This is a genomic window from Paenibacillus sp. PsM32 (assembly GCF_030433815.1).
Lineage (GTDB): Bacteria > Bacillota > Bacilli > Paenibacillales > Paenibacillaceae > Saccharibacillus > Saccharibacillus kyungheensis.
In genome coordinates this window covers 1-57,671 of sequence record NZ_JARUWY010000010.1, presented here as the reverse complement: position 1 = coordinate 57,671, position 57,671 = coordinate 1, and the positions used below count along the sequence as shown (strand labels likewise).

Genomic DNA, 57,671 nt, shown 5'->3' with positions numbered 1-57,671 from the left:
ATATGTACACCAGTATTGGTTTTCAAAATACGTATTACTTCTTAAGTGCTATTGTATTATTAATTACGGTTATTTCGATCTTTGGACTATCGAATGATAAAAATAAACGTGAGCCTGTAGGAAGCGTTACACCGAAGCAAAACAAAGAACGAATGGTAGCTGTACCTAAAGTATAATGTAGCTTGATAGGCAGTATATGTAAGCGTTATTAGTAAGCGTCATCAGAACGATATAAGTTGTTGATTATAGATATCATAATACAAAAAAGCCTTTCAGTCTTTTACGCTGAAAGGCTTTTACTTTGTACATATATTTATTTGCCTATTCCTACAAAAAGGGTTGAATTAAAAATAGATTTTGGTACAATATGGATTGGTTATGTGAGCAATGCTAAATGATTTCGATAACGATTTAAAGGAGTCTACTCGTGAACAATGTAGTGAAAGAACGTTGGTATGCTGTACTGGGTATTGCTATTGTATTTGGTGGTATTTTTGTAATTAAAGCATTCAGCGGAGACTTGTAATTTGAACTCAACAATAACGGCGTAATGCCAGCAAGATGGTAAAGCAACAAAAAGAGCTTAAACGATGCTGGTGAGCAATCACTCATGACATTGTTCAAGCTCTTTTTGCTTCTATGCTAACTTCTATATAGCGTATTCTTTCACTTCTATATAGTGTATTCGGTTTACTTGGTGATGGTGGCTCCAAATTCACTATAAGTGCAGAATTGTTCTAACACTCTTCACTACTTATATCTGTTATCTGTTACCTGATATAAGATTAGCTTAATTTATACAATAATTCACCAGAACGTGTATTGGACTGTGTAGACGATTGAAGATCGTTGTAATCATTAATATTCGTTACGATAACAGGTGTAATCGTCTCATAGCCTTCTTCTCGCACTGCTTTGAGATCGAACTCCATCAATAGATCGCCGATCTTCACAGTCTCTCCTGCTTTGGCATGTGGTGTAAAATGTTTGCCTTTTAATTTGACGGTATCAATTCCGATATGAATCAACATTTCGGTGCCTGTATCACTTACAAGCCCGATAGCATGCCCACTTTTGGATACAGAGAATACTGTTCCATTGACAGGCGATACGATTCGTCCTTCTGTTGGTTCAATCGCTACGCCTTTCCCCATAATCTCTTGTGAGAAAGCAGGATCATTTACAGCGCTTAGTGGCTTCACTTCGCCGGCAACCGGACTGAAAATATCAGCCGCGATAACTTGTTGTACAGCAGGTTGATGAATATCGATCACATTGGATGCTGCTACAGTATTCGATGCTACAGGAGTACTGTTCACTTCATTTGCTGTACCTTGAGCAGGTTCAGCTTCTTCTGTGCTTTCTTTCACACCGATAAAGTAAGTGATCGCTGTTGCAGATACTAATGCTATCAGACCACCTAATAATGCATAGATCAATGTACTGATGGATGGACTAATAAATGCCGCTACACTTGGTAGACCTACTAAGCCTGTAATAACATATGATTTTACATGGAAGATACCCATAAATGCTCCACCGATAGCTCCACCGATAAGAGCAGCTATAAATGGCTTTTTGAATTTCATATTGATACCATACATCGCAGGTTCAGTAATACCCATAATCGCAGTTAAGCCTGTAGAGAAACCGAGCGATTTGGTTTGAGCATTTTTGGAACGAAGCCCTACTCCTAGTGCTCCACCTGCTTGTGCCCAGTTCGCCGCGAACATCAATGGAATAATAAAGTCATATCCTAATGCTGTAATTGAACCGATAACGATTGGAGTTAATGCGTAATGCATTCCTGTAATAATAAGCAATGACATCGTGCCGCCGATCAGAATACTTGCGACAATCGACATATTTTCAAATAACCATGCAATACCTCCAGACAACCCACTACCAATAATAGAACCTAACGGCCCAATAGCAATCAATGTGAGTGGAACCATGACCAGCAATGTAACTGTAGGTACGACTAGCAATTTGAGAGAAACATGCGTATAACGATCTACTGCTTTCTCAACATAAGAAGCGATCCAGATCGCAATAACGATCGGAATAACGGTAGAAGAATACGTTGCTGCAACTACAGGGATGCTAGCAAACGTTACACTTTGACCTGAAGACAATAATGCTGTAATCGTCGGGTGCATAATAGCTGCTCCTAAGGCTGCCCCGATATACATATTACTGCCTAGCTTACGAGAAGCACTAATCGCTAAAATAATCGGTAAGAAGTAAAATGCTCCGTCTCCAATCGCCGATAAAATAATATACGTCGAACTGGTATTCGACATCCAGCCTAATGCAACAAGGATCGCGACAATCCCTTTTATCATCCCTGCGCCTGTAATTGCTGGTAAGATCGGGGTAAACATTCCTGAAATAAAATCAAACAGTGTACTGATCGGATTTTGTTTCTTTTTCGGCTTGGTTGAAGCTGTCTCTTCTAGCTGACCTGATCCTGGAATCTTTTTCACTAATTCTTTGTATACGTTTGCTACTTCATTTCCGATAATAACTTGAAATTGTCCTCCATTTTTCATAACACCCATAACGCCCGGCGTTTTTTCCAATTGAGCTTTGTTAGCCAGATTATCGTCATTTAAGTTAAAACGAAGTCTTGTCATACAATGTGTCACTTGATCAATATTGCTTGTACCGCCTACCAAATCCAGTATGTCTTGCGATAGTTTCTCTTTATCCATGTTGTCTTTCTCCTTTTTATATAGGGCGACTAGAACGATTAAGATACAAAAAAACCTAAATGTCTATAAATGAGTCAGTCTATACTGACAGTACATACAATACGTGTACCGCATATTGCATGGTCATCTATCCACATTCAGGTTTTGCCTAATTAAAGTCACAATCCCATTCGTTGGTGTATTTATTTGTATCGGTCGGTTCAATGATCTACCCTTCTGATCTTTCTGCATGTTCTGCTTTGGTAATACGTTCGATATGAATTGTCAGATATAATAATTCATCTTTAGAAAGAGTACGCTGATGAATTTTGCTTGTATACGATTGAATCTTTTGTGCACAAGCATAAGCATTAGGATATTGGACTTTGACCATATCATGTAGAGGATTGTCGCCAGAATCGCTGACCGTATCATGAAGTACACGCTGTGCAAAAAACTTCAGATGCGTCAAAAAGCGGAAATAACTTAGTGATTCTTCATCCATTTCAAATACATAATGTCTGGTCACTATGCGTAGCACGTCTTTGACAATATTAGTCATACTAATCGTCTCGCTCATCTCGCCGTTTAATTGCGAATTAACGAAATGCAGTGCAATAAATCCACCTTCATCTTCAGTCAGTTCCACACCTAATTTATCTTCAATCATTTGCAGAGCTTTCATTCCGATTATATATTCTTTGCGATATAACTTTTTGATCTCCCAAAGAATTGCGTTTCGAATCTCTATCCCTTGCCGATAACGTTCAATCGCAAAATGAATATGATCGGTTAATGAAATATAAATACTATCATGCAATTTGCTACCTAGTATCGTCTGCGCATATCGAATAATTTCATCTGAACAATCTACGTATTCGATGGGAATGTCTGATAATAATGTCATCAACTTTTGTGAGACTTCCCTATTTTCGAGCTTGAATACTTTTTCTACTTTTGTCTCATCCACCAGATCGCCGGGGTGCTTTTTAAAACCGATACCTCGCCCCATAACAACCATTTCCTGTTCAGCAGGATTGATGACAGTCACAACATTATTATTCAGAACTTGTGCTATTTTCATTCCCATCACCTTTTACTATCAAAATAGTCAAAAAGGCAAAACCAAAAATGACTTGGAACGTCAATTTCGGTTTTGCCTGAGTAAACAGTAACAATCCGTGTGTTTTTGGTTTTCTGTGAATCCATAGTAACATAGCCTTAAAACGTTAGCAATAGTTTTTTGTAAGCACTTACTTTGTGGTGATGTAAAAAGGAATTTTCAAGCTTACTTTTCGATCAATTCAAACTCTGCCATTTGTACTGCTTTGGCACTTGATCCGATATACACTTTAAATTCACCAGCATCCGCTACCCATTGCAAGCGTGAATTACAATATTTAAGCATTTCTTCGGTGATTTCAAACTGTACTTGAGCAGTCTCTCCTCCAGCTAAAGTCACTTTTTGGAACCCTTTTAGTTCTTTAACAGGTCGAACAGTACTTCCGTATAGATCTTGAATATACATTTGTACAATTTCTGCTCCTGATACTGAACTTGTATTGGTCACTTGAATAGTCGCTGTGATCGATTCAGTGCGTTGCATCGCTTGACGATCTAATTCTATTGCTGAATATTCAAATTGGCTATAACTAAGCCCGTATCCGAAAGGATATAAAGGATCATTTGGGCCGTCCAAATATTTAGAAATGTATTTCTCATGTTCATTTTCAGCTGTTACAGGTCTACCGGTATTAAAGTGGTTATAGTAGATCGGTACTTGACCCAATTGCTTCGGAAAGCTCATCGTTAACTTCGCAGACGGATTATAATCACCGACTAATACATCAGCAATCGCATGCCCGGCTTGTGAACCCAAAAACCATGTTTCTACAATACTATCCATATGCTCTTCATACCAATCCAGTACTAGAGGTCGTCCGTTGGTGAGAACAAGCACAACCGCTTTACCGGATTGCTTCGCTAATTCCACGATAGCTTCAGCTAGTTTTTGCTGTGGTTCAGGAATCGTAATATTCATACGAGACGCGGCTTCACCAGACATATCACTATTTTCACCCAATGCTAACAAAATAACGTCTGCATGTCCGGCTACTTCAAGTGCTTGTTCTACTCCACCTGCAATCGGTTCGTTCACTTTGGAACCTTCACTGTATAATAGACGATCTTCTTGGATACCTTTGGCTTGTAATCCTTCTAATAAAGTAACGGTATCTGCTCCATATTTAGAAAACTGCCATGGCCCTAACAAATCTTTGCTATCACCAAAAGGTCCAATTACAGCAATACGTGCGCTAGATTCAGCAACATGTAACGGTAACGTTTGAGCTTCATTTTTGAGTAGTACAATCGATTTCTGTGCCAACTCACGACTCGCTTGAAGATGATTTTCGTTGAAGTGATATTCCACTTCTTTATCAGGACGCACATAACGAAAAGGATCATCCATAATACCGATCTGATATTTATATGTCAAAATGCGTCGTACCGCATCATCCAATTGTTGTTCTTGAATTTTACCGTCTGCTACAAGTTGGGGTAAAAATTGTTCATACGTCTGAGATACCATTTCGATATCCATCGTTGCATTTAAAGATAGACGTGCAGCTTCACTGCGATCTTTGGCAACACCATGTGTATAAATTTCTTCGACTGCACCATAATCAGAGATTAGAATACCATCAAATCCTAATTCATCACGTAGCAAATCTTTCAAAATAAATTCACTAGCTGCTATAGGAATCCCTTGATAGAAGTTAAAAGCATTCATCACAGATGCTGCTCCAGCTTCAAGTCCAGCCTGGAACGGAGGCAAATACAGATTACGCAACATCCATTCTGAAATATCAACGGTATTGTAATCACGACCGGATTCAGAAGCACCATAAGCAATAAAGTGTTTGAGACAAGCAATCAATGTTTCTTTATCAAATAAGCTTGCGCCTTGAAACCCTTCTACTTGTGCTCTAGCAATTAATGAACCTAGATAAGGATCTTCGCCTGAGCCTTCGACTACCCGTCCCCAACGCGCATCACGCGCAATATCAACCATTGGTGCATGATTGTACGTAATTCCTGTAGCTGTCGCTTCTTTGGCTGCAATCGCACATGCTTCACGAATCGCTTCAATATCCCAACTGCAAGACCATGCGAGTGGAACAGGGAAAATCGTCTGGAAACCATGAATCACATCGGCGTTAAACATCAACGGAATACCCAAACGCGATTTTTCTACTGCTGTTTTTTGCAATTCAAACACACGACTACTATTAAAAGCACCTAGAATGGAGCCTGTACGACCCTGCTCTACAAGAACATCTGCCGATTCGGCTTCAATATCGCCACCAAAAGCAAAATCAGAAGCCATACACTGACTCATTTGCCCGATTTTCTCAGCAACGGTCATCTGTCCAAGCAATTGTTCTACTTGAGCTTGAATATCTTCTGTTGTGCGTTCGACAACATTATTTTTATGATAAGGAGCAACGACGTTGATCAATTCTTCACTCAACGATTGTCCTCTACCTCTTGTACCATCTAACTTCATCACACCTGTAAAAGGTAAAGAGATAAAGCCTGTAAAGCAATCTTCTTCAAAAACCATTTCAATCGTAGCTTCGCCTTCACCATGTGGCAAAACGACTACACTTCCTGTTGCTTTTAGCGTATTACCTTCTACATGTATATGCTTGATATCCAAAGCAAGTGGTAATGGCTCCATCTGTACCGTTAATGAATAATCCTGTGGTGTTGGCTTAGGAGACTCTTGCTGAACCTCAAATAAAAATTTCCATTTGGATGATTGTAATTGTGATGTACTGTTCCATATTCCTATCATTCGTATGCCCTCGTTTCCCAATGCTATTCTCTATTTGTGTTGTATCGCGATCTTATCTTTACTTTATAGGGATCGCTTTTGTCTACTGCTTTAATGTAAGCGTTATGACATTATATTTATGGTATTATTCCTATTTTTTTAGTAAAATAATAAATACGTTATCATCAGTATCTTATAGATAGCGTATTTTGAAATGATAGGAGTTGCACAATCATATGAATACAACCTGGCTGAATACGCTTAAATTTATAATGAAATGCTTACATATTGAATATCAGGTTCCACTCTATATTGTGGATCAACAAGGTGCGCTAATTGAAGAATATCCTGCACAGAACTTTAATCCTTTATATGCTAGTAAAAGCGAAGGGCTTGAGCTATTGACTCAGCATATTCAAGGACATTATCCACTGATTCATGCAACCAATTTTGTAGAGCAGTATTTGATCGTACCTTTACCTGCTCAGCCTACGGTTCAAGCTAATAGTAATGAACCTATAGATCCTGCTTCATCTCATCCGTTGCCTACGCCAGAGAGTACTTCTGTCGATATCGAAGGTGCTCTGATAGCGGGGCCTTTTTTCAATGCGATTGTACCGGAAGAGTTAATCAAAGGAATTATTGTAGATCACCAATTGTCTTTTCGTCAGCAAGATGAAGTATGGGCATTTTACAAAAATGTGCCACTGATCTCTAAAGAACGCATATACAATGCAGCCGTTATGATTTATTTTATGTTATATCAAAAAGAATTGGATATCGCCGAATTGATTCAACATAATTTGCATATTCCTGCCGCTTCTATACATCGTGTTCATCTGGACTCGATTCCACATCTGTCTTCGTCTACCTTACTGTCTTATCACGAGGAAGCCGAATATACACCACCTGATCGTTATCACCATAATCCTGAGATGGAACGTATTTTTCTGCAATATATAAGAGAAGGTCGCAAAGAAGATTTGATTCAATGGGAATTGGGCTTCCCGACAGAGAAATTGGGAGTACTTTCGAAAAAAAGCTTATTACGCAACGAAAAGAATCTAGGTATTTGCTCGGTGACGCTGGTCACACGTGCGGCAATGGATGGCGGAGTGAACGCCGAAATCGCTTATACATTAAGTGATTTTTATATTCAAGCGGTCGAAGAATGTGAAAATCCAGCGCAAGTGCATATGACTACCCAGCGATGCAATGCTGACTTTGTCGATCGAGTGCTGGAAGGTCAGAAGCAACGATATTCCCATGAAGTCAATCTAACACGTCATTACATTTTCAGCCATTTGTATGAACCGATTCATCTACAAGATTTAGCAAAAGAAACGAAGCTGAATGCGGATTACCTATCACAGTTATTTAAAAAAGAAATTGGATGTTCGCCTGTTGTCTATATTCAGCAACAACGTATTGATGAAGCGAAAAAATTAATCAGTCTCTCGCATTATTCGTTAGCAGAAATTTCAACGTTGTTGCAGTTTCATGATCAGAGTTATTTTACAAAGATTTTTAAAAGGTACACTGGGGTTACACCGAAGCAGTATCAGAAGAATCGTACGGGTGGGGAGCGGATGGGTGTAGGGATGTTTTAAAATGTATTGGTGTGAGATGGTGTGAGTTACAGCGCTCCGGGTACGATATTGTTCTTGTCGTCGCTTGTTGTAAATAGATACCTTGATTAACCGCTTTGCGGTAGGTATCCATTTACAAAGGCGAGCGCTTCGCTCTTTCAGAACAATATCGCTCCCTGCGCTCAGTAGAAGTGAGCAAACTTGTTATTTCGGCAAATTTCAAATGCGATTAATTATACCTTAATTAAACATTAATTATTTTAAGTTTTCCTGCTCCCAGATTTCTTGTTGCAATTTTTGATATTCTTCATAATGTTCAAAAGCATCTTTTTCTAATTCATCGATCTCTTTTCTTCGACTTTTCACTTTATTTCTATCTTTCTCATTCCCATATTTTAAGACTAAAATTATACTTTCATTAATGTCTTTCTCATTCAAATCATTAATTTCAGAATTACTATACTCATTTTCTTCTATAAATTGGCGCTGAACATTAAAAGTATAATTCATAATAATTCTAGTTAAATCATTTATAATATAAACAACGTATCCTAACACAGAAAGTCTACTTTTCTCATTCTTAGTTTTAGCATCATTAAAGCTTTTAATATTATTATCTACACTAAATAATTTTTTGATAGTTGTATCATCTAAAAACTTCTCGATTTTAATAAACCATTCAAATAAATAAACCCTATTCTCATACCGTTTACTGTCTAAAGTTAAGCTAAAAAACTTATCCAGAGTTTTATTATCCTTTGCCCATTCTAAAACCTTTGATTTTATTTCATTTTCGTTCTGAAACTTTTTCCAGTTTTCTAATATACATATGATTTCGTGATAATTATTTTCTTTTTCAAGAACATCTAAAGTTAGGGATTTGTAAAATTCTACAATTCCTATTTTTAAATTACCTGAATAGCTTTTTGAAAAACTATTATACAAATGCAAAGCATATACAGTATCAAGATTATGAAATTTAAAATTCATATCATATTTTTCCTCTTTTATCTCCTTAACAAGTAAATCAACTAATTCTAAAATAGATTTATAAATCTTATCTTCAATAGATATACTTTCAATAAAAAATCGATCACCTAAATTTTGAATTAGTATTATTTTTTGCTCGCTATTTAAATCGTAATGATAATTTTTAATCTTTTCAATTACTTTATCTCTTTTATAATCTAAATATAAACTATCAATTTCTTCTTGAATTTCTTTATCATTATCAAATTTGAGCTTTTTGAAAAATTCAGCAAGTAATTTATGAGATAATATCTTCTCTGGTACACTGTACATAAAATATTGTTGGAAATAATCTTTATCATGTATTCTTTTTTGAGAATCGTATTTAAACTTATTTTCATTTCCTAAATCAAAATGCTTTCTAATAGCGGGAAATAAAAATGATAAAACAACTTTATATTTACTAAATGTCTGTAGCTTATCAATTTCCACTTCAGTTAAAGTTTTTTCACTTGTAAAAATACTTGGATTATTATGAATATAATTAAACAATGCAGGGGAATCAATTTTTATAATCAAAAGACGTAACAAATCTAATGAATTCACTTCATCTTTTAGAATTGGATAATATACTGATACCAAATTGGTAAATCTAGTAATATTTCTTATAGACAAGTTCACACTTACTGCATCAGCAATAAATTGAGGATTATATTCTAGATATACCTTTTCTGGTGTACCCGATATTTCTTTGAATATTTCATTTAATTTTTTTTCGTAAAATTGACTAATATAGTGCTCATCTATTTTTGGCAAATAGATTGGAACCTGAATAAACTTTTCAATATATTTTCTAGCTTCATCCTGACTATTATTACTTTTAGAATAAATCGTAGAAAGTGCACTTATCACTACTTCTTCATCTAAAGCAATAACGTAAATAACATTAGGAAAGTCTGCTACTAATCTTACTAACTTAAAAATACTTTTGATCTCTTCTCCATCTAATCGGTCTACATCATCAATATAGACAACTAATTTTCGATTAGATAATTCTAATAATTTTTCAATCTTACTTTTCACATTTGATATATCACTATTTTCTGGATCAGGTATAATTTTATTAAATATTTCTTTTAAGGAAATGATTGAATTGAAACTCCGGATACTTACTGATGATAAGATATCTGCATATTTTTTCAATTCTTTTTTTAAATTAGGATCATAACCACCGTCTCTTTCTATTTCTTCTAACAGCATCATTAAGAATCTTTTTATAAGGTCATCACTTGTACTAAAGTACCAAGGTTTAAATTCAATAAAATTTATTTCTTGTTTTTGGATCTGACTATGTTCTTTTATCATATTATAAAATGAACTTTTCCCACTTCCCCAATTTCCGAAAATACCAATAGTTAAACTCTTATTTGAAATATTGTTTAATACATTAGAAAGTGTTCTAGCAAAATTGCTTCTATTAAAAAGATCATGTTCAATTTTCTCTATAGGTTGATCAGGATCGGTTATATCTTTTTTCACAATAATATCTTTCTTAGATTCTTGGAATAAAAATCTCCCAAGAAAAATAACCATATTTAAAATGGCTAATAGCATTGCCCCATCAAATAAGTCAGATAATAAGTCCCCAGTCCTAAATGTAATTGGACCATTAATTAGAATATAATTTATGATAATACCTATATTTATTGATAAAAAAATGATATTCTTCCATTCCTGAAGAGGTTTTGATAAAGAAGTACACAAACGATTGAACCATTCTCTTAATAAAGAAATACTATTCTTCGGTTCCTGAAGAAAAAAAATATATAAACGATTGACCCATTCTTTTAATAAAGAAATAGATAAAGGCTTAACTCCTCTTGGAAACAAATAAATTAAACAAATAAAAAATGAGATAGTAGTTATCATTAATTCAAAAATAAATTGAATCCACCACTTGTTAAAATCAATATGTATCGTATGATTAAATATTGTTCTTAACATACTTACCAATATGATACAGGCTATGATACTTATACTATATTTCATAAAAATTATTACTTTCTTATGATGTATTAATTCATTATTTTCTGTCAAAATATCATCTTCCTTTTATGGGTATTTTTCTCATTTAATAATATCATGATAATTTCTTTAAGTAATCTATTAAATATAAATTTAAAAATCTTTTGGTAGTCATAATATATTCTAAATACCGACTCAGCGAAGGAAAAGGAATGATCCGTAAGAAGCGTAGCGTTCGCCTTTAAGAATGGATATTTACTGCGCAAGCAGTTGTTCAAAATATCCATTCTTAACAGCGATCGAGAGGATCATCCTTTGACGTAGCGATGTTTCTCCACCATATAAAAGAAAAAAGAAATCCTCCCCACTATCATAATCATCCGCAGACAATCACAATACCAAGAAGGATTTCCTCCATTCACACTCTATATTCAATTAAATCAAGCTTACCCACGATCCACAGGTTTGATTTTCCAAATCTCTGACGCATATTGTCCTATCGTCAGATCACTAGAGAATTTACCGGAATGTCCGATATTATGAATCGATTTTTTGAGCCACTCTTTACGATTACGGTAAGCGAGATCAATCTGAACATGAGCTTCCGTATAGGCAGAGAAATCTTTGAGTACAAAATACTCATCATTCATATCGAGAATCGAACGGTACAAAATATCAAATTCATTATTATGATTAGTAAATGGGCCACGCTCAATCAGTTGATTCATGACTTCTTGAATACGTGAATCACTGTTGTAAATATCGCGTGCATTGTAGCCACCATGTTGATAATAGTCCATCACTTGATCTGCATTCAGTCCGAAAATAAACATGTTATTATCGCCTAACATTTCATGCATTTCTACGTTAGCACCATCCATCGTACCTACAGTTAGAGCACCATTCATCATAAATTTCATATTTCCTGTACCGGAGGCTTCTTTACTAGCGGTAGAGATTTGCTCGCTCACGTCCGCAGCAGGAATAATCTTTTCAGCTAAAGAGACGGAATAATTTTCTAAGAAAAAGACATTCAGCTTGTCTTTCACATCAGGATCATTATTCACTACATTGGCTACACTGTTAATCAGTTTGATCGTACTTTTCGCTAAATAATAACTCGGTGCCGCTTTGGCTCCAAAAATAAAAGTACGTGGCACTATATCCAGTGATGGCATTTCTTTAATCTGATGGTACAAATGGATAATATGAAGAATATTCAAAAATTGTCGTTTATACGCATGCAGACGTTTGACTTGTACATCAAAGATCGAATCCGTATTCACTTTGACACCATATTTTTGTTCAATATATGTCGCCAATTTTTGCTTATTATTGAGCTTGATCTTAGCAGCGCGCTCTTGAAAGCTTGCGTCTTCACTGTATTTCAAAATGCCGACCATTTCTTGCGGATGAGTAATCCAGCGCGTACCTATCGATTCACTCACTAACTGTGATAACTCAGGGTTGGCATGCATTAACCAGCGACGATGAGTGATACCGTTTGTTTTGTTGTTGAACCGATCTGGATACAGCTCGTAGAAATTTTTCATCTCACGATGTTTCAAAATATCGGTATGCAATGCGGCTACCCCGTTAATACTATGAGTACCGGCTATCGCTAGATGTGCCATTTTAACCTGATCGTCGAAAATAATAGCCATATGCGCTACACGATCTGGATCGTCTGGATATTTATCCATAAGCAGACGGCAAAAACGAGCATTGATCTCTTCGATAATCATATACACACGCGGTAACAGTTCACGCACCATATGAGTTGGCCATTTTTCTAAGGCTTCGCTCAAAATCGTATGGTTGGTGTACGATACAGTCTTAGTTACAATCTCCCAAGCTATATCCCATCCATATCCTTTTTCATCCAGCAAAATACGCATCAATTCAGGAATGACCAATGTAGGATGTGTATCATTGATATGAATCGCTATCTTTTTCGGTAGCTCTTCATAGCTAAGTCCTAATTTGTCATACGTACGTAGAATACTTTGCAGACCAGCAGAACAAAGGAAATACTGTTGCTTCAATCGCAATAGTCGTCCAGCATATTGAGAATCATCTGGATACAAAAATTCGGAGATCGATTCAACCGAACGATTGTAATCCAGATAGCTGTAATAGTTGCCGCCTGAAGAAGAACCACGACTTGCCATTTCACGCATTGGTTCTGCGCTCCATAGACGAAGTGTATTCATGTGCGAATTCTCTCTGTTCCCTTTGTATCCAATAACAGGAACATCGTAAGGAATAGCCCATACCCCTTCATAATCATGAAGTGAAAAAGTAAGCTCTCCTGCTTCTTCATGAACTTCTACATTACCGCCAAAGCGAACTTCCACTTTGCGATCATCACGACGAACTTCCCATTCGTTTCCTTTTTGCAGCCAGTTATCCGGTAATTCTACCTGATTACCATCGACTATTTTTTGTTCAAATAGGCCGTATTTATAACGAATCCCGCAACCATGTCCTGCATATCCAAGAGAAGCTAATGAATCCATAAAACAAGCAGCCAGACGACCAAGACCACCATTACCTAGTCCTGCGTCTGCTTCTTGTTCTTCTATTTCAGAAAGAGATACCCCTAAGTCTTCCAGACCTTCTTGCACAATTTCAAGAACACCCATATTGAGTAGATTGTTACCTAGTAGACGACCTATTAGAAATTCAAGAGATAGATAATAGACTTGTTTTTCCTCATTATCTCGAAATTCGCGGTTGGTTGCTGCCCATTCCTTACCGGCAAATTCTCGGATCATCCGACTCAAAATCGTATATACATCTTCACTTGATACTTCTTCCAACGGTTTTCCCAACTTGGAAACTACATTATTCTGAAATATGCTTTTGAATGACTCTTTGCTCGTAAACAACAGGGCGTTCCTCCTCTATTCTAATTCTGATCTACATTTAGACGGAAGTGCTCTTCGCTGTAACATATGGTTTTTTCACATCACCGATCAATGTACGATCTCCTGAAATATGAACATCTTTATCCAAGATCACATTTTCCAATACAGCGCCTGCTTCAATTGTACATTTCTGCAAAATAACTGAATTGACAACACGTGCGCCTTTTTCGACTTTAACACCGCGGAATAAAATACTGTTTTCCACTTCTCCGCCAATAATACATCCATTCGCTAGCAAAGAATTAGTCACTTTAGCACTTTCCAGATACTTGGTCGGTGCTTCGTATTTAATCTTCGTTTGCACAGGTTTCTCATGAAATAACTTCATGTAGTTATCAGGGTTAAGTAAAGCTAGACTATTTTTGTAGTAGCTTTCCACTGAATTAATCACTGCATTGTAGCCTGTATATTCATAAGCTGCAATTTTGAGACCGTTCGGGTTATGTTGAATCACATCACGGAAGAAATAGCTCTTACCATGAGCAATCGAGTAACGAACTTGATCCAAATACAGAGCTTTATCCATAATAAAGATTTCTAGATAAATATTGTTATGATCACGCTCATGATGAATACCTGATACATAGCCATTCTCATCTACTTCTACACGACGACAAGGCCCATGTTCTGGCTCCAACTCTGCTACTTTTTTGTAGACAACTGTAACATCTGCACCTTTTTCTTTGTGATATTTGTAGACTTCATTAAAATCTACTTTATTCACATGTTGGGTACCACTATTCACAACAATATCACCAGAACTGCGATGGAAATAATCCATATTATTATGAATATGTTGCAGATCTCCAAGTGAAGTATCGGTTGGATCATGCCAATCCGGTGGCAATATGAAGAGTCCGCCCCGTTTACGATCCAAATCCCAAGGTCTACCTTCACCCAAATGATCCATTAAAGAACGATATTTACGACGAACAAATAGAGCAATATCTTCCATACCTGCATACATCATATTTGACAAAGCAAAATCGATTAGACGATAGCGTCCACCAAATGGAACGGCTGCACCGCAACGGAAATATGTTAATTCATTTAGTTGGTCTAATTCATGATCCAGGTTGATAACTCCTACGAAGCCCTTCATTCCCATCACCGTCCTCTTTATTTATAATGACTCATTCGTTATTAGTAAGATTTCGCTCTCATCTTCACGATCTACACCAATTTGCTTACCATCTGGCAATATCATACCATCGTCAATAATCGCGCGGTGGATACGAACATTTTTGCCGATTTTCACATTAGGCATAATAACGGAATCAGTAATCACACTACCTTCGCCTACTTCTACACCGAAGAATAGAACCGAATGATTAATTTCACCATGTACAATACAACCTTCGTTAATGATGCTATCACTCACTTTAGCTTCAGGCGCAATATACTGAGCAGGCTGATTCGGGCTACGTGTGAAGATACGCCAGTTCGGATCATTCAAATCCAATTCTGGATGTTCAGATAACATATCCATATTGGATTCCCATAGACTTTGGATTGTACCAACGTCTCTCCAGTATCCTTCAAATGGATAAGCGTATAATGTTTTGGCATCATCTAACAATAACGGAATAATATCTTTACCAAAGTCATAAGAAGAGGTCGGGTTCGTCTCATCTTGAATCAGATAAGATTTTAGAACATCCCATTTGAACAAATAAATACCCATAGAAGCAAGTGTACTTTTTGGATGTTCTGGCTTTTCATCGAACTCGTAAATTTTAAGATCATCATCTGTATTCAGCATACCGAAACGGCTAGCTTCTTCTAGCGTGACATTGACAACAGAAATAGTGCAGTCTGCGTCTTTTTCTTTATGGTAATCCAGCATTTTGCCATAATCCATTTTGTAAATATGGTCACCGGATAAAATAAGAACATGTTCAGGATCGAATCTTTCCACGAAGTTTAGATTGCGATAAATCGCATCTGCTGTTCCTTGATACCAGCTACTGCCTTCTTCGCGTTCATGTGGTGGCAATACAAATACTCCACCATTTTTGCGATCCATATCCCAATCGTTACCAACACCTATGTATGCATGAAGGACCATGGGTTCATATTGCGTTAATACACCTACTGTATCAATACGTGAATTGGCGCAATTACTAAGAGGAAAATCGATAATGCGATAAGTACCGCCAAAATAAACGGCTGGCTTTGCCAGAAATCTTGTTAAACCTTTGAGTCTTTTGCCTTGACCTCCGGCAAGCAACATAGCTACTACTTCTTTCTTACTCATGGAAAAGCCCCCTTCATGTGATTGTCATATAATTTGTAGAGACATGTAGCGCCGAGAGACGATGCCATACAATGAATACTTTATCAATAATTGCTATCGATAAAAGGAAGGAGACCGTCCATCAGGATATGTTGCTCAAAATACCACTTAGAGATTTTCCTTAAAAACAATACCTGCTATGTTTTGTACCCGACAAGCTTCTACAAATTCAGAAGATGCTACAATCAGACTGATATCTTCATTCGAACGCACCAGTCCATGACCTTTGAGTCCATCCGGTTGAAAAGCAACCGAGATATAATGAACAGGGCTTCCATGAATTCCTGGAAGTAAAGGAACATGAACCGATTCTTCTACATCCAAGCAATTGATAACAGTCAAGATATTAAGTACTTGAAACCCGTTAAGCGGTTCACCGTTAACAGTGACTTCTGCATCGACCAATTGTACATCTTTGTCAGCATATTGTCGGATAACGCTAGCAAGTCTAGGTCCCACCAGATCGGGTCCATCGCTCATAAACCAATCAAAATGCATTAAATGATTAAGATCGATATCTCCTTGCAAATGGAACTTTGGCGTCTTCGCCCAATCTCGTTGAGGTGTGCCTTTTTTGAAGCTCAAATGATCCGGTGAATCATTGAAATTGTACTTAAACCAGTAACGATCCGGATACACATTTGCTGGTGACAGGATATAGCACATACATATCTCTTCCTTTCGGGATTGGCAGACCATTCCATACTATAATAATGAATGATGAATATAATTCATTCCTTGAATATAGTATCTATTTCTACATACGTAGCTATTGTCCCTGCTTACCGCTTATATTAACTTACCCTTTTATGCTCTGTATGTGAAAATCGTTCATCTGCCAATCTCCCGGCAAAATATATATACCCGAAAATGTTCATTTCGCCCCTTTTGAGTCATTACGATTTTGTTACAGACTGGTATAATGTTTATTTTATACCAATTCTGATCCACTTGGATACTGGCAAATAAACCTTTGCTTTATTTCAAATAAGTTGCTGCTATTTCACTGATCGCTCGATTAGACTGAGCGATCTCTTCTCGCCTTGGGATCGGTTCCCAGCGCTTCACATCATCTAACCATGTTTGAGGCAAAGAGACTGGACTTTCTGCTTGCCAATGATCTAACCAGTTTTGAGGTAACGGTAACAACGGATCAGTATGAAGCTGTTGCAGTAGTGGATGATTGCTCATTTCAAGCCACAATAATGACCATGCTCTAGGTACTACTCTCCATATATCGTATCCTCCGCCTCCCAGTGCTACCCAACGTCCTTCACACCACTGATGAGCAGCTTGATGGATCATACGAGGCATCTCCTGATAGATACGCATAGAACAATGCACATGAGACAATGGATCAAGCGCATGAGCATCACATCCATGTTGACTAATAATAAGATCGGGCTTAGCGCGTTCTAACACTTGATTCAATGTCGTCTCAAAACACTCTAGCCATGAATCGTCTTCGGTATACGGTTCTAAAGGTAGATTTACAGTATAACCAAATCCTTCACCCGCACCGCGCTCTTCTACCCTTCCTGTACCGGGAAATAAATATTTACCCGTCTCATGAATCGAATACGTAAAAACATTCGGATCAGTGTAAAAGCACATCTCTACACCATCTCCATGATGTACATCTGTATCAATATAGAGCACTTTAGCTCCATACGTTTCCCGTACATGAGCGATTGCAAGTGCAGCATCATTATAGATACAGAATCCAGCGCCTTTCTGTGGCATAGCGTGATGCAGTCCACCCCCTAGATGAAGAGCATGGGTCGTCTGACCTTCCATCACCATCTGGGCAGCAGTCACCGAGCCAGCAGCAATCGATAATGCACTCTGGTGCATCCCTGCAAAATACGGCGTATCCCCTTGATGAAGACCGTATTGGAATGCACGATCAATAGCCTGCTGTGAAGGATGCTCCAGACTTAATTGTTTGACAGCTTCTACATATTCAGGAATATGCACTTGTTGTAACAAATGAGAATCTGGCAATTCGCCAGGCACAAAGATTTGATCTACAGATAAAGCATTTACTTGTTGTAGTAGATCACGAGTAAGCGTTAATCTACGCTGGTCAAATGGATGATTCTGATGAAATACATACTTCAAGCTATCAGGATGATATACATATATTGCTTTATCCATACATCAATTCTCCTTTCTGTGATTGAAATTCAATACATAAATCGTTGCCGAAATCGAAGGCGATCAAATGCTTCGACCGAAGATTGCGGTACATATTTTCCTACACGTACCATCAAGCAATTCGCTGGATGAGAACAGATTTCAGGATCATCGGTTGCAAACCAGACCATATCAACATTTTTCATTAACTGCTCCATCATTTTGCGATAATCCCAGACGTTTAGCCCTGTATTCTCAAGATCCCAATGCCAGTAATACTCTGTCGTAAATACAATCATTCGATCAAGTTGTTCTTCGCGAAAAGAAAGTTGTATCAACTTTTTGGCTAGACCAAGTCCACGGTAATCATTCGCTACTTCAACCGCTCCAAGTTCGATTAGATCCTCCATATTGCCTTCCGACCAGCGCTCATATTCATCTGCATAATGAAATGTTACATATCCGACAATGACCTCGCCATCACAAGCCATAATAATGCGCCCTTCATCCAATTCAGCAATTTCGATCAATGCTTCCCATTGTTCGGCTGGACGACGAAATGCGTCTAATTGAGGATGCATTTTTTTGGTACGAATATGTGCCGGTGATACAGGCCCTTCTAGTTGTAACGTGCACCGAGGAGACACAAGTGTTTCCGATTGTGGAATTTTCAAATGCTCCATACTGGGATTCCTTTCTTTATGGAAGTATTCAATATTGTAAATGAGATCGTCTACTTTTATGATAACGCTTTCCTTATGTTCCTATTATACTGATTTTCAAGGTAAATGTATGTGTAGCTATGTAGATCAGCAACAATCAGAAAAAAACCTTCTCATTATGCGAGAAGGTTTTGATTTCTATAGATCAAGCTATAATTTAATTTTCAGTAGCCAAGCTACGACTGGAAGCTGGAGCAGAAGATTTGGGTACATTGACTCGACCTACAATATATTTACCAATCTTAATCCGGTTTAATAGATTAATAGTCACATAAGAGCAGAGTAATCCTCCTACAAACAACAATGGAATCTCAAAATAGCCAAGCGATACAGCAAACGTCTCGATCGCTATATCCATCATTTGTAGATAGAACCAATGCAATAAATAGATCCCGAATGAGTACTGACTGACGATTGATAATACAGCCGGCATTTTGGTTACATTACGAAAAGCTAAAAACAATACGAAAATTAACAAAACTGTAAACAAAATCATATCCATACGCTTCGATCCAAATCCAAAGCTAGCATACATATTGTTATAAATAATGATGGCTAACGATACAGGCAAGGCTGCGTAAATCCAGACTTTGTATTTTTCGATATATTGCATAAATGTTTGATAATGTTTACCACAATAATAAGCGAGAGCAAAATAAAATACCCATCCTGTAAATGGCATCCAGTATCCTCGATCCCAAATATAAGCAATATACTGATTGCTACTAGGCGGTGCTACCAGATTAAAGAAAGCAAGATACGCTACATTAATAATAAGAGCAATAGCTAGAACCCACCGCGGATCAAAACGGGCAATATACTTATTAAACAATTGATGAAGAATATAAAATTGGAAAATAACCAGTACAAACCAGCCATGATAAGCTCCGAGCATATTGTAGACCACTAGCTTAGGAATCGACCATCCATTCAATACACCAGACATCACAGCATAAAATACAGCCATACAAGCAAAAGGAATCAAAAGAAACTTGATACGTTTGCTATAAAATTGCTTCGGTAGCTGATTAGGATAAGAATAAGCAAGAACCAATGCTGAAATAAACACAAAAGTCGATGTTCCAAAAGAAAGAAGTCCTGCTAGCGTCCATAGTCCAAACTGAATAGCACCCTCTGTACTTTCCCCTGTTGTAAATTTAATCGAATGCAGTAATACAACGCTCATACAAGCGATCGCGCGAATCAAGCCTACTTCGCTGATCGTTTTTTTAGTAGAGATCGCGTTTGAATTCATTCCGTTAATAACCTCCTTTTCAATTAACCATTCCTAAAATGCTCAATGATAGCGTGTGACATCTCTCCTTACTTTTGGTTCAACTGTAATATTAGACATAGAAATATAGATCAAAAAGAAGATGATTATAGTGTGTGATTATTCGTTTTGAATTACTATGTTTTTATAAAACAGTTTAATTATTCACTTTGAATCATTTTCATTCGTTATATATTACTACAAAGTTGTCATAATTTATAGTTAAAATGTAAATTCATGATTTTTTTCATGATTATGATGCAAAATCAATTGTAAAAAAAATAATATTTCGCTATGCTATACTACAGGAAAATATAAAATTGAACAATTTGTGAAATCGTAGTATTGTTTTTTGTAAGCGCTATATATGGTAATCGAAACACAAGATCGTATCTCAATAATCATGGAGGTCATTATGGGAAAAGATAACGTGGAAATCATTGCTGTAGAAGCTACACAAGCCAATATGATGGATTATGAGGAAGCTAGTCGTTCTTTTGACTGGGCAGATGTAGAAAAAAGATTCTCTTGGCATGAAACGGGCAATATCAATCTTGCTTACGAGGCGATCGATCGTCATGCTGCTTCAGAACGTCGTGATCATATTGCTTTGCATTATAGTGATCCTGTACGAAGCGAATCGTATACCTTTGAACAATTGCGTCAACAATCGAATCGAGCTGCTAATATGCTACGCAAACTAGGCATTGGCAAAGGTGATCGCGTGTTTATCTTTATGCCTCGTACTCCTGAACTGTATTTCACATTGCTTGGTATTATTAAAATTGGTGCTATTGCTGGGCCATTATTTGAAGCCTTTATGGAAACAGCTGTGAAAGATCGTCTTGCAGATAGTGGTGCTGTAGCTATCATCACTACACCCAAATTGGTTGAACGGGTGCCTAGTCACGAATTACCTGAACTTCAACATGTCATTCTTGTTGGAGATGAGCAAGACATTACAGCTCCATATATTGATTTTGCCAAAGAAATGCAACAAGCTTCGACAGAAGCAGAGATAGAATGGGTAGATCTGGATGATGGTCTAATCCTTCACTATACTTCTGGGTCTACAGGCAAGCCTAAAGGTGTATATCATGTTCATAGAGCTATGATTCAGCAAGAATATACCGGCAGAATTGTACTCGATCTTCAAGAGAATGATATTTATTGGTGTACTGCTGACCCTGGTTGGGTGACAGGGACGTCTTATGGTATTTTTGCTCCTTGGTTAAATGGAGTGACCAATGTTGTGCGTGGAGGGCGATTCAGCCCGCAAGATTGGTATGAGACGATTGGACGCTATCAAGTAACGGTATGGTATAGTGCTCCAACAGCTTTTCGGATGTTAATGGGTGCTGGCGATGAAGTGGTTGAGCAGTATGACCTCTCTTCGCTTCGTCATGTGCTCAGTGTAGGCGAACCGCTAAACCCTGAAGTTATTCGCTGGGGCTATCGTGTCTACGGACAACGGATTCATGATACATGGTGGATGACCGAGACAGGCGCACAGCTTATCTGTAACTATCCGCGCATGGATATTCGCCCTGGCTCTATGGGACGTCCGATTCCGGGCGTAGAAGCTGCTATTATCGATGATGCGGGTAATGTGCTCCCTCCACTACGGATGGGTAATCTAGCGATCAAAACACCGTGGCCATCAATGATGTACAAAATTTGGAACAATCCTGCCAAATTTGAAGAATATACACGTATTCCGGGATGGTATATTTCAGGAGATTCTGCTTATATGGATGAAGATGGATACTTCTGGTTTCAGGGTCGAATTGATGACGTCATCAATACGTCTGGCGAGCGTGTCGGTCCATTTGAAGTAGAAAGTAAATTGGTAGAACATCCTGCGGTAGCTGAAGCAGGTGTTATCGGTAAGCCTGATCCTGTACGTGGTGAAGTGATCAAAGCATTTATCTCGCTTCGGGAAGGATATACAGCTACAGAAGAATTGAAGCAAGAGATCACTCGCTTTGTGAAAGAAGGATTGTCTGCTCATGCTGCTCCGCGTGAGATTGAATTTAAAGACAAACTCCCCAAAACACGCAGTGGTAAAATTATGCGTCGTGTGCTAAAAGCATGGGAATTGGAGCTTCCTACAGGTGATCTCTCTACGATTGAAGATTAACGTTCTATATCTATTTCATTTGTGATAGACCAAAAGCCGCCCTTGTATATCAAAGGCGGCTTTTTATCATGCTATATTTTGCTATATCTATAGACGGTATTCTTTTATTTCTGTTGCTCTTGCTTCACAGAATCAATAATTTCTGCAAGCTTTTGGATAGGCAATGGCTTAGATAATGCACCATTCATACCGGAAGCCATAATTTGCTTTTGGTCATCCTTGAACGCATGAGCTGTCAAAGCAATAATCGGAATGTCATTGCGATTGACTTTGCCGGAGTTCCGTATTTCATCTGTAGCTTGAAGTCCATCCATAACAGGCATCTGAATATCCATTAGTACAAGATCATAACCAGAATCTTTTTCTAACGTGCGCACAGCTTCTAGACCATTTTCGACAGATTCTGCTCGGTGACCTAATTTTTCTAACATACGCATCGTAATTAGACGACTGATTCGGTCATCATCTGCCAAAAGTACTTTCAGTCCGCTAGCATTAGATTCCTCTTCTGTTTCTACAGGTGGTTCTATAGACTTATGAGAAGGAGCATATTCTGTATCTACACCTTCACTTGTTGATGTATGAGCATAAGCCATAGGAATGGTGAATTGGAAAATAGTCCCGATTCCTACATCGCTATCTACTGTAATATGTCCACCCATTAACTCAACGATCTGCTGACTGATGACTAGCCCTAGACCAGTGCCGCCAAATTCGCGTGTCTGTGAATCATCGACCTGACTAAAACTTTTAAATAGCTTGGGCATATCTTTTTCTGCAATACCGATCCCTGTATCTTTTACTTTAAAATGAAGCATCAATTTATCTTCGATTAATTCCTGCCCTTCGACAGAAATCTTCACTGAACCCTGACTCGTAAATTTAATCGCATTACCAATCAAGTTATTCAGCACTTGTTTTAATCGATGTGGATCACCGACTACGATTTTGGGTACACGTTTGCCAATGTGCAATAATAGATCAATTTTTTTCTCCAATGCTAACGGACGATGCGCTTTGATCGTAATATCCATCAATTCATGAATATTGTATTCTATATTCTCAAGATTCATCTTTTCCGCTTCGATTTTGGAGAAATCAAGTACATCATTAATTAACGTCAACAACGTTTCTGCACTATTTTGGACAATCTTCATATTATCACGTTGTTCTTGATCGATCTCACTTAATAAGATCAATTCAGTCATTCCAATAATTCCGTTCAATGGTGTCCGAAACTCATGACTCATATTTGCAATAAAACGGCTTTTCGCGCGATTAGCTGCTTCTGCTAATTCTGCTGCACGCTTGGCTTGTTCTTCCGCTGTTTTGCGATCTGTGATGTCAAATTGAATCCCTACAAAATAATGACATTCACCATTCCGGTCAAAAATAGGATCTAAATTAATTTCATTCCAAAAAGGAGTTCCCTCTTTGGTATAATTCAAAATTTCGATCACAGCAGATTCTTGCTTAGCTAAAGCTTCACGAATCTTTTTAACTGCTGCTGGATCAGTATCTACACCCTGTAGAAAACGACAATTGTATCCGATCGCTTCATTTTTGGTATAACCTGTTAACTCGGTAAAATGACTATTTACAAAAACAAGCGGGAAATCACTTCTTCTTGCATCAGCAATCGTTACCGAAGATTTTAAATTTTGTACCACATATTCCCAATCGACTGCTGCTATTTTAGGATCTATATTCATGGTGCCTCCCAAATATTGTTATCAAGTTCAACCATCAGTTGTATCTATCATATAATTATAGCTAAATTTAAACAAGTATATGATTATTCAAACGAATTTCTATTATAAATATAGAATAAAAAGTACTGAATACGTGAAAATCACTCACTTATCCAGTACTTTTACAAAAAAATGTATTTTTTTAATATTGAGCATCCATAAAGAATCTACCTTTTAATACGTTATCCCATACCACAGACTTCGCAGTATTCGATAACGATGATTGAATAGTCGACATCATTTTAGCTGAAGTCGGTGCTGGCTGGATAGTTTTTAATATCGCTTTGGTATTGGTAGCATCAAATTGCAATAATGTACGTGATTGTTGCCAAGATGTCCAAGCCGGTGTAGCGCTTACTTGCATCGATTGATCATGTAAAAACTGACGAATATATTGGCGATAACGATGCATCAATTGTATTCTTCCAGCTTCATTATCGTCTTTATAAAATTGATTTTTGAATAGTAACCCGTAATTACTGTCAGCAAAATGACCACTCAAAAAGTCCATATCTACTCCATGTGTAGCGGCTAAATATTTAGCTGGTGCTTGCAGACCTTTCACTTCTGTACCCCATGCAAAACGATACACATAGATCGGTAACGCTTGAGTATCTTTTGTAAATCTATCGGCTACTTGATCTGCATTAAAAGCAGAATATAATTGACTTCCATACTGGGTAGCTTGCCAGAATTGCTTTTCTTTTGCTGGTGTCCATGAATTTGAAGCGAATTGCTTACTAAATTCTGGATCATAGGCAGCAAATACATTGAATTCATTTTTCATACTACCAATTAACATCGGAACACGATTGTATTGTCCGGTCTGTACGACATCAAATCCATTTTTCGGTAATACATGACCATCTGCAAATAAATGCGGAAATTCAGACATTCGAATCATCACGCTACCGACTGCTTGCACCAACTGTTTGCTATCTAATGAACGTAATGTTTGCTGTAATGTTTGCGCATCCGTTTTTTGAAGATAGGTCATAGCTTCTGCTGTTGTACTGGCTTTGCCTGCTTGAACCAGTACTGCGGCTAGCTTGCTATCCGAATACGCTTGTCCTTCCGCCGGCGTAGCTGTAGTCATACCACCACTTAAAGGCATTACTTTAGCGAATAGCCCTTTGGCAAGCGGTGAAATGACCAATGCCAACGCATCACGAGCGCCCGCAGATTGACCGCCCAGTGTAACATTGTCTGGATCACCACCAAAACTACCTATCTGTTGCTGTACCCATTTGAGTGCTGCAATCTGATCTAACAGCGCAAAATTGCCTGAATCCTCTAGCGGATTACCACTTTTGATTGTAGTATTGTTAAGCCATCCTAATAATCCTAAGCGATAATTAACAGTAACAACAACCGATTCTGTACTGGTAGCCAATGATTCTGCTTCCAAAGCCGCAGAGCTACCTGTCACATTACCTCCTCCATGCAAAAATACAAGTACAGGCAGATCAGTAGCTGTCGTATGTGGACGATAGACATTAAGATATAGACAGTCTTCCTCGCCTACGACTTTGCCATCTGCTAATTGAGTACAGATATTGCCTGCTTGACGTGCGTTATAATGTTCACTCGCAGATGATGGTAGGGATTGAGGTGCTTTCCAACGCAAATCTCCTACAGGAGCTTGTGCATAAGGTATACCTGACCATACTAATGTATTGTTGTTACCTGTCTGTAACCCTGTGAATATACCGGCGCTTGTTGGTTGTGTCACATCATTTTGATATTTATAGTTCATCGTATCACTCTTTGTTTGGTTAGATTGAACGGCTGCTTCAGCAGTACCGTTGCTAGATAATATACACATTAATACGAGCAACCACAACCATGTTCCTTTTTTGTTCATCTTCATTTGAATACCTCCTTCATTATGTACCGCAAGCCATTGCATCAAGTGAATATATAAAGAAAAGTGTATGAATAAGCGCTGTCTAATAAAAATAGACATAAAAAAACCTAATTCGGCGCTAGAAATACACAGTAATGTGTCCTTCTATAGCTAAATTAGGTTTTGCCTGCTACACGCAGTAACAATCCTTTATATGATGTGTAGTATACACACTTCTGATAACGCTTACAATAGTTTTATAAAAAAAAGCAAACCGTTCCTTTCTCTACACTTTGTAAAGAAAATAACGGTTTGCTTTTATAGTTACCAGAGCTTTAACATCAATGTTATTTATTGTAAAACACGACGAGCTGTTACATAATGCTTCACCCAATAATCTAGATCAAGATTAGAAATAGCAATTCCGTCCAAACTCACACTATTATGAACTAGCTTATTATCGCCAGCGTATATGCCTACATGAGAAATCACATTCGGGTCGCCGCCTGAGAAAAAGAGCAAGTCCCCTTTTTGCCATTGTCCACGTTCAACTTCAATACCTACATTTTTCTGGTATTGTGTGCCCCAGGCAAGATCAATTCCTGCTTGTCCAAATACATATCGTGTAAATGAAGAACAATCGAATAACGTAGGTGCTTCATTTTTACCATATCCATAATGTGTAATACCTTGTAATGCTAATGCACTACCTAAAATAAGATCCGCTGTAGCTTCATCTAATGGTGAACCTGTTGCCAGTGTAGGTGGCGATGTAACCGTCACAGGTGGTTGAAACGGAGTATCATCCACTTCTGGAATAGCATCTACTGGTAGACTTGTCAAAATAGGTGTAGCCGATGCAGGTAGTGTATAGGAAACATAATCTGTAGATACATACCCTACTGTTCCAGTACTGTCTTTAATTTTGATCCAAGATACACTAGGTTGTTCTAACGCTTTGAATGTCTCACCAACAGGTAATACTCGTAACACATCACTTCCTGTTGTAGGCTCTGCTCGAAAGTTCACTCCGCGTTCTACAATACCTGTACCAGGATCATTTGTACGTGGTATAGGTGTTACCGGTGTGCTTGTAGGTGCCGGAGCAGGCGCACTTGCTTGAGTAATCGTTGGCGTTGACGGTGTATCTTTAGCAGTCTGCAATTTGGAAGATTGTTCTTGACTGGATACTGTATTCGATGCTGGTGATGTACTCACCGGATTAGATTCTTTTGGCTTCGGCGTGTAATTGATATAGCTTGCCGATACATAGCCTGTTTTGACTCCTACTTTTACTCGTAGCCAATAACTGTTAACTTCGCGCAGAATCTTAATATTAGTGCCCGGTTGAAGTGTGCCATATACTGTACTATCTGGTGTAGGACCTGAACGGAAGTTGACAGGTAGATTTACTTTACCCACAGGTACAGGCGTTGTTGCTGCTTCCATCATTTGAGGCGTAGAAGTCAGTAACACAGCTGCTGTTACCAGAGTGATGAGATTTCGTTTCATAGATGCCCTCCTTGAAAATGCTGTTGCCTTCTGTCTGATATGTAGAGTTATGTATGAACCACTAAAAATGACAAGTTCGTCATTAGTTTACCGTGGTTCATTACCACACACTCTTTAAAATGAAACATTAAAGTTTCAATGAAATGGTATAACCTGCTTACAAGACACCTAAATACTCTTTAATTCCAGCCACAACTGCTTCTGCCAATTGTTCTTGAAAAGCATCGGTATACATCAAAGCTTCATCTGTCGGATTGCTTAAATATCCAGCCTCGATCAATATAGCAGGCATTGTTGTTTCTCTTGTCACATGAAGGCTCTTCTGATGAATACCACGATCTGATAATCCAAGCGCAGCTACTACATGCTTATGCACAATCTGTGCAAGGGTTAAGCTACTTGAACGGCTATAATACATTTCTGTACCGCTTGGAGAAACAGCAGAAGTTGTACTATTTCCATGAATAGATACAAATACATCTGCATTCAGATCATTAGCCACTTTTACTCGATCCGGCAATGTAGGATAGCTATCATCACTACGTGTTAATACAAAATCAATATCAGGCTCTTGTTCCAATAACGCTTGAATTTTAAGTACTACGGGTAAAGTAAAGTTTTTTTCATATTTGCCTGTAATACTAATTGCTCCTGAATCTTTGCCACCATGACCGGCATCAATGACCACTAATTTTTTGCCATCTTTACCAGGCCCAGAACTTGGTGTCACCGGTACAGCTTTGGAAGGTGTATCGGTTGGTGTAGCCGTAGGATCACTATTCGGATCAGTAGATGTTGAACCATCTGGATTGGTTACTACTACTGGATCTGTTGATGTATTTGGATTACTGGAGACTTGTGTATTTCCATTATTAGCTGTACCATTTCCATTCGTAATCGTAGAAGATGGCTTGACTGCTCCATCTAACTCTACAATAACTACACCTTTGTTATTGTTAATGACTTTATATTTCTGTGCATTGTTAAGATCCATTACTACACGCACTGTAGAAGGTTCGTTGCTAAATAGAGAATACCGAATACCTGCTACATCTGGATCACCTGTGACATCTACTTTGCCTACATTGCCCAGATTCATCACTTTACCATTTAAAAAGGATTCAGAAAAAGCTGTTTTCGGCAAATCAAGAACGATTCGATTAGGATTAGTCAAAGCACTATATTTAGGCGATGCTGTTCCATTTAATGTAACTGTTAAGCGACTATCACTAAAGCTAATAGCTTGCAAAGCAGATTGATCAGCCGTATCTGCTGTCGTAGTTGTGTCTGTAGGGTTACCTTTTGCAGGAGTGACTACTTTTTTAGGAGTAGTCAAATACACTGTTTTGGCTGTATTGTCCCATTTCACAGTTGTGCCTGTATTTTCACTAATAAATCGAAGCGGTACAAGGGTGGTTCCATTTTGCAATAAAGGCGCTTCTGGCAAATCAATCGCCTTATCATCAACGGTAGCGGTATGACTTCCTGCTGCTAATTGTAATGTTGTTTTGCCTTGCTTGATTGTTGCTGTTTGTGTACGGTTCGACCAGCCTACTTTGTAGCCCAATTGTTCAACGATCACACGTAACGGTACCATCACTGTGCCATTAACAGTCTCTACTTGCCCGCTTGCTGGTAAAGCTAGCTCTTGTCCATCCAAATTAATATGCGTGCTTTCTGTAATTGCAGCATGTCCTGTAGCAGGCAATACTATCATGAAGATCATTATTAACGTTAGCATCCACAAACCTGTTTTTTTCATATTATCCCTACCATTCCCTGGTTCACATTATGTATGATGCGATGTCCCAGTCATTATTGTGATACAACTACATGTCAAGAAGCCCGATTGTGTGGTCAAAAGGAAATACTGAATACCTTATTTATCGGTAAGTTCAGGCATAACCTTTAAGCGATTGAAACATTTTTATAACATTCTTGTTATTTATTTCGCCAATTACGTATGCAACTCCTTTTAAAAAGAAAAATCGTTTATATAAACAGCAACTTTGTAAGCAAAATTAAGTTTGTTATACGTAATCTTTACTATGTAACAACAGTTATATCATAAAGGGTATTTTCTACATTGTAAATCACCAGTCTGTAGTTTTTAACATATTGTGTAAGAGCTATCTTGATATAGCAACAATCATTATTTTGTATACCTAAGTATGGAAAATGTTATTTACGAATCTTTATTGTCAAAAGTGCTGAAATATTGAGTTTTTATAGGTTACGTTAGCAGGATAGTCAAGCTACAATAAGTGATGTTCCTTGCTAAAAGGAATCATTTTTTTAAGATTTAATGTAAACGCATACAATAAAATTCTAGGAGGTTATTTATGTTCAAGTGGTCTGGTAAAATCATGAAACGTATATCCGGGGTTGTACTTAGTCTCTCTATTCTTACAGGGTTAAGTTATAGTGTTGCTCCGCTTACACCTACAGTACATGCAGCGACTTTTGCCAAAGGTGCGGATGTAGGCTGGTTATCAGAGATGGAATCGTACAATTGGGCTTTTTATAATGATGCAGGTGTCAAACAAGATGCGCTACAAATTTTAAAAGATCATGGGATGAATTCGATTCGTCTACGTGTATGGGTAAATCCAGCTAAAAACTTTTCCAATAAAGCAGATGTAATCAAACAAGCCGTTCGTGCTAAAAAAATGGGATTTCGTATTATGATCGATTTTCATTATAGCGATGTATGGGCAGATCCTGCGAATCAGACCAAACCGAAAGACTGGGCAACTAAAGATTTTAATGGATTGATGAAAGCTGTCTATGACCATACGTATGATGTATTGACCGCTCTCAAAGCTCAAGGTGTTACACCTGAATGGGTACAAGTGGGTAATGAAACGAACAACGGTATGTTATGGGAAGAAGGACGCGCTTCAGCAAATATGAAAAACTTCGCATGGTTGATTAATTCCGGTTATGATGCAACCAAAGCGGTAAATAGTAGCACCAAAGTTATCGTTCATTTATCTAATGGATATGATAATTCGTTATACCGCTGGATGTTTGACGGGCTCAAAGCAAATGGTGCTAAATATGATGTAATCGGTATGTCACTATATCCTGATAAAAACAACTGGCAGACGTTAACACAACAAACGCTAACCAATATGAATGATATGGTTGCTCGTTATGGCAAAGAAGTGATGGTTTGTGAAGTTGGCATGGATGCCAGTGATCCTACAACCTCCAAAGCATTTTTGACTGATATTTTGAACAAAACACGTTCGGTATCCGGTGGTAAAGGATTAGGCGTATTCTATTGGGAGCCTCAATCTTACGGTACATGGTACGCTTATACCAAAGGTGCTTTTGATTCTAAAGGGAAAGTGACTATTGCTTTAGATGCGTTTTTGAACTAAAAGCTTGAGTGATAGTTGAGTTTGGTGCTGGAAAGGGAAATCGCTTCAGGGGCAGTATTGTCCTTGTCGTCGCTGTTGAAGAAGAATGCCTGAAATGACTTGCTAGGCAGTCGGCATTTTTCTTCAAAGGCGAGCGCTTCACTCTTTCAGGACTATACTTTCCCTTTCGCTTGTGCGGTGAGGTAGATTTGGATAGGAACATACTAAAAGACTAGATGAATGTGGTGGGAGTGGCTTTTAGTTGTAATTTTTGGGTTGCGTAGTAGGTAGTTTTTTTATAGGATTGTGGATTTCATTTTTATGGATGAGTTTTCAAGCGTTAAGATTGTTATTTTGGAAATGGTATGAAATATGGTTTTTAAGATGAGATTGAGTCTAATATGAATAGAACGATTTAAAGAGTAAAATCATTTAATGGGTAGACAAAATGTGTGTAAAATTTGTGTAAATATAAGGTAAAAGAGCTATTCTACTGTTGTTACACAGTTAGGAATAGCTCTTTTTTTACATTATTTATCTATACCAGTTCAGGGCGGGCTAGATTCCAGATGTGTAGAGATTCTACTTGAGTGATGCCATTGGAATATAAAGCAATGCCTTGTGATTCTTGTTGTGGATAAATGCGTCCGGTCATGACTTTTTCACCATCTTGTAAAAAGATTTCTATAGAAGATGTATCTACAAAAATGCGTACATGTAGTTTGCCTTCTGGTGTGGGTAGTGAAGTGATGCGTTCCCCGCCCGGGCCAATACCGGATTGATCGCGGTTGAAGCGGAACAATTGCTCTAGTGGTGAATAGCTAAGCACTGTTGTTTCTGCTTCGCCTGTACGCAAATGGATCGCAAATTGTTCGGTTTTGGTAACATCGACGGTCAGTTCAAGCTCGTAACTTTCGCCTCTGTAATCTAGTACTTGTTGTCCTTGCACTTCAAATGATTCTGCATGTAATCCATCTAAGCGATATTGCTCTAATTCTGCTACAGGACGGAATAACAATCGTTCGCCATCACGAATCACTTCACGTGGTAATGTCATAGCCCCTGCCCAATGATGCCCGTTCTGTGTAGGCATAACAGCTTCCCAGCTATCCATCCAACCGATCATAATACGTCTACCCTGTTCGTCTAATGTAGTCTGACAAGCATAAAAGTCAAAACCATAATCGATCGGAACATACTGATTATAATCAAAAACACCTGTATCTGTATTTAGCCTACCTATCATATAGACTGTGGAATGTAAATTATGATAATTATTGCCTTGAGGAGCCATCCGTTGCGGAGACATCATCAATACATCTACCCCATCCAAGTCGAATACGTCAGGGCATTCCCAGTTATCGCCCAATGTACCATCACTCTGTGCCATGACATTTACATATTCCCATGTGTGCAGATCAGCAGAACGATATAGCAAAATCAATCCTTTGCCTTGATCGTCATTAGAGCCAAGTACCATATAAAATTGTCCATCCCGCACAAATACTTTAGGATCGCGGAAATCTTTTTGACTGGTATGTGCTGGAATCTGATCGGTATTGATCACTGGATTATGAGCATCTTTTTCAAAAAGAACACCATCTTTGGATACAGCTATATTCTGAACTTGATAATAGTCTTTGGTGATATCAGGCCCTGTCATAATATGCCCTGTATATAATAGATACAGATCTTCGTTATGTTCTATCGCACTTCCTGAAAAACATCCGTCACGATCGTATTCTTGATCCGGTGCCAAAGCAACCGGTAGATGTCTCCACTCTACTAAATCTTTACTTACAGCATGTCCCCAGTGCATCGGTCCCCATACTGGTTGATACGGATGATATTGATAAAATAAATGATATTCACCTTTGTATTGAATAAAGCCGTTGGGATCATTAATCCAACCAAACTCGCCCATAAAATGATAATGTAAACGATATTGATCTACTAATAAATGCTTGGATTCAGCAATAAATACATTAGCCCGCTCAATACTGTAGCTCATCTGTAATCTTCCCCTTCTTCGCTCGAATAAGAAAAGTGTTTTATGATTGCTCATACTTTCAAAATGTACCACATATTGAAACGCTAAATCATTATATTTATTGAAGTCAATCATACACATTACTGTCTGTGTATTCTATATAAAATACTGGCAAAGTGACAAGGTGTCATATGCAGGTAGCAATTACCCAATAATGCCTATCAATCGGTTAACATACCTTTTATAAAAAACCTCCACACTACATCGTGGAAGCTCTTTCAATCAAAGTAACATCTAGCTGATTTTTGATGATATAGTCTTCATTATTAATTTGTTGGCTCAATAATGCGATCGACAACTTTCCTATCTCTTCAATCGGCTGACGAATCGTTGTAAGTGAAGGCGTAATCCAGGGAGCAACACTGACATCATCATAACCAACGACTTTAATTTGGTCAGGTACATGGATGCCCATTTCCATACATTCTTTGATCACATACGCTGCGATAATATCACTTGTTGCAAACACTCCATCCAGATCTGGGTGATCCAATAACAGTTCGCGGATCAATTGCTGATATTCTCGTGTATGGAAAACATTCATATCTGTTTCAATGACAACATGATCAACATTATGTACATTGACTACATCCAAAAAAGCTTTACTTCGCTCATTCGCAAGTAGATTCAACTGTAAATTTCCACAAATATGAGCAATCTTACGGCAGCCTTTACTAATCAGCAATTCGGTTGCCAGCTTGCCTCCCATATAGTTATCCGAAGAAATAAAAGGAATATCGCCTATTTGACGATCAAATGTAACAATAGGGCTTTGCACATTTTGATACTGTTCTATTTCCAGTGTATGGCTACTCATAATAATGCCATCGACTCGATTACCACGCATCATATCGATATATTCTTTTTCTTTGACCGGATCAAGATGCGAGTTACATAACAATACCTTCATTCCTTTTTCATACGCAAAATACTCAATATGACTAGCAAATGAAGCAAAAAAAGGATGTGATACATCCGGCACAATCAACCCAATAATATTCGATTGCTTATTTTTGAGTGAACGTGCAATTTCGTTCGGTTGGTAGTTCAACTCTTCCATCGAAGAGTACACTTTTTTACGAGTCTTATCACTGATATAGCCCCTGTTATTTAATACCCGGGATACTGTTGTTGGAGTGACGCCAGCATGTTTGGCGACATCATGTATGGTCGGCATGTCTCTCCCCCTCTTGATAATTTGAATAATAAGTAATAAATGTAAACGGTTTAACTTTCTCTCTATCGCTATATACGTTTCTTTCAGATTTCAATATATATGAAAGTACAACAATATTCAATGTTATTTTAATTGTTTCGACATATAATTTATCTGAAGGTGATTTTTACAGCAAATATATATCAAAATAAAGATTAAAATTGAAATGTATATAAAAATAAGGAAGGAACGAGTACTCCATTCCTTCCTTACTTTTAGGATTTAAATGCTTCTTTTGAGAACACGAATTCCATAAGCTGGAACCTCTAATTTACTGGATATTCCAGTATTGTCTGCCTCTGCTAACATGTCGTAATAAGTTTGTTGATCCAAAGAAATCTGTTGCGAAGTTGATGTGTAATTCTGAATAAACAGAAATTCGTCTTTGTCGTTTGTACGTGAGTGAGCAGTCACTCCTTCAGGTAAATCGGCTGCTAATGTACGCTTGATTTCTTGACGTTCGGTTAATTTTCCGATCAACTCATTTAAGAAAGAATACTCTGTGCGAGCTGCAATATAATAAGCTTCGCCTTGGCCAAATTCATTCACTGTCAGTGCCGGACGATCTGCATAAAAGTCGTCTCCGTACACAGCTAATGCTTTTGCATTTTCCAAATGGATCAAATCACAAAGCTCTTTCACTTCATACGTCCCTTGGAATTGTAATGTATTATTGGCTGACATTTTCAATTGATTGCGCTCATGGTCATGTAATCCGTCAATTTCTTCTGACCAGATGCCCAGTACTTTGCGTAAAGGCCCCGGGAATCCACCTAAGAAGCATAAATCTGTCTCATTTACGATACCAGACCAATACGTACTTACGAGTGTTCCGCCTGCTTCTACAAATTTCTCCATGCGCTCGCCTACGCCATCACGTACAAGATACAACATAGGAGCTACTACGATTTTGTATTTAGATAAATCTTGATCCATATCAATCACATCGACAGGAATCCCTCGCTCCCAGAAAGGACGGTAGCAGTCCAGTACAGTCTGATCGTATTTCATGCCGATATTACGAGGCCCTTGACTGTCTTTGATCGCCCAGCGATTTTCCCAATCATAGATAACAGCAACTTCTGCATGAACATGACTACCTACGATATCTTGCATACTGGATAATGCTTGCCCTACATCCTGTACATCTTGGAATACGCGTGTATGCTCATGCCCTACATGGTCAACAACAGCCCCGTGGAACTTTTCGCTTGAACCACGACTTTTGCGCCATTGGAAATACTGTACAGAATCTGATCCATGTGCAACTGCTTGTAATGAAGATAGCATATGCATATTCGGACGTTTATTTTTACTGACATCTTGCCAGTTTGTTAAGCTTGGAGTACTTTCCATCAATAGGAAAGGTTTTTGTTTAATAGAGCGAACAATATCATGCATAAATGCAATACTTGCTCCTTGTACAGCGTCTCCTGCTTGATCATGCCATGTTGGATAGCTATCCCATGACAATACATCTAATAGATCAGCAAATTTCCAGTAGTTCAATCCATCGAAATTACCAGTAAACATAAAGTTAGTCGTTACAGGCAACAAACGATTGATTTTACGCAAAGGCTCTATTTCATGACGGCAAAAGTCTACCGTCTGATCAGTCACAAAACGACGCCAATCCAGATTCATACCATGTACTTGTGTCTCCCCGTGCGGTGCAGGTGATTCCACTTGAGACCAATCGGTGTAGGTATGGCTCCAGAAGTTCGTCCACCAAGCTTCATTGAGATTATCCAGTGTGGTGTATTTGTTCTGTACCCAAGTGCGAAATGCATCCTGACAGTAATTACAATGACATTCCCCGCCGTATTCATTGGAAATATGCCAGCCGATTACTGCTGGATGCTCCCCATAACGTTCTGCTAATTTGCTGTTCATCGTTTCTACCTTTTCGCGATAGACCGGAGAAGTAAAACAATGATTATGACGGAAACCATGCAGATTACGCACACGATTTGCTTCTACACGTAACACTTCAGGGTATTTCGCAGACATCCACGCCGGGCGTGCTCCACTTGGGGTAGCTAATAATGCCGAGATGCCGTTCGCTGCAAAGTTATCTAATATACGATCTAGCCATTCAAAGTTATAGACACCTTCTTCAGGCTCTAATGCCACCCAAGAGAAAATACCTACAGACATCACGTTACATTTGGCTAATTTCATTAAGCGAATATCTTCTTCTAAAATATCAGGACGGTGTTGCCATTGCTCAGGATTATAATCGGCTCCATGAAGCATATGGTTCCAGGTTGGTTCAATAGTGGTCATGATTGGCTCCTTTAATGGTTACATATTTGCTTGTTGTTAGACCGCTCCGGGAACAAAATCATTCTGTCGGTCGCTGGTAAGATTGGATATCTTGATTGGACTGCTAAGCAGTCGATATCCAACCTTAAAGGCTTCCTTTAGAATTGATTTTGTTCCCTGCGCTCTGCTAGGGGTGCAACTTTTTACAAGATAAAGTACGCCCTTATAGACTGGGTAGCAGGGGGAGAGATTTTTAAAAGATTTGAGTTGGTTTTACTATTCTTTGACAGAACCTAGAGTCATACCTTTAACAAAGAATTTTTGTAGGAAAGGATAGACGATTAGGATGGGTGCTGCGCCGATGAAAATTTGGGCGGCTTTGACAGTTGTTTGAGAGATCAATTCCATTTCTTTCGGGCTGGAACTCATTGAACTCATATCTTGTTGAATAATAACGGTTTGTAAGAATGTTGCTAAAGGGAATTGGCTAGCATTGTTTAAGTACAGCAATCCATCAAACCATGAGTTCCAATGGAATACCATGCTGAATAAAGTGATCGTTGCGATTGATGGTAATGAGATCGGCAAGTAGATTGTAAACAAGGTACGGAATGGCCCTGCTCCATCGATAAATGCGGCTTCTTCCAGTTCTTTAGGAATTCCGCGGAAAAAGTTAAGCATTAGAATGACAAGGAATGTATTTACAGCGCCAGGCAATACTAGTACCCAGAATGAATCGATTAAGCCTAATTTCTGAATAACGATATAAAATGGTACTAATCCACCTGTAAATACCATGCTGAATACAAAAATCCAAGAGTAAATATTGCGTCCTTTAAAGACCGAATTGTCTTTGGACAATGGATATGCGGCTAAAAAAGTTAGACATAATGTGATCGCTGTACCAATCACAGTACGCAATACTGATATCCAGATCGAATGTAAAAATACCGGGTTAAACATGGTCTTTTTGTATGCTTCTAATGAAAATTGAATCGGCCATAGTGCTACTAGATTCGCATCGGCTGCTGCTTTGGAACTGAGTGAAATCGCCAGTACATGCACTAAAGGTATGATACACATAATTGATAATAGGATAAGCAAAATAGTATTAAATACATTAAACACGCGATATCCTTTAGTTTTGAAATACATATTCTCCCTCTTTCCTTTACGTTTCGCTTTTTAAATGATCCGTTGATGTTGTACGAAGGTTACCAAATCACCTTTAGAATATACGGTAGTTCGCCCATTTGTACGCCAAACGGTAAGACAGGAGAATAAGAATCATACTAATGACTGATTTGAATAATCCGATCGCTGTACCAAAGCCCATTTCACCATTCAAAATCGCTGTACGATAGACGAAGGTGTCAATAATATCGCCTTTCGCATATACAAGCGGGTTGTATAAGTTAAATATCTGATCGAATCCAGCGTTCAATACATTACCAAGTGCTAGCGTACCTACTACGGCTACCATTGGAATCATTGAAGGGATCGTTACGTACAATGTTTGTTTCCAGCGAGTCGCTCCATCCATCTCTGCTGCTTCATAAAGAGAAGGATTGATACCTGCTAAGGTTGCTAAGAAAATGATCGTATTGTATCCAAATTCCTTCCATACATCAGATGCAATGACTGTGAACCGGAACCAGTCATTATCCCCGAGAAAGAAGATCGGTTGTACGCCGAATGTGCTTAAAATACGGTTAGCAAATCCATCGGTTGCCAGCAAATCGATTAAAATACCACCTAAAATAACCCATGAAAGAAAATGCGGTAAGTATACTAATGTCTGGATCGTACGTTGCAATTTCACACGACGAATTTCATTTAACAAAATAGCAAAAATAAAGGGTACAAATAAATTAAAAATTAATTTCAACACTGCAATGACTAATGTATTCCAGATTACCTGTATACTATCTTGTCGTTCAAATAAATAGCGGAAATTAGCAAGCCCTACCCATTCTGAACCTGTAAATCCTAACCATGGTTTGTAATCTTGAAAAGCCATCACGATTCCAGCCATCGGTACATAACTGAAAATAAGTAAGAAAATCATAGATGGTAGTAGCATGACATGAAACGGCCAATTTTTGCGTAGTGTTTTCATTTCTCTCCTCCTAATGCCTTGTATATCGTATTTCCTCTATATTTCTATATCTCTATATATTGCTGTTCAGTAGATAGGAAGAAAATAACGACTCTGGATAGAGTCGTTATTTTCTCATATCCTTTTGTTACTGTTCGATCAATAGGACTTGATATCTGTTACTTATTTATGAACGCTCTTATACCAATCGTTCACTTCTTTGGTAACTTCATCGCCACCTGATGTTTTCCATGTTTGTACAAAAGTATCGAATGAATCGATAGGAGATTTACCATAAATGATTTCGTTAAAGGTTTGACTTTCGATTTTGTTCAAGTAATCCATTTTCGTTTTCATACTTTGTGTCGTTGGACCCGTAAACATGTTTGGATATGAACTGTCTTTCTGAGACATCAATACTTTAGCCGCTTCCGGTGTCAAAGGACCGTAGTTATTTTGAATATCACGTTCTAGACGAGTCTCTGCTTTGCCGCCATCTGCTAATTTAATCAAAGCATCCATTTGAGCATTAGGAATACGTGCACCATCACGAACTAATAGATAACGTACACTGTTTACATAGCCGCCTGGAATATTTTCGCCTGTTAGCAATTTACCAGAAGAATCTACATCATAGTCATATCCTTTAAATAGACCTTTATCAAATTCGCTATTGGCAGACGGATTCGCCAATTGATCAAACATGTAGTTTTGGTACGTAAAGAATGCTTCAGGGTGTTTCATGTTTTTATTGATTAATGTTACGCCGTTCGTTGTTGTTGTACCATGACGCATTGCTTTGCCATTTGGCCCAACTGGAATGGTGATCGGTTTCCAGACTGCACTTGGTACGTTTTTCACTGTATCTTGTAAAGGCCATCCGCTCATCCAGTAAGGTCCTGGTAAAATACCTGCTGTACCTGCCACTGCTGGTTCAGATGTTTTGTTTTCATCCCATAGTGCTGCTTCTTTCGGAATATATCCTTTGTCGAACCATTCTTTGATCTTCACCAGACCTTCTTTCATTCCTGGTTGGATCGAACCGTATTGCAATGTACCATCAGAAGCTAAGTTCCATTGTTGAGGAATCGTTCCATAAGCTCCAAAGATCCAAGAAGGATCGCCCATCCATGTATTCATAGAAGATTTGAATCCGATACTCAGTGGAATGACTTTATCTGGTGCCAATCCATCTGGATTGTTGTTTTTGAAAGCTTCCATCACTTTTTCTAATTCATCCATAGTGGTAGGCGCTTTCATATTTAGCTTGGTTAACCAATCTTGACGAATCCATAATACATAATCATGGTTATACGCATAATCTAGAACAGGAATACCCATTTTTTTACCATCGCGGATATAAGGATTCCAGACATTAGCATCTTCAGACATTGCTTTTTTCCATGTATCTGAAGCGTACTTGTCGAACAATGGGCCAACTTCGCTATACATACCTGAATCGATCAAGTCTTGCGCTAGTTGGGAATCGGTATCTCCGATTGTCACAACATCTGGCATTTCTTGTCCGGAAGACATTGCCAATCTAACTTTGGTAGCAAATGCACCATTCGTATCTGTTACAGACCAGAGAGATTTGATATCTATCCCAAATTTATCTTTTGCCCATTTAGTGGCTACGTTATTTTCAGCAGATTCTCCATTTTTAAATTGTAATGTTGGATCTACTCCCCATACTGTGCTGATCGTTACCGGTGGATCGTATTTCTCTTTGTATACGTTTTCAGTATTGACCGCCGCAGGTGCGCTTTCTTTACCGCCTCCACATCCTGCTAGGCTTGCCGCTACAAGTAGTGTACTCATGACGATCGTCGCTGTTTTCTTGATTCCCATGTTGCTCCCCCTTATTTTACATTCAAGCTTATTTCTACTCACGTTCGTTAACCTTGTATGTTGCTTCTTGCTTACTTCTTAAGTATAGGTGCAAGAACATCAATCGCCTATGTCACGAATATAACATTCCTGCACCTTTTGCAATCATTTATGTTTCTCGGAACTCATTTGGTGTCATTCCGTAATGTTTTTTAAATAATTTACTAAAATATTGGGGGTTTTGATAACCTAACGCTGCGGTAATCTCATAAATTTTGCTATTGGTATGTTTGAGCATATACAATGCTTTTTCCATACGAATCCGAATAATATAATCGCCCAATCCTTCACCTGTTTCGGTTTTGTAGATTTTAGATAAATATACAGGATGCAAAAATACACGATCAGCAATCGTTTTGACCGATACATCTTGACCTAGACTTTCAGCGACCATTTCTTGTACTTGCTTCACAATACGGCTACGACTTGGCTCTAAAGCAGAAGGTGTACCTTGTAGTTCGATACGAGTCAGTACACTATTACACCACAGACGAAGTTTACTTAGTGAACCGGTAATCTGTTGCGCAGAAAAAGGGTCAAGACCGCCAGAATCCGATGCTGCTAACTTGTATCCATGATGATGAGCCATATACACCAGTGCATTACTGACAGCTAGATAGACTTCATATAAATGTTCATGTGTAAGAGGTAACGATTCCATCGTATCTAATACTTGATCTACTTTTTGCTTGGCTGCATTCCATTGAGCTGACTCTAACAAATGAATCAATGCCGGTGGTTTGTAGAGCGACTCCATAAATTTCATTGCCGATGGTCGTTCTAAGGGTTGGTGCTGTTCTTGAATAAAATGAATTCCTTGTTCAGCTGCGGCATACGCCAAATGAGCAAAACGCATCATCTGACGATACGTCGAGGAAATTTCAGTCGGGAATACAAAAGGATCGCTCACCCAGAATGACAAGTTCGTTTTTAAATAACGATGTACACTATCCCGTAATTCACGAATGTGTAGCTTATAACCTGCATACATCTGAGCATCATACTGCCATAAAATCACCAGACCGCCTTGAGGAGCACGTCCTAACCAGACAGCACCATGTTCTCCCAAAATCTCATTCGTTATATTACCAATTGCATATTCTAACAAACGAATCGCTTCTTCGGTCTGATCCTGCGTATACGAACCTGGAGGAACAAATAACATTTGAGCAGTATGATCAGGCTTGATATGAATACCGTACGTGTCCAGACGCGACAACATACTACGATCAGATGCTTCGCGACCTAATAACAGATCATTTAATAAACCATCACGCAACAACTCAAGTTCAGATTGACGCTGATAAGCAAGCTGATTGTATTTATCTGTCTGTCCCCATTCGGCTTCAATCTCTGTGACTACACGACGAATACTTTCCATAAACGGATCATCATCGACAGGTTTTAAAATATAATCACCTGCTTTGAGACGAATCGCTTTCTGTGCATACTCAAAATCCGAATAACCGGTCAATACAAGTGTGCGAATATGCGGCCATGTATTCCCTATCTCTGCCAGTAACTCTAATCCATCACGGTCAGGCATACGAATATCAGTGACTACAATATCAATATCATATGTGTTCAAAGCCAATAACGCCTGATCTACAGAATCCGCGCGGTAGACTTCTTCAATGCCTAATTCTGTCCATGGAATCGTGAGTTCCAAACTTTCTGTAACATAAGATTCATCATCGACAAGTAAAATATTCATAGTAACGGTTCACTCCTGAATGTTAGTTCCTTGATTTGGCGTCCAACTTAATGTGACTTTGAGTCCACCTAACTCAGATGCAGTCAGATGTACACCGGATTGTTCGCCAAAGCGTAATGTCAAACGTTGATGCACATTCCATAATCCACAACCCATTTCTTCCCCCAGCGGTTCAGAAAGACTTTGTTGCAGACGTGTTAATGCTTCTGGTTCCATGCCTTTACCATCATCTTCTACACTCAAAAACCACTGATCGTTCTCATACCAGCCTGTAATCGTAATCAAGCCTGCGGAAGAATAACGCTCAATCCCATGAATAACTGCATTTTCAACCAATGGCTGCACAATAAGGGGCGGAATCAGTATCGATTTGATAGTTTCTGGCAAATGAATATTATAATTCAATCTAGACATCCGCATCTGCTGAATCTCCAAATAATTCTGCACAAAATCAATCTCTTCGATCATCGGGACAAGATCACGTTCTTGACGGGTTGTATAACGATAATATTGAGACAAATTTTTGGACATCGCGATAACCGCTTGCTGGTTATTTAGCTTCGCCATACTGGTAATAAAGGAAAAGCAATTGTAAAAAAAGTGCGGATTAATCTGCGACTGTAACTGCTTCAGTCTTGCTTCACGCACATGAATTTTCTCCATATACACATTTTCAAATAGCGATTGAATCTGCGCCACCATAGAATTAAAGCGAATCGATAGATAAGCAAATTCACTTCTACCTTTTGGACGTATCCGTACTGAATAATCTTCTTGTTTTAACCGATCGAATCCAGCAATCAACTGACGAATCGGAACCTGTACCTGCGCGTACAGCAGATACGAAGCAAGACAACTCATCAATAACAAAGCAATCATGGATAAATAAAACAATCGATTCGAGTTATGAATCGGCTGTAACACATCATCCAGAGGAATATAATCGACCATATACCATCCTGTCACTTCCGAACGAACCGCATTGACCATATACTGCTGATCTGATATTTCAATCGTACGACTTTCTAATTCTTGTAATGGCTTTTCTCGAAGATGACTGATCAATTCATCTGTTAACGTATGGTCAGCAGAACGATTATAGACGACACCTAATTCTGGATTGTAATAAAAAGGATCACGTCGTCCATCGCTTTTGAATTTATCCAGCATATCTTGAATATTGCTACTATCAAATTCGACCCGAATCACTGTACTTGCATCACGCAAATCAGGCGTACTGGCAGTATAAGGAGAAATAGTTGTCCATGAGAAATTAAATGTTGTTCGATTGTTATCGTGTAAAGAAGTCACTTGCCAACCCGGCTTCGCCCAGCGTTGCGCCTGACTAATACGATATTCACTCATATCATTGTCTGTTACCAAGCGCATAAGGCTTGGCGAGTAGATCGACAAATGACTGCGCCAGTTGGATGAACTTTCTTGAATCGCGAGTTTACTTTGGATACGTTTGACCAATGTGATCGCATCTAGATTCAGATATCCATTTTGCAAATAAATATCATTAAAGCTCACAATATCAGGATCATGAATCAATAAATTAGGCCATGAAGATAACAATTCTATATTGGTATTCACCTGTGTCTGAAAAAAGTTCAATTGATTGATATTCGATTGATTCAGCTCACGACGTAGCACTTCTGTTGTGGTGCGATTAGAGTAGATATACAGCATCATAATAGGAATTAACATAATCACAATTAACAGTACAATTTTGGTAAATAAATTATATCGATACATAGTCGTTGATCATCCTCGTCTTGTCATAAACATTCCGCCACGCATCATAAAATAACCTACAAGACTGATAAACCAGATCATTCCTGTAAAAACGAACATAAAATGCAATTGTACAGGATCGGTAACGATATCAATAACATCTTTCCAGATCAATTGGGGATGAGTAATCGCATTCCAACTGTTCCAACGAATAAAGCGTCCAATATAAATACCGATACTGCTAAGAATGAGCACGATATGAGCAAATATCCATGAACGCACTACACCATAATGCTCACGAACCAATTGTTGGATAGAAGATAGCGAATACGTGCCTAATCCCAGACCTAAGATCGCCGCTACAAAAAACAAAAAGAGATGGTACCAAAACTCTAACTGAAATAAAAATCGTTGCCCGGCAGGTGCTTCATAATGCACAAATGGATGTAATGTATCTGTTACCAGATAGACAGAGTTAGGATAAAATAATAACCAGACAATACCTGCTCCGAGTACTAATACATTTCTTATCCATGATCGGCGTAGCTTCATCACTCCATCAATCAACAAAGCCAGTCCGATAGGAACCCATCCTAGAAAAATGTCCCAGTTGAGATAACGGTAAATATCTCGCCCTGTAGCATTTCGCAAATGAATGCCCAGTGCTACACAAAAGCCTGTAGCGAGTAACAATATGATTAATACTATGATTTTACCTGTCCAGACTTTAGTTCCCCAGATATCGTATTTATTATTCATTATCATTCCCCTTGCTGATCAAATTGCTCGCAATATTCTACCATTTCTTCCAGTCGGGCTAATGGATGAAGCCATTCTTTAGGTATTTGCTCATATCCGTAATAGATACCCGCAAGTCCTCCTGCTACAGCCGCAGTCGTATCGGTATCTTCTCCTAGATTCACCGCTTGTAAGATCGCTTCCCGATAATTAGAGGTATGAAGCAATACCCAGATACTTGCTTCTAAAGTATGCACTACATAACCGCTTGAAGAGATTTCTTCGATTGGAAATTGATCTATCTCGCCACTTAATAACCGTTGATACCGTTCTATTTCAGGATAATCTGCATATTGAACATTGATATGCTGACAAGCTTGTTGATAGCATTCTTTCAACGTCGTCGATGGAGGCAATTGTAATAACTGTATCCCGATTTCAACATAAATAAGACCGCCAAGTATAGATACAGGATGACGATGTGTTAAAGAAGAGACACGTGTAATCCAGTCCAAACGTGTAGCCGCATCTTTATTCACCAGTTTATAAATTAAAGGTAGGATTCGCATTAAAGATCCATTTCCATTGCTATACTCATCATTGCCCCCTGCTTGTTCTGGACGAGTCGGATCTTGTTCGATATGAGCAATCGCTTTGCGAGTAGCAATTCCAATATCAAATACCTCACCACGTGCTGCCCAAATGCCCTGACGATACCATTGAATAAACCGTCTACCCAGATCAATGGTGTCCAATTCAGGGTGATGGATAAGACTTACTAATAGAGCTACAGTCAATGCTCCATCGTCAGACCATGTGCCTGCTGGCTGTTGATGAGTGCCATAACCAATCATATCTACAGCAGGATGACGAGCAATCGTTTCCCGATCCAAAAATTCATAAGGTACACCTACAGCATCTCCAACTAACAATCCGATGATTCCATCTTTACTAGAATGGTTTATAAATGTCATATTATGTAGTCTCCTTCTTCAATTCATTTTACATTTCAAAGTGCAAATCATTTAATGCTATAATAATTTCCAAACTTACGAGGAGTGAGCCTATATGATTATTGATGTACAACACGCTAGCTGGCGCAGAGATCAGACTATGATTATCAATGATATTTCCTGGCAAGTGCAATCAGGAGAACATTGGTGCTTACTCGGTCTCAATGGCTCAGGCAAAACCACATTGTTAAATATGATCAACGGCTATATTTGGCCTACAACAGGTAGCATCAATGTTCTGGGCGAACAATTTGGTTCAGTGGATCTACGAGAACATCGCAAAAAGATCGGTTGGGTCAGTACATCGATGCAACAACGATTACATGGTCATGAAAAAGCAGAAAAAATTGTTCTCAGTGGTAAATTTGCTTCGATTGGTATTTACGATCAGATTGAAGAACAAGACCACGCACAAGCTTTATCTATTATGAAGCAATTGGATGCTGAAAGGCTAGTAGGACGCACCTATGATACCTTATCTCAAGGCGAGCGGCAACGTATTCTGATTGCTAGAGCTTTGATGGCTTCGCCGGAATTGCTTATTTTGGATGAACCTTGTACAGGGCTTGATATTTTTTCACGTGATCAATTACTGCATCGTGTACAGTCGATAGCAACACAAGAACATGCGCCTACACTGCTCTATGTGACTCATCATATCGAAGAGATTATGCCTTGCTTTAACAAAACGTTGTTGATTCGTGATGGTGCAGTATTCGGCGCAGGAGATACAGAGGCTATGGTAGAATCCAAGCAACTCAGCTCTTTTTTCGATACTGCTGTAGAAGTGCGATCCGAACCCGGACAGCGTTACTCTATTCGCTTAGTATAATCATCTATTCAATCGGTACCAAGTTCTATATGTCATTGTAAATAACTCACAAAAGAGATACAACACAGAATAAATATCATAAAAGGGGTATAACTATGAACTATCGTTATCTTGGAAAAAGTGGATTAAAAGTATCTGAATTAGGTTTGGGAACCAACTCTTTTGGCAAACGTGCAGACCGGGCAACGTCTATTCGTATTTTACATACGGCTATCGATCGTGGAATTAATTTTATCGATACCGCTAATATCTATGCAGGAACAGCTTCAGAACAAATTATCGGGGAAGGCTTGCAAGGGGGTAAACGTCAGCAAGTGGTATTAACAACCAAAGCAGGGCTTCCGACAGGAGAAGGCCCTAATGATCGCGGTTCTTCTCGTTATCATCTAGAACGTGAACTGGATCAAAGTCTCAAACGGTTGCAGACTGATTATGTAGACTTGTATCAAATTCATACATTCGACCCTTATACTCCACTGGAAGAAACATTACGCACATTAGACGATATGGTGCGCTCAGGCAAAGTACGGTATATCGGAGCTTCTAACTATGCTGCATGGGAATTAATGAAAGCTTTAAGTATCAGCGATCAGTTGAATCTCAATCGGTATGTATCGCTTCAGACATCGTATTCTTTAGCTGATCGTACACCAGAGCAGGAGATGGTTCCTCTTTGTCTGGATCAAGGACTTGGTATTATTCCATACTTTCCGTTGGCAGGTGGAATTCTGACAGGCAAATACTCGGACAACCACTCTTCTCCTGCTGGTTCGCGTGCGGAGACAGACCCTTCATTCCAGCGCTTTTTTAATACGCAACGGATCAATCTAGGGGAAGTTTTAAAATTATATGCTCAAAATCGTTCTACTGAACCTGCTACTCTTGCACTAGCATGGTTATTAAAACGTCCTGCGGTTGCTACAGTCATTGTAGGTGCTACCCGTACTGAACAATTGGAAAATAATCTGGACAGTCTGGACTATATCATTAATGAAGAAGTAGAAGCACGATTAGATGAAATGAGTCGCTCGAATAAGAATGGTGAACCTTTTGCTAGTTATCGCATATAATCAAAGTAGCTATCTATAAGTATTTCAAATTAATATTGTATCCGATTCGTAGGAGGCTTATGTATTATGGCAAATCATTCATCTAATTATCATTCACACATTATATACCCTGCTCCTTTGCAAGCAGGTGACCTTATCGGTATTATCGCTCCATCGAGCGGACTAGAAGCAGAGATTCATCATTTGATTCATCGTTCTACTGCTTATCTACATCAATTAGGATATCAGACACGCGTAGGTAGTAGTGTATGGACAAATGATAAATGTGTAAGTCTGCCCAAAGAACAACGTGCAGCAGAACTGGAGCAATTTCTACTTGATGACAAAGTCAAAGCGATTATTCCTCCATGGGGTGGAGAATTTCTAATGGATATTTTGCCATTATTGAATTGGGAGAAGATTCGTCAAGCTACACCTACATGGATTTTAGGATTTTCAGATATTAGCACATTAACATTCACCTATACTTTGATGACAGGTTACGCTTCTGCTCATGGGCCGGGAGTTGTTGATATTTCCGGAGCGGATGATGATCTCACTATTCGCTGGCAAGATCTATTATCTGCTGTCTCTGGAGATCAAATAGAACAACATTCTTCAGCTTATCATCAGACTCATAGCGATTATTCTAAGCCCAATTTTAATCTGGATACACCTACAGAATGGAAGATTCTCGGGCATGAAGATCAACCAGAAGCTTCACTTGAATTCACAGGTCGCTTAATTGGCGGATGTATGGATGTGATTGCTGCACTAATCGGTACACCGTGGTCTCCTGTGCCTGATTTTATTAAGCATTATCATCAAGACGAAGGATTTATATGGTATCTGGAAAGCTGTGAAATGAATGCTGGTGATATCTACCGTCACCTCTGGCAAATGAATCAAGCAGGTTGGTTCCAGCACACACGCGGAGTTCTTATCGGTAGACCTGCTGGATATACACCTGTCAAAAATTTTGAAATTCAAGATGCGTTACAATCTGTATTTGGAGAACAACAGATTCCTGTTATTTATAATGTAGATATTGGACATATTCCTCCGCAACTGACACTAATCAATGGAGCTATAGCTCGTGTTCAGACGAACAACGGATCAGGTACTGTTCAACAAGTATTACGTTAAATTCAAACAAAAGACTGAATCTTGGGAGAACCCGGGATTCAGTCTTTTTGAATATCCATAGTGTAAAGAGCATGATCTATATTTATTCAGGTTTGAGTTGTTGTACATATTGAATCATCCGTTGATCTTGTTCATGATCATACACATAATCTATCGCTTCTGCTACATGGATAGATAAATGTCGGAACAAATGGATCATATGCAGTAAGCTGTTCCAATTCTCTTCTATATTATCGCCAGCATACGTCTGTGTTAATGATCGAGCTAATTCCGGTTCTAACTGTTGTCGGTATCCTGCACGATCATGATGGTACAGAATATCCCATTGATGTTGACTACCTGCATACCAATCAAGCATCTTTTCTAAATAACGAATACGAAGAATATGATCTAGTTGATATTTGGCAAGCAACACTTGTTGTTGTAACAGGCTTTTGGCTGTTTGCATACAATACCACCAAAATTCGTGCTGAACCTGCTCATATTCATGTCGAACCGGTTTATTTAAGCGTACCGATTGCTGATCCAGTACAACAATCGAATCTTGAATCCGATGATCTTTATCCAGTAATATTTGATATACAGGTGTAGTAGAAGCAGACAATTCGTTATCGATCTGATTTTCCCATTCACTGATCGGATATATTTGAAATTCAACCTCTACCCCATCGGTATATAACACATTTTGGGTGCAAGCAACAGCGCCTGTCACAGAATGATGACGAATATGTTGTAGTGTAGTTAATGGCTCTCCACATATGTGCAACCAATCTTCTTGCCAGATCATCGTATTCAATTCGTTGACAATAAGTTGAAAATGATACGTTTCTAAAGGATCAGTATTGCTTGGATTATTTGCATGAACTCCTGCTAATACGACAGCACGAATATTGGCTGTCTGTGCCGCCCATGTCATAATCATATGGATAATCTGCTCTTGTGATTTGATTGTATTCACTGCTTTACCCCACCTGTCTGTAAATTGATTCGTTGATGAAATCTTTTGTTTATTTTAACAAAGTTTACCATATTAAAAGTCGGCTAGCTTTGAATTTTTGTTGTATTTTTATTAATTATGTAAATTTTTGCTCCAACAGTGAAAAATAACAAGGTTCTTTCCGATAATAATAAAGTACTCTACAAAGCAATATCTATAGGCTGACCTCTTATAAGATAGTCATGTAGCACTTACATATGTAGATTTGGACAAATACTCAATATCATAAAGGAGTGAATTGTTTTATGTCTCGCTCTACAGCGATTCCAGATGCTTCTGCAACTCCTCAACGTGTACCTCATTATATTGTGATGGTACTGATTATTGGTGTTGTTTTAGCAATCGTCGAATGTTATTTTTCAGTAACTATTAATAACGAAAATTTTTATTCACGCTATTCATCTATTTTTCGCACATTAGGTTGTATTCTAGTTGGTGCTTGTCTGGCGGTATCGGGTACAGTGATGCAGTATATTTCACGTAATACGATGACTTCTCCTTCTACGATGGGACTGACTCAAGGAACTGCACTAGCGTTATGTATTATTATTATTTTTTCCCCTTCATTGAATCAGTGGATGATTATGGTATGGGCTATTGCAGGAGCAGCTCTAGGGGGATTATTCGCTTACAGTATTGCGAAGTTATTGCCCTGGAAAGTAAAATCGTTACGGCAAATTAGCGGCGGTATTGTGGCGGTATGCATTATCACTTGTATTTCGATTATGATGTATTCTTCTTATTCTACAATTGATTATATCGATCATCTAGTCAATCCGATTATGCTAGGGAATCCACGCTTTACGATCTGGGTATTGTTGCCTGTTACTGTAATAGCTATCTTAATCTGCTGGTCACTCTCATTACGAGTACAACATCGCTCCGATGCTGTTCGTTCTGTTTCTTTAAGCTGGGCAACTCTTATTTGTATGCTCATGGTGATCTTGATGACGAGTATCTCTACTATGTTAGCAGGTCCACTTGGATTGGTAGGTATTATTATTCCAAGTATATTACGATTTTTTCTCAAAAATCCGCCGATTCGCTGGCTTATTCTAGGTTCAGCTATTTATGGTAGTGTTCTGATTCTAGGATTGGATATTATATCACGTACGATTGATCCGATTTTTGATATCTCGGTCATGCCGATCACTGTTATTATTGGAGCTCCTTTTCTTATTTATCAAATCGGTAAAGAAATAGAGAAAACGATACTTCGTTATTCTTAATACACAGACTCTTTTGCTGTATGCATCTGCTTCTCCTTCACGCTGGCTTTATAAATAAACCACAAACTGTTATACTACGAAGGTTGATTGCGGATACATACACCAAGGGAGGCATATCACATGCGTGTACTACTATCGATCTGGAATGAAATACGCAGTTGGCCGCACAATGTGCGGTTATTTTTCTGGGCGAATTTATTTTACCAAATAGGTACAGGAATGTTCAGTGTGCTTTACAATTTGTATATTCAAGGGCTTGGTTACCCCGATGTAATGAATGGACGTATTATTAGTATTCAATCGTTAGCTACAGCTATTTTATTTATCCCTGTAGGATTGATGGGCGACCGATTTAGCCGTAAAAAGTTACTGGTACTCGGTGCTTTAGCCAGTGGTTTGTTTTTTGTGGGTAGGTCATTTGCGATAGGTGAACAAAGTCTACTATTATTAGCGATCTGTTCCGGTATCTTTGCTTCTATTTTTCAAGTGATGGCTATTCCTTTTCTAGCTGAGAATGTAGCAAAATCAAAACGTCTACGAATGTTTAGTTACCTTGCTTGTCTTACACTGGCTGCGCAAGTACTCGGTAATACAGGCGGTGGTGTACTTGCAGATCTTTTGCAATTTACAGGACTTACATATGTATTAAGTTTACAGTTAGTACTATTACTTGGTAGTATCGCGACTCTCGCTTCATTTATCCCGATGGCGATGATTCGTGAACATCCTGTTTCAGCGGTTTCTTCAGCACCTGCTGTCAACACAATAGAAAATAAGCAGGCAGAACAATCAACACCTGCTACCGTAATAACATCATCTCCAGCCGCTCCTTCTACTACTCATTCAGATACTGTATTTATTAGCCGTTTTCTACTGGCACAGTTATTGACAGGGCTAGGTTCTGGATTAGTTGTTCCTTACTTAAATCTTTACTTTACCAATCGGTTTGACGTTTCGTTAACATCAATGAGTATATTGATCTCGTTAGGACAATTGATGACGATTGTCTCGATGTTACTGGGGCCTTCTTTGGCAGCACGAATCGGTGCTGTACGAGCGGTAGTGGTATTTCAGTTATTGTCATTACCATTCTTATTACTTACAGGATTCACCAATGTATTGATTATCGCTTCGGTGAGCTTTTTGTTCCGACAAGCGTTGATGAATGCTGCCAATCCTCTTCAATCTTCGATTATGGTTGATCGGGTATCTGACAAAAGGCGCAGTATCGCTAACTCATTGATGCAGACGGTATTTATGTTAGGCTGGGCAAGTATGGGGCCGGTACAATCATATCTGGTCACTAGCTATGGCACCTATTGGGGATATGCGATTGCATTTAGTATTACGGGTGTACTTTATACGATTTCTTCGTTGTTATATTACTTTATGTTCCGTAAGCCTACAAATAACCATGTTCAAGCTATTCCTTCGTCATAATTATCATTGATCAACATACCAACACATAAAAAAGCATCCTGTGATATTGCAGGATGCTTTTCTTATGATGACCTTTGGCTAACATGAAAGATATAGCGCCATAGACACCAACCTATCGTTACACCAATAGAATTAAGGATCACATCGTCGATATCAAATGTCCCTCGTTTGCTGAGCATTTGCACTATTTCGACGATAAGAATACATAATCCGAAACGCAGTAGCAAAGAATACAATCTATATGGTTTTATAAACGGAATCCCTAATCCAAATGGGATAAATACAGCGACATTGCCAAATAAATTAATCCACTGATCGATCCGTCCCCCGAATCGCATCAAAGCAAAATCGGTGATCGTATGAAAAGGAACAAGATTATACCGATATGCCGCTTGAGCATCATATTCTCTCCCGAATCCGAAAAACATCCAGTACAATAACAGCGGAGTATAGATACTTAATAAAAGTACAGACACTTTTTTCATAACGTACATCCTGCGCTTTCGTGATAATCACTTTGGGTTCTATTATGTAGCCGAAGCAATCTGATGATACAAAGAAGAACTGCTTTCTTTGATTTTGGTTTGGAGTAATAATTCTAACAATCCTTCGGGTACTACCAACGCATCAGGATCTTCTTTTAGTTCATGTAATGTTTTCCATTCTGCTTCATAAGACACTTCATTACTTTCGATTCCGTATACGATATCTTGCTTGTAAAATAAAGGATCATCAACATGCGCACTATAAATAAATGTAATCTCGTGCCCTAATCCTTGCACTGAGACTCCTGTAGATTGATCTTGCTCTGTATATTCAAAATGATTTTCTATCACATACTGCAGTACAGGATGGATAATATCTACATGAATTTCTTCTTTCACTTCTCGCTTGACGGTGACCAGACTACTTTCTCCATATTCCATCGTTCCACCTATAGGACGATACATTGTTTTACTTTCATGCACATTCTCTATTCGTTGAAAAAGAAAGCGTTGATCTTGCTGAAGCAAACAAAGACATACTGTACGAATAACCATATATTCACACCTTTCTAGATCAATTCCTTTTATATACCTAAGTAGACATCACGAACGCAGACTGATATCATATCCGATCTCATAAAAGTCAGCAAGATCTTGTCGACCTGTTTGCGTTAAGCGCTTGATAGCTTCCTCAATACTTACTACATCCACTAGCACTACTTGCTCTCCATCGGGAGGGTTAAGCGGTTGATGATCCAATTGCACCTGTCCATACACCGTCAGTCGAATAAATGAAGGATGTGGAATATAAGGTCGATACGGAGTCTCTGCTTCTGAAGTACATTGAAAATAACCAAAGACATGGTAATCGATCAATGTGGCTCCCATTTCTTCCATCACTTCACGTTCTAATGCGGAGATATAATGTTCTCCTTCTTCCAGCGTACCGCCTGGCAATTCCCAGCGTCCATCTTCCAATTGCATGATCACCACTTGATCCCCTACCATCGGTACAATAGACACATTACTAATCAATGAAGTATCTATTTCGTCTAACGAAGTTATCGGTTGAAATTTAGCTGTAACCGGGCCCCAATGAATATCTTGAGAAAGTGCTGGCAATGTACTTAGTAACTGCTTGGTCTGCTTCATATCAAATATAGCTTTGGTCGCTTCAAGCCATGGATGGATCACCATCTGATCACGCTGTTGCCACACATAATCCAAATAGACAATAATAGCTTCATCTAATGAATGTTGGGATGCACTTTTCATCTGATGAATAAAGGGAGCGGAATGTTCTGATGCCCATGAACATTTATCAGCGACAAAAAGAATTTTATCCATCAATCCAAGCTCTGGATAAAGAGTAGTATGGCATTTAATCGCACTTAGCAGATCTGGATGGTCCAGGCCAAACCATTCTGACGCTAACCAGCTAGATAATTTCTGATGCAACACATAAGGAACTTGTTGTTCTTCCTTAAGTATTTGTATGCCTAATTGCTGAGCTAGTTCATGCTTCTCCTGATCTGTAAACAATGTACTTAGATCATGTAGATAACCTGCATATTGAGCAATATGCGGATCAGCTCCATACCGTTCTGCCAATATAACAGCTTGTTCTGCTACTTTTAAGCTATGTTGCCATGTATCTTGATGGTGATGGTTACAAAATGTATTTTCTATATAAGCGGGAATAGATTGTGCTGGATCATAGGGTTCTAAATACTGTTGCAACAGGTGCTTGGCTATATCATTCATTGTGCTGTTCACTCTCCATTCAAAGCTTCATCGCTTCCTTTAAAATATCGTGTTACCACTTCATATGCAAGTTTGGGGCGACGATAAGCATCTACAATTCCTTTATTATTTTGTGTTCGTGCCCGTATCATCGGCCAGATGCCTTCTTCTGTCACACGGCAATCACAAAATTGCCAAATAAACATTCCAGATATATATTCTCGCTGAGTATACGCTTTCAAATTACTCTCAATGATATCTGCTTGTCGTTCTTCTGTACCTTTGACACGTGTAGGCGACCGATATCCATAAAATCCATCTGCTCCAAATTCACTCATTATCATCGGTTTACCTTTTCCGCCTGCTTGATCTGCCCATCCACGTGCTAGATCGCATAATTCCGCCGGATCTTCATCACCATACCAACCTGGATAGAGATTAAATGATACAATATCTGCCAGATCAAAACAGATTTCATTTTCTCGATGATGAGAAGCAAAGCTAAGAGGTCGACTATTATCCAAACTTCGAATCTGCTCCAATTGAAGTTGATAATGAATTCGACCTTCTTCTAAATCGCTTGCACATTCATTTAGAATAGCCCATATGATAATCGATGGATGATTATAATGTTGATAAACCATTTCCCGATTAACCTGTTCACACTGCTCTATAAATTGCGGATGACGCATATTTTCTATACTTAATCCACGAGCATGATTTTCTTCCCATACTAATATCCCATATTCATCGCATAGATCCAGAAAACGTTCATCATTTGGATAATGACTGGTACGTACAGCATTTGCACCTGTGTGGATCATTAAGTTCAGATCTTGCACCATCAATGCTATAGGAAAAGAAGCACCAACCATAGGATGATCTTCATGTCGATTGAATCCTTTCAAAACGATCGGTTCATTATTTAATAACAACTTTTCTTCGTGAGTCTGAATAGTACGAAACCCTACACGTTCAATCCAATCGTCTACAAGTTCTACAGAAGATGATTCATGCTGATACCAGAAAGTCTGCCATTCATACAGATAAGGATGATCAGGACACCATGATTGTATATCCGAAAATGTAAACGTGTGCAAAAATTCCAAGTACTGTCCAGCTTCTATCGTAATCTCTGGCAATTCTTGCTCCCAGATCGTCGCTTGCTGAAGAGGTGATAATCCAAATTGGATATGCCCTTTGATCGTATGATCTGCATAAGATTGTAAAGCTATCCGTACTTTCGCTTGCCAATGTCCGTGCTCGTCTTTCGTCCAATCTTCTTTAACCGGAGTAAATTGAACCGATTGAATCGAACAACTCTGTAGCGGAATCATTTCCATTATCAATGGCCGAATAATACCACCATATGTATAATAATCATTAGGAATATGCAAAGCAGAATGTTGACCAAATGAATTATCCACTGCTACACACAATTCATGATATCCTTGCTGAACATTTGTAATCATAGTATCAAATGCAGTATAGGCATTATAATGCTCGGCTACCTGTTGACCATCCCAAAAAACTTTGGCGGTATGACTTACTCCTTTAAATAGCAATCTAACATGTGATGGATGGTGAATATAGATAGAACGACGATAAATGCCTTGTCCACGATAAGTCAGTAATTGAGGATGCATCTCCCAACAACCAGGTACAGCAACCTTATGGGAATAATCTATATTTTGAGATATCTCATCGAATGATAACGCTCTCAATTTACCAAAATCCCATACACCTTCTAATGATTCTCTAGTCCGAATACGATGATTTTGAAACAGTCGATCCATCATATCTTCTCCTTTTATGTAATAGAATGTAGACTAGCTTAGCATAACAAAAATACAGAAACAACTACAAAAAAAGAAGCAAACCTGTACCCTTTCACATGTGGTCAAAGGTAGGTTTGCTTACTATTTTATCTAATCACTGGATTATATTGTGTGATCCAACTCTGCTCTACATAATCTATCACTTCAATCAATGCATCTTCGTTATTCGTTTTGGCAGTGATCCAATTGGCTACGTGTTTAAGCTCTGGATGACCATTTTGCATCGCTACACCATGACGTGTTAACTGAATCATTTCAATATCATTAAGATGATCGCCTACCGTTAAAAACTCATCATGATGACCGCCTGTCATGGTGATCAATTGTTGCAATGCTGTTCCTTTACTTGTCCCAAAAGGCAATATTTCTAAAATATCATGCTCGGATTTCACTGTATTTAATAATTCGATCTGTTGCTGAAAAAGGGTTAACGATTCCGGTTCGCCAAGCAACATCATTTTGGTGATCTGGGATGCTACTTGTTCCAAAGAAGCTAACGTAACGACTTGTACTTCAACTTGTTCTTTATCGATCCACCGTTGTATTTTGGGAGTAATACGTGTGCAATAAATCTGTTCTTGATAAAAAAGAAGCAAATCGAGATCAAACGGTTGACGTATATTGTAATAATGATTAAATATCCATTGTACATGAGCTAACGAGACAAACTTTTCTTCTAGAAAGCAAGCTTGCAAAGGGTCATATATTTTGGCTCCATTGTACAGAATAATAGGATCAGTTAGATGTAATAACTCTATAAAAGGTTGAACACTGATTAACGATCTGCCTGTAGCCAGTGTAAAGTGTCCACCATTCATTATAAAAGTGTGAATACGCTGTTGCATATAAGAAGAAATATGTTGGTGTGTATCCAGTAAAGTGCCGTCCAGATCAGAAACGATCCAACGAATAGGCATACGCATAGACTCATCCATAGACATCGTTAGCCTCCTTCATTTGTAAAGTACGTTATTAATATTACAAACAAAGTGTTAGCCAAAGTATCGTTTTATACCATAAATTTGTTAAATGCAAAAAAAGACTGACATTGATGGTCATAGCCCCGTCAAGTAGACACTTAAAAAGTACGTTTTTAAACGGCGGCC

The 57,671-nt window shown here is 38.5% G+C and carries 40 protein-coding genes (1 of these 40 running past the window's edge); 9 read left to right on the top strand and 31 right to left on the bottom strand.

The genetic code is table 11. From position 1 onward, the window contains the following. Window positions 1-176 carry the 3' end of an MFS transporter gene (locus QCD85_RS17765; RefSeq protein ID WP_273615990.1) on the top strand. The gene continues 1,126 nt to the left of window position 1, outside the view, so 176 of the gene's 1,302 nt are visible here — the last part of the coding sequence; the start codon falls outside the window, past its left edge; its stop codon occupies window positions 174-176. Between the two features lie 609 nt (window positions 177-785). Here QCD85_RS17765 and QCD85_RS17760 read toward each other — a convergent pair. From QCD85_RS17760 to QCD85_RS17750, 3 genes are all read right to left on the bottom strand, one after another. Continuing rightward, the gene (locus QCD85_RS17760; protein WP_301263410.1) at window positions 786-2,714 is read right to left on the bottom strand and encodes a beta-glucoside-specific PTS transporter subunit IIABC; all 1,929 of its coding nucleotides are present in this window, start codon (window positions 2,712-2,714) and stop codon (window positions 786-788) included. A 208-nt stretch (window positions 2,715-2,922) separates the two neighbouring features. Beyond that, complete coding sequence (licT, locus tag QCD85_RS17755) at window positions 2,923-3,777, bottom strand: BglG family transcription antiterminator LicT (protein WP_273615988.1); 855 nt, start codon at window positions 3,775-3,777, stop codon at window positions 2,923-2,925. Between the two features lie 204 nt (window positions 3,778-3,981). Then, window positions 3,982-6,552, bottom strand: a complete 2,571-nt coding sequence (locus QCD85_RS17750) for a glycoside hydrolase family 3 N-terminal domain-containing protein (protein ID WP_301263409.1) — start codon at window positions 6,550-6,552, stop codon at window positions 3,982-3,984. A 215-nt stretch (window positions 6,553-6,767) separates the two neighbouring features. On the opposite strand from QCD85_RS17750, the gene QCD85_RS17745 reads away from it, so the two are divergent. Further along, window positions 6,768-8,141: a helix-turn-helix domain-containing protein gene (locus QCD85_RS17745; protein ID WP_301263408.1), complete on the top strand. Its 1,374-nt coding sequence runs from the start codon at window positions 6,768-6,770 to the stop codon at window positions 8,139-8,141. A gap of 234 nt (window positions 8,142-8,375) precedes the next feature. Here the strand turns inward: QCD85_RS17745 and QCD85_RS17740 are convergent, their stop codons facing one another. From QCD85_RS17740 to QCD85_RS17705, 8 genes are all read right to left on the bottom strand, one after another. Further along, entirely contained in the window at window positions 8,376-11,186 is a 2,811-nt protein-coding gene (locus QCD85_RS17740) for a KAP family P-loop NTPase fold protein (RefSeq protein WP_301263407.1), read from the bottom strand. A gap of 374 nt (window positions 11,187-11,560) precedes the next feature. Continuing rightward, window positions 11,561-14,005 carry a glycogen/starch/alpha-glucan phosphorylase gene (locus tag QCD85_RS17735; RefSeq protein WP_301263406.1) on the bottom strand — a complete coding sequence of 815 codons (2,445 nt, stop codon included), beginning with the start codon at window positions 14,003-14,005 and terminating at the stop codon, window positions 11,561-11,563. Window positions 14,006-14,042: 37 nt separating this feature from the next. Continuing rightward, window positions 14,043-15,146, bottom strand: a complete 1,104-nt coding sequence (gene glgD, locus QCD85_RS17730) for a glucose-1-phosphate adenylyltransferase subunit GlgD (RefSeq protein ID WP_273616292.1) — start codon at window positions 15,144-15,146, stop codon at window positions 14,043-14,045. A 21-nt stretch (window positions 15,147-15,167) separates the two neighbouring features. Beyond that, complete coding sequence (locus tag QCD85_RS17725; protein WP_273615981.1) at window positions 15,168-16,301, bottom strand: glucose-1-phosphate adenylyltransferase; 1,134 nt, start codon at window positions 16,299-16,301, stop codon at window positions 15,168-15,170. A gap of 147 nt (window positions 16,302-16,448) precedes the next feature. Then, on the bottom strand, window positions 16,449-17,006 hold the full coding sequence (locus QCD85_RS17720) for an imm11 family protein (protein WP_273615980.1): 558 nt from the start codon (window positions 17,004-17,006) through the stop codon (window positions 16,449-16,451). A gap of 312 nt (window positions 17,007-17,318) precedes the next feature. Next, the gene (locus QCD85_RS17715; RefSeq protein ID WP_301263405.1) at window positions 17,319-18,497 is read right to left on the bottom strand and encodes an acetoin utilization protein AcuC; all 1,179 of its coding nucleotides are present in this window, start codon (window positions 18,495-18,497) and stop codon (window positions 17,319-17,321) included. A gap of 29 nt (window positions 18,498-18,526) precedes the next feature. Continuing rightward, on the bottom strand, window positions 18,527-19,159 hold the full coding sequence (locus tag QCD85_RS17710; RefSeq protein ID WP_274170159.1) for a GNAT family N-acetyltransferase: 633 nt from the start codon (window positions 19,157-19,159) through the stop codon (window positions 18,527-18,529). A gap of 196 nt (window positions 19,160-19,355) precedes the next feature. Continuing rightward, entirely contained in the window at window positions 19,356-20,453 is a 1,098-nt protein-coding gene (locus tag QCD85_RS17705; RefSeq protein ID WP_301263404.1) for an acyltransferase family protein, read from the bottom strand. 433 nt (window positions 20,454-20,886) lie between these two features. Between QCD85_RS17705 and acsA the strand changes: the two genes are divergently transcribed. Continuing rightward, on the top strand, window positions 20,887-22,611 hold the full coding sequence (gene acsA, locus QCD85_RS17700) for an acetate--CoA ligase (RefSeq protein ID WP_274170161.1): 1,725 nt from the start codon (window positions 20,887-20,889) through the stop codon (window positions 22,609-22,611). 104 nt (window positions 22,612-22,715) lie between these two features. Here the strand turns inward: acsA and QCD85_RS17695 are convergent, their stop codons facing one another. The 4 genes from QCD85_RS17695 to QCD85_RS17680 form a co-directional block, all read right to left on the bottom strand. Then, the gene (locus QCD85_RS17695) at window positions 22,716-24,323 is read right to left on the bottom strand and encodes an ATP-binding protein (protein WP_301263403.1); all 1,608 of its coding nucleotides are present in this window, start codon (window positions 24,321-24,323) and stop codon (window positions 22,716-22,718) included. Window positions 24,324-24,504: 181 nt separating this feature from the next. Further along, window positions 24,505-26,232, bottom strand: coding sequence for a carboxylesterase family protein (locus QCD85_RS17690; protein ID WP_301263402.1), 1,728 nt, complete (start codon window positions 26,230-26,232; stop codon window positions 24,505-24,507). Window positions 26,233-26,559: 327 nt separating this feature from the next. After that, complete coding sequence (locus tag QCD85_RS17685) at window positions 26,560-27,720, bottom strand: C40 family peptidase (protein WP_301263401.1); 1,161 nt, start codon at window positions 27,718-27,720, stop codon at window positions 26,560-26,562. A gap of 157 nt (window positions 27,721-27,877) precedes the next feature. Next, on the bottom strand, window positions 27,878-29,482 hold the full coding sequence (locus tag QCD85_RS17680) for an N-acetylmuramoyl-L-alanine amidase (RefSeq protein WP_301263400.1): 1,605 nt from the start codon (window positions 29,480-29,482) through the stop codon (window positions 27,878-27,880). Window positions 29,483-30,062: 580 nt separating this feature from the next. Here QCD85_RS17680 and QCD85_RS17675 point away from each other — a divergent pair. Beyond that, the gene (locus QCD85_RS17675) at window positions 30,063-31,106 is read left to right on the top strand and encodes a glycoside hydrolase family 53 protein (RefSeq protein WP_273615971.1); all 1,044 of its coding nucleotides are present in this window, start codon (window positions 30,063-30,065) and stop codon (window positions 31,104-31,106) included. A 517-nt stretch (window positions 31,107-31,623) separates the two neighbouring features. On the opposite strand, the gene QCD85_RS17670 is transcribed toward QCD85_RS17675, so the two are convergent. From QCD85_RS17670 to QCD85_RS17625, 10 genes are all read right to left on the bottom strand, one after another. After that, window positions 31,624-33,096 (bottom strand): glycoside hydrolase family 32 protein, encoded by a 1,473-nt coding sequence (locus QCD85_RS17670; protein ID WP_301263399.1) that lies wholly within the window; start codon window positions 33,094-33,096, stop codon window positions 31,624-31,626. Window positions 33,097-33,334: 238 nt separating this feature from the next. Further along, complete coding sequence (locus QCD85_RS17665) at window positions 33,335-34,312, bottom strand: LacI family DNA-binding transcriptional regulator (protein WP_301263398.1); 978 nt, start codon at window positions 34,310-34,312, stop codon at window positions 33,335-33,337. A 261-nt stretch (window positions 34,313-34,573) separates the two neighbouring features. Further along, a complete protein-coding gene (locus tag QCD85_RS17660; protein WP_301263397.1) occupies window positions 34,574-36,637 on the bottom strand; it encodes a beta-galactosidase in 2,064 nt (687 codons plus the stop codon). A 255-nt stretch (window positions 36,638-36,892) separates the two neighbouring features. After that, on the bottom strand, window positions 36,893-37,771 hold the full coding sequence (locus QCD85_RS17655; RefSeq protein WP_204824358.1) for a carbohydrate ABC transporter permease: 879 nt from the start codon (window positions 37,769-37,771) through the stop codon (window positions 36,893-36,895). A 73-nt stretch (window positions 37,772-37,844) separates the two neighbouring features. Then, entirely contained in the window at window positions 37,845-38,735 is an 891-nt protein-coding gene (locus QCD85_RS17650; protein ID WP_273615967.1) for an ABC transporter permease, read from the bottom strand. A gap of 162 nt (window positions 38,736-38,897) precedes the next feature. Beyond that, window positions 38,898-40,565: an extracellular solute-binding protein gene (locus QCD85_RS17645; protein ID WP_273615966.1), complete on the bottom strand. Its 1,668-nt coding sequence runs from the start codon at window positions 40,563-40,565 to the stop codon at window positions 38,898-38,900. Between the two features lie 148 nt (window positions 40,566-40,713). After that, window positions 40,714-42,318, bottom strand: a complete 1,605-nt coding sequence (locus tag QCD85_RS17640) for a response regulator (protein WP_273615965.1) — start codon at window positions 42,316-42,318, stop codon at window positions 40,714-40,716. A 9-nt stretch (window positions 42,319-42,327) separates the two neighbouring features. Further along, on the bottom strand, window positions 42,328-44,076 hold the full coding sequence (locus QCD85_RS17635; RefSeq protein WP_274170171.1) for a sensor histidine kinase: 1,749 nt from the start codon (window positions 44,074-44,076) through the stop codon (window positions 42,328-42,330). 9 nt (window positions 44,077-44,085) lie between these two features. Further along, entirely contained in the window at window positions 44,086-44,814 is a 729-nt protein-coding gene (locus tag QCD85_RS17630; protein ID WP_273615963.1) for a DUF1361 domain-containing protein, read from the bottom strand. 2 nt (window positions 44,815-44,816) lie between these two features. Continuing rightward, window positions 44,817-45,767 (bottom strand): ADP-ribosylglycohydrolase family protein, encoded by a 951-nt coding sequence (locus tag QCD85_RS17625; protein WP_301263396.1) that lies wholly within the window; start codon window positions 45,765-45,767, stop codon window positions 44,817-44,819. A 94-nt stretch (window positions 45,768-45,861) separates the two neighbouring features. On the opposite strand from QCD85_RS17625, the gene QCD85_RS17620 reads away from it, so the two are divergent. From QCD85_RS17620 to QCD85_RS17610, 3 genes are all read left to right on the top strand, one after another. After that, a complete protein-coding gene (locus QCD85_RS17620) occupies window positions 45,862-46,638 on the top strand; it encodes an ABC transporter ATP-binding protein (RefSeq protein ID WP_273615961.1) in 777 nt (258 codons plus the stop codon). A 95-nt stretch (window positions 46,639-46,733) separates the two neighbouring features. Then, entirely contained in the window at window positions 46,734-47,708 is a 975-nt protein-coding gene (locus tag QCD85_RS17615) for an aldo/keto reductase (protein WP_273615960.1), read from the top strand. 66 nt (window positions 47,709-47,774) lie between these two features. Continuing rightward, window positions 47,775-48,833 carry a S66 family peptidase gene (locus QCD85_RS17610; protein WP_301263395.1) on the top strand — a complete coding sequence of 353 codons (1,059 nt, stop codon included), beginning with the start codon at window positions 47,775-47,777 and terminating at the stop codon, window positions 48,831-48,833. 82 nt (window positions 48,834-48,915) lie between these two features. On the opposite strand, the gene QCD85_RS17605 is transcribed toward QCD85_RS17610, so the two are convergent. Further along, window positions 48,916-49,791: an aminoglycoside 6-adenylyltransferase gene (locus QCD85_RS17605; RefSeq protein WP_301263394.1), complete on the bottom strand. Its 876-nt coding sequence runs from the start codon at window positions 49,789-49,791 to the stop codon at window positions 48,916-48,918. A gap of 284 nt (window positions 49,792-50,075) precedes the next feature. Between QCD85_RS17605 and QCD85_RS17600 the strand changes: the two genes are divergently transcribed. Both QCD85_RS17600 and QCD85_RS17595 read left to right on the top strand, forming a co-directional pair. Next, window positions 50,076-51,059: a FecCD family ABC transporter permease gene (locus QCD85_RS17600; protein ID WP_301263393.1), complete on the top strand. Its 984-nt coding sequence runs from the start codon at window positions 50,076-50,078 to the stop codon at window positions 51,057-51,059. 120 nt (window positions 51,060-51,179) lie between these two features. Beyond that, window positions 51,180-52,499 carry an MFS transporter gene (locus QCD85_RS17595; protein WP_301263392.1) on the top strand — a complete coding sequence of 440 codons (1,320 nt, stop codon included), beginning with the start codon at window positions 51,180-51,182 and terminating at the stop codon, window positions 52,497-52,499. Between the two features lie 62 nt (window positions 52,500-52,561). Here QCD85_RS17595 and QCD85_RS17590 read toward each other — a convergent pair whose 3' ends face one another. The 5 genes from QCD85_RS17590 to QCD85_RS17570 form a co-directional block, all read right to left on the bottom strand. Continuing rightward, window positions 52,562-52,984, bottom strand: coding sequence for a VanZ family protein (locus QCD85_RS17590; RefSeq protein ID WP_301263391.1), 423 nt, complete (start codon window positions 52,982-52,984; stop codon window positions 52,562-52,564). 42 nt (window positions 52,985-53,026) lie between these two features. After that, window positions 53,027-53,539, bottom strand: a complete 513-nt coding sequence (locus QCD85_RS17585; protein ID WP_301263390.1) for an NUDIX domain-containing protein — start codon at window positions 53,537-53,539, stop codon at window positions 53,027-53,029. 48 nt (window positions 53,540-53,587) lie between these two features. Then, window positions 53,588-54,748, bottom strand: a complete 1,161-nt coding sequence (gene yqeK, locus QCD85_RS17580; RefSeq protein WP_301263389.1) for a bis(5'-nucleosyl)-tetraphosphatase (symmetrical) YqeK — start codon at window positions 54,746-54,748, stop codon at window positions 53,588-53,590. 8 nt (window positions 54,749-54,756) lie between these two features. Then, window positions 54,757-56,523: a glycoside hydrolase family 2 protein gene (locus QCD85_RS17575; RefSeq protein WP_301263388.1), complete on the bottom strand. Its 1,767-nt coding sequence runs from the start codon at window positions 56,521-56,523 to the stop codon at window positions 54,757-54,759. 128 nt (window positions 56,524-56,651) lie between these two features. Next, window positions 56,652-57,506 (bottom strand): HAD family hydrolase, encoded by an 855-nt coding sequence (locus QCD85_RS17570; protein WP_301263387.1) that lies wholly within the window; start codon window positions 57,504-57,506, stop codon window positions 56,652-56,654. Between the last annotated feature and the right edge of the window lie 165 nt (window positions 57,507-57,671).

Coding starts and splice junctions, on each gene's coding strand:
- QCD85_RS17650 (WP_273615967.1), bottom strand. CDS start 38,735: ATGAAAACACTACGCAAAAATTGGCCGTTTCATGTCATGCTACTACCA.
- QCD85_RS17745 (WP_301263408.1), top strand. CDS start 6,768: ATGAATACAACCTGGCTGAATACGCTTAAATTTATAATGAAATGCTTA.
- QCD85_RS17680 (WP_301263400.1), bottom strand. CDS start 29,482: ATGAAAAAAACAGGTTTGTGGATGCTAACGTTAATAATGATCTTCATG.
- QCD85_RS17570 (WP_301263387.1), bottom strand. CDS start 57,506: ATGTCTATGGATGAGTCTATGCGTATGCCTATTCGTTGGATCGTTTCT.
- QCD85_RS17620 (WP_273615961.1), top strand. CDS start 45,862: ATGATTATTGATGTACAACACGCTAGCTGGCGCAGAGATCAGACTATG.
- QCD85_RS17660 (WP_301263397.1), bottom strand. CDS start 36,637: ATGACCACTATTGAACCAACCTGGAACCATATGCTTCATGGAGCCGAT.
- QCD85_RS17615 (WP_273615960.1), top strand. CDS start 46,734: ATGAACTATCGTTATCTTGGAAAAAGTGGATTAAAAGTATCTGAATTA.
- QCD85_RS17690 (WP_301263402.1), bottom strand. CDS start 26,232: ATGAAGATGAACAAAAAAGGAACATGGTTGTGGTTGCTCGTATTAATG.
- yqeK (WP_301263389.1), bottom strand. CDS start 54,748: ATGAATGATATAGCCAAGCACCTGTTGCAACAGTATTTAGAACCCTAT.
- acsA (WP_274170161.1), top strand. CDS start 20,887: ATGGGAAAAGATAACGTGGAAATCATTGCTGTAGAAGCTACACAAGCC.
- QCD85_RS17665 (WP_301263398.1), bottom strand. CDS start 34,312: ATGCCGACCATACATGATGTCGCCAAACATGCTGGCGTCACTCCAACA.
- QCD85_RS17725 (WP_273615981.1), bottom strand. CDS start 16,301: ATGAGTAAGAAAGAAGTAGTAGCTATGTTGCTTGCCGGAGGTCAAGGC.
- QCD85_RS17695 (WP_301263403.1), bottom strand. CDS start 24,323: ATGAATATAGATCCTAAAATAGCAGCAGTCGATTGGGAATATGTGGTA.
- QCD85_RS17720 (WP_273615980.1), bottom strand. CDS start 17,006: ATGTGCTATATCCTGTCACCAGCAAATGTGTATCCGGATCGTTACTGG.
- QCD85_RS17630 (WP_273615963.1), bottom strand. CDS start 44,814: ATGAATAATAAATACGATATCTGGGGAACTAAAGTCTGGACAGGTAAA.
- QCD85_RS17595 (WP_301263392.1), top strand. CDS start 51,180: ATGCGTGTACTACTATCGATCTGGAATGAAATACGCAGTTGGCCGCAC.
- QCD85_RS17685 (WP_301263401.1), bottom strand. CDS start 27,720: ATGAAACGAAATCTCATCACTCTGGTAACAGCAGCTGTGTTACTGACT.
- QCD85_RS17640 (WP_273615965.1), bottom strand. CDS start 42,318: ATGAATATTTTACTTGTCGATGATGAATCTTATGTTACAGAAAGTTTG.
- QCD85_RS17670 (WP_301263399.1), bottom strand. CDS start 33,096: ATGAGCTACAGTATTGAGCGGGCTAATGTATTTATTGCTGAATCCAAG.
- QCD85_RS17635 (WP_274170171.1), bottom strand. CDS start 44,076: ATGTATCGATATAATTTATTTACCAAAATTGTACTGTTAATTGTGATT.
- QCD85_RS17645 (WP_273615966.1), bottom strand. CDS start 40,565: ATGGGAATCAAGAAAACAGCGACGATCGTCATGAGTACACTACTTGTA.
- QCD85_RS17600 (WP_301263393.1), top strand. CDS start 50,076: ATGTCTCGCTCTACAGCGATTCCAGATGCTTCTGCAACTCCTCAACGT.
- QCD85_RS17675 (WP_273615971.1), top strand. CDS start 30,063: ATGTTCAAGTGGTCTGGTAAAATCATGAAACGTATATCCGGGGTTGTA.
- QCD85_RS17610 (WP_301263395.1), top strand. CDS start 47,775: ATGGCAAATCATTCATCTAATTATCATTCACACATTATATACCCTGCT.
- QCD85_RS17575 (WP_301263388.1), bottom strand. CDS start 56,523: ATGGATCGACTGTTTCAAAATCATCGTATTCGGACTAGAGAATCATTA.
- QCD85_RS17715 (WP_301263405.1), bottom strand. CDS start 18,497: ATGGATAAAGCAATATATGTATATCATCCTGATAGCTTGAAGTATGTA.
- QCD85_RS17705 (WP_301263404.1), bottom strand. CDS start 20,453: ATGAATTCAAACGCGATCTCTACTAAAAAAACGATCAGCGAAGTAGGC.
- QCD85_RS17590 (WP_301263391.1), bottom strand. CDS start 52,984: ATGAAAAAAGTGTCTGTACTTTTATTAAGTATCTATACTCCGCTGTTA.
- QCD85_RS17585 (WP_301263390.1), bottom strand. CDS start 53,539: ATGGTTATTCGTACAGTATGTCTTTGTTTGCTTCAGCAAGATCAACGC.
- QCD85_RS17625 (WP_301263396.1), bottom strand. CDS start 45,767: ATGACATTTATAAACCATTCTAGTAAAGATGGAATCATCGGATTGTTA.
- licT (WP_273615988.1), bottom strand. CDS start 3,777: ATGAAAATAGCACAAGTTCTGAATAATAATGTTGTGACTGTCATCAAT.
- QCD85_RS17710 (WP_274170159.1), bottom strand. CDS start 19,159: ATGGAGCATTTGAAAATTCCACAATCGGAAACACTTGTGTCTCCTCGG.
- QCD85_RS17750 (WP_301263409.1), bottom strand. CDS start 6,552: ATGATAGGAATATGGAACAGTACATCACAATTACAATCATCCAAATGG.
- QCD85_RS17655 (WP_204824358.1), bottom strand. CDS start 37,771: ATGTATTTCAAAACTAAAGGATATCGCGTGTTTAATGTATTTAATACT.
- QCD85_RS17760 (WP_301263410.1), bottom strand. CDS start 2,714: ATGGATAAAGAGAAACTATCGCAAGACATACTGGATTTGGTAGGCGGT.
- glgD (WP_273616292.1), bottom strand. CDS start 15,146: ATGAAGGGCTTCGTAGGAGTTATCAACCTGGATCATGAATTAGACCAA.